The sequence below is a fragment of the Kitasatospora sp. NPDC087271 genome (assembly GCF_044744605.1).
In the GTDB taxonomy this organism is placed as follows: domain Bacteria; phylum Actinomycetota; class Actinomycetes; order Streptomycetales; family Streptomycetaceae; genus Kitasatospora.
Map to the genome: position 1 here is coordinate 456403 of NZ_JBIUYQ010000002.1, position 56046 is coordinate 512448.

50 protein-coding genes and 2 tRNA genes (1 of these 52 only partly in view) are annotated in these 56046 nt (G+C 73.1%); 27 read left to right on the forward strand and 25 right to left on the reverse strand.

Annotated elements, in window-relative coordinates; genetic code table 11:
• The 4 genes from grpE to ACIO9K_RS05180 all read left to right on the forward strand — a co-directional run.
• A protein-coding gene (gene grpE, locus ACIO9K_RS05165) for a nucleotide exchange factor GrpE (protein ID WP_350876575.1) crosses the window boundary here: on the forward strand, nt 1-216 show its final stretch. 420 nt of this gene lie to the left of the window's left edge; only the last 216 of its 636 coding nucleotides appear in the window; its start codon lies off the left edge, out of view; the stop codon is at nt 214-216.
• A 238-nt stretch (nt 217-454) separates the two neighbouring features.
• Nucleotides 455-1612: a molecular chaperone DnaJ gene (gene dnaJ / locus ACIO9K_RS05170; RefSeq protein ID WP_363619454.1), complete on the forward strand. Its 1158-nt coding sequence runs from the start codon at nt 455-457 to the stop codon at nt 1610-1612.
• A gap of 7 nt (nt 1613-1619) precedes the next feature.
• Nucleotides 1620-2144 carry a heat shock protein transcriptional repressor HspR gene (locus ACIO9K_RS05175; protein ID WP_363579808.1) on the forward strand — a complete coding sequence of 175 codons (525 nt, stop codon included), beginning with the start codon at nt 1620-1622 and terminating at the stop codon, nt 2142-2144.
• Nucleotides 2145-2338: 194 nt separating this feature from the next.
• Nucleotides 2339-3346 (forward strand): hypothetical protein, encoded by a 1008-nt coding sequence (locus ACIO9K_RS05180; RefSeq protein ID WP_400327187.1) that lies wholly within the window; start codon nt 2339-2341, stop codon nt 3344-3346.
• An 18-nt stretch (nt 3347-3364) separates the two neighbouring features.
• Here the strand turns inward: ACIO9K_RS05180 and ACIO9K_RS05185 are convergent, their stop codons facing one another.
• Nucleotides 3365-3541, reverse strand: a complete 177-nt coding sequence (locus ACIO9K_RS05185; RefSeq protein ID WP_363579810.1) for a hypothetical protein — start codon at nt 3539-3541, stop codon at nt 3365-3367.
• A 352-nt stretch (nt 3542-3893) separates the two neighbouring features.
• Here ACIO9K_RS05185 and ACIO9K_RS05190 point away from each other — a divergent pair, with 352 nt between their 5' ends.
• Nucleotides 3894-4520, forward strand: a complete 627-nt coding sequence (locus ACIO9K_RS05190; RefSeq protein ID WP_063348539.1) for a hypothetical protein — start codon at nt 3894-3896, stop codon at nt 4518-4520.
• 7 nt (nt 4521-4527) lie between these two features.
• Here the strand turns inward: ACIO9K_RS05190 and ACIO9K_RS05195 are convergent, their stop codons facing one another.
• From ACIO9K_RS05195 to ACIO9K_RS05210, 4 genes are all read right to left on the reverse strand, one after another.
• Entirely contained in the window at nt 4528-5505 is a 978-nt protein-coding gene (locus ACIO9K_RS05195) for a LuxR C-terminal-related transcriptional regulator (RefSeq protein WP_400327189.1), read from the reverse strand.
• On the reverse strand, nt 5505-6494 hold the full coding sequence (locus ACIO9K_RS05200; RefSeq protein ID WP_400327191.1) for a LuxR C-terminal-related transcriptional regulator: 990 nt from the start codon (nt 6492-6494) through the stop codon (nt 5505-5507). The genes ACIO9K_RS05195 and ACIO9K_RS05200 overlap by 1 nt, the downstream gene beginning before the upstream one ends.
• Before the next feature lie 90 nt (nt 6495-6584).
• On the reverse strand, nt 6585-7574 hold the full coding sequence (locus ACIO9K_RS05205; protein ID WP_363579813.1) for a LuxR C-terminal-related transcriptional regulator: 990 nt from the start codon (nt 7572-7574) through the stop codon (nt 6585-6587).
• Nucleotides 7575-8154: 580 nt separating this feature from the next.
• Complete coding sequence (locus ACIO9K_RS05210) at nt 8155-9276, reverse strand: TDT family transporter (RefSeq protein WP_400327194.1); 1122 nt, start codon at nt 9274-9276, stop codon at nt 8155-8157.
• 70 nt (nt 9277-9346) lie between these two features.
• Here ACIO9K_RS05210 and ACIO9K_RS05215 point away from each other — a divergent pair, with 70 nt between their 5' ends.
• From ACIO9K_RS05215 to ACIO9K_RS05230, 4 genes are all read left to right on the forward strand, one after another.
• Entirely contained in the window at nt 9347-10306 is a 960-nt protein-coding gene (locus ACIO9K_RS05215; RefSeq protein ID WP_400327196.1) for a LysR family transcriptional regulator, read from the forward strand.
• Nucleotides 10307-10386: 80 nt separating this feature from the next.
• On the forward strand, nt 10387-12993 hold the full coding sequence (gene clpB / locus ACIO9K_RS05220) for an ATP-dependent chaperone ClpB (RefSeq protein WP_363579816.1): 2607 nt from the start codon (nt 10387-10389) through the stop codon (nt 12991-12993).
• Nucleotides 12994-13305: 312 nt separating this feature from the next.
• Entirely contained in the window at nt 13306-13863 is a 558-nt protein-coding gene (locus ACIO9K_RS05225) for a YbjN domain-containing protein (protein WP_363579817.1), read from the forward strand.
• A gap of 119 nt (nt 13864-13982) precedes the next feature.
• A complete protein-coding gene (locus ACIO9K_RS05230) occupies nt 13983-15143 on the forward strand; it encodes a pyridoxal phosphate-dependent aminotransferase (RefSeq protein WP_400327199.1) in 1161 nt (386 codons plus the stop codon).
• Here the strand turns inward: ACIO9K_RS05230 and ACIO9K_RS05235 are convergent.
• A complete protein-coding gene (locus ACIO9K_RS05235) occupies nt 15123-15737 on the reverse strand; it encodes a TetR family transcriptional regulator C-terminal domain-containing protein (protein WP_363579819.1) in 615 nt (204 codons plus the stop codon). The genes ACIO9K_RS05230 and ACIO9K_RS05235 overlap by 21 nt on opposite strands.
• A 92-nt stretch (nt 15738-15829) precedes the next feature.
• Here ACIO9K_RS05235 and ACIO9K_RS05240 point away from each other — a divergent pair, with 92 nt between their 5' ends.
• From ACIO9K_RS05240 to pyrE, 5 genes are all read left to right on the forward strand, one after another.
• Nucleotides 15830-17245 (forward strand): amidase, encoded by a 1416-nt coding sequence (locus ACIO9K_RS05240; protein ID WP_400327201.1) that lies wholly within the window; start codon nt 15830-15832, stop codon nt 17243-17245.
• Nucleotides 17246-17735: 490 nt separating this feature from the next.
• A complete protein-coding gene (locus ACIO9K_RS05245; protein ID WP_363619443.1) occupies nt 17736-18266 on the forward strand; it encodes a DUF2617 family protein in 531 nt (176 codons plus the stop codon).
• A gap of 139 nt (nt 18267-18405) precedes the next feature.
• On the forward strand, nt 18406-20043 hold the full coding sequence (locus ACIO9K_RS05250; protein WP_400327203.1) for a polyamine aminopropyltransferase: 1638 nt from the start codon (nt 18406-18408) through the stop codon (nt 20041-20043).
• Nucleotides 20044-20135: 92 nt separating this feature from the next.
• Nucleotides 20136-21161, forward strand: a complete 1026-nt coding sequence (locus ACIO9K_RS05255; protein ID WP_400327205.1) for an SRPBCC family protein — start codon at nt 20136-20138, stop codon at nt 21159-21161.
• Nucleotides 21162-21191: 30 nt separating this feature from the next.
• The gene (pyrE, locus tag ACIO9K_RS05260; protein WP_280673778.1) at nt 21192-21728 is read left to right on the forward strand and encodes an orotate phosphoribosyltransferase; all 537 of its coding nucleotides are present in this window, start codon (nt 21192-21194) and stop codon (nt 21726-21728) included.
• A gap of 100 nt (nt 21729-21828) precedes the next feature.
• Here the strand turns inward: pyrE and ACIO9K_RS05265 are convergent, their stop codons facing one another.
• The gene (locus ACIO9K_RS05265) at nt 21829-22548 is read right to left on the reverse strand and encodes a VTT domain-containing protein (protein ID WP_363627881.1); all 720 of its coding nucleotides are present in this window, start codon (nt 22546-22548) and stop codon (nt 21829-21831) included.
• 342 nt (nt 22549-22890) lie between these two features.
• Here ACIO9K_RS05265 and fbaA point away from each other — a divergent pair, with 342 nt between their 5' ends.
• On the forward strand, nt 22891-23913 hold the full coding sequence (fbaA, locus tag ACIO9K_RS05270; RefSeq protein WP_063348525.1) for a class II fructose-bisphosphate aldolase: 1023 nt from the start codon (nt 22891-22893) through the stop codon (nt 23911-23913).
• Nucleotides 23914-24026: 113 nt separating this feature from the next.
• Here fbaA and ACIO9K_RS05275 read toward each other — a convergent pair whose 3' ends face one another.
• Entirely contained in the window at nt 24027-24446 is a 420-nt protein-coding gene (locus ACIO9K_RS05275; RefSeq protein ID WP_350876615.1) for a DUF3151 domain-containing protein, read from the reverse strand.
• A 122-nt stretch (nt 24447-24568) separates the two neighbouring features.
• Here ACIO9K_RS05275 and ACIO9K_RS05280 point away from each other — a divergent pair, with 122 nt between their 5' ends.
• Nucleotides 24569-25456 carry a DUF3152 domain-containing protein gene (locus tag ACIO9K_RS05280; RefSeq protein WP_400327208.1) on the forward strand — a complete coding sequence of 296 codons (888 nt, stop codon included), beginning with the start codon at nt 24569-24571 and terminating at the stop codon, nt 25454-25456.
• Between the two features lie 19 nt (nt 25457-25475).
• On the opposite strand, the gene ACIO9K_RS05285 is transcribed toward ACIO9K_RS05280, so the two are convergent.
• The 4 genes from ACIO9K_RS05285 to purS all read right to left on the reverse strand — a co-directional run bounded on the left by ACIO9K_RS05285 (nt 25476) and on the right by purS (nt 29602).
• Complete coding sequence (locus tag ACIO9K_RS05285) at nt 25476-26303, reverse strand: sterol carrier family protein (protein ID WP_363627883.1); 828 nt, start codon at nt 26301-26303, stop codon at nt 25476-25478.
• A 91-nt stretch (nt 26304-26394) separates the two neighbouring features.
• Entirely contained in the window at nt 26395-28650 is a 2256-nt protein-coding gene (gene purL / locus ACIO9K_RS05290) for a phosphoribosylformylglycinamidine synthase subunit PurL (protein WP_363579826.1), read from the reverse strand.
• Nucleotides 28650-29351 (reverse strand): phosphoribosylformylglycinamidine synthase subunit PurQ, encoded by a 702-nt coding sequence (purQ, locus tag ACIO9K_RS05295; protein WP_363579827.1) that lies wholly within the window; start codon nt 29349-29351, stop codon nt 28650-28652. Before purQ ends, purL begins: the two co-directional genes overlap by 1 nt.
• Nucleotides 29348-29602, reverse strand: a complete 255-nt coding sequence (purS, locus tag ACIO9K_RS05300; RefSeq protein WP_045692676.1) for a phosphoribosylformylglycinamidine synthase subunit PurS — start codon at nt 29600-29602, stop codon at nt 29348-29350. Before purS ends, purQ begins: the two co-directional genes overlap by 4 nt.
• Before the next feature lie 468 nt (nt 29603-30070).
• On the opposite strand from purS, the gene ACIO9K_RS05305 reads away from it, so the two are divergent.
• From ACIO9K_RS05305 to ACIO9K_RS05335, 7 genes are all read left to right on the forward strand, one after another.
• On the forward strand, nt 30071-30388 hold the full coding sequence (locus ACIO9K_RS05305; protein ID WP_063348519.1) for an Lsr2 family protein: 318 nt from the start codon (nt 30071-30073) through the stop codon (nt 30386-30388).
• Nucleotides 30389-30525: 137 nt separating this feature from the next.
• A tRNA-Gly gene (locus ACIO9K_RS05310) sits at nt 30526-30598 on the forward strand.
• A 39-nt stretch (nt 30599-30637) separates the two neighbouring features.
• A tRNA-Gly gene (locus ACIO9K_RS05315) sits at nt 30638-30713 on the forward strand.
• Between the two features lie 156 nt (nt 30714-30869).
• The gene (locus tag ACIO9K_RS05320) at nt 30870-31883 is read left to right on the forward strand and encodes an ABC transporter ATP-binding protein (RefSeq protein ID WP_400327212.1); all 1014 of its coding nucleotides are present in this window, start codon (nt 30870-30872) and stop codon (nt 31881-31883) included.
• Nucleotides 31880-32713: an ABC transporter permease gene (locus ACIO9K_RS05325; protein WP_363619437.1), complete on the forward strand. Its 834-nt coding sequence runs from the start codon at nt 31880-31882 to the stop codon at nt 32711-32713. Before ACIO9K_RS05320 ends, ACIO9K_RS05325 begins: the two co-directional genes overlap by 4 nt.
• Before the next feature lie 104 nt (nt 32714-32817).
• A complete protein-coding gene (locus ACIO9K_RS05330) occupies nt 32818-34050 on the forward strand; it encodes a sensor histidine kinase (RefSeq protein WP_400327215.1) in 1233 nt (410 codons plus the stop codon).
• A 28-nt stretch (nt 34051-34078) separates the two neighbouring features.
• Nucleotides 34079-34699 (forward strand): response regulator transcription factor, encoded by a 621-nt coding sequence (locus ACIO9K_RS05335; protein WP_350876631.1) that lies wholly within the window; start codon nt 34079-34081, stop codon nt 34697-34699.
• 37 nt (nt 34700-34736) lie between these two features.
• Here ACIO9K_RS05335 and ACIO9K_RS05340 read toward each other — a convergent pair whose 3' ends face one another.
• From ACIO9K_RS05340 to purD, 4 genes are all read right to left on the reverse strand, one after another.
• Nucleotides 34737-35636, reverse strand: coding sequence for a phosphoribosylaminoimidazolesuccinocarboxamide synthase (locus ACIO9K_RS05340; RefSeq protein ID WP_363579831.1), 900 nt, complete (start codon nt 35634-35636; stop codon nt 34737-34739).
• Between the two features lie 73 nt (nt 35637-35709).
• On the reverse strand, nt 35710-37323 hold the full coding sequence (locus ACIO9K_RS05345) for a N,N-dimethylformamidase beta subunit family domain-containing protein (RefSeq protein WP_400327217.1): 1614 nt from the start codon (nt 37321-37323) through the stop codon (nt 35710-35712).
• A 219-nt stretch (nt 37324-37542) separates the two neighbouring features.
• On the reverse strand, nt 37543-39126 hold the full coding sequence (locus ACIO9K_RS05350; protein ID WP_400327219.1) for a hypothetical protein: 1584 nt from the start codon (nt 39124-39126) through the stop codon (nt 37543-37545).
• Between the two features lie 532 nt (nt 39127-39658).
• Nucleotides 39659-40906 carry a phosphoribosylamine--glycine ligase gene (gene purD / locus ACIO9K_RS05355; RefSeq protein ID WP_363579834.1) on the reverse strand — a complete coding sequence of 416 codons (1248 nt, stop codon included), beginning with the start codon at nt 40904-40906 and terminating at the stop codon, nt 39659-39661.
• A gap of 367 nt (nt 40907-41273) precedes the next feature.
• Between purD and ACIO9K_RS05360 the strand changes: the two genes are divergently transcribed.
• Nucleotides 41274-42059: an SLATT domain-containing protein gene (locus ACIO9K_RS05360; protein WP_363619432.1), complete on the forward strand. Its 786-nt coding sequence runs from the start codon at nt 41274-41276 to the stop codon at nt 42057-42059.
• 157 nt (nt 42060-42216) lie between these two features.
• On the opposite strand, the gene ACIO9K_RS05365 is transcribed toward ACIO9K_RS05360, so the two are convergent.
• From ACIO9K_RS05365 to ACIO9K_RS05375, 3 genes are all read right to left on the reverse strand, one after another.
• On the reverse strand, nt 42217-42864 hold the full coding sequence (locus ACIO9K_RS05365; RefSeq protein ID WP_350876643.1) for a hypothetical protein: 648 nt from the start codon (nt 42862-42864) through the stop codon (nt 42217-42219).
• A 115-nt stretch (nt 42865-42979) separates the two neighbouring features.
• The gene (locus ACIO9K_RS05370; protein WP_400327222.1) at nt 42980-44062 is read right to left on the reverse strand and encodes a GntR family transcriptional regulator; all 1083 of its coding nucleotides are present in this window, start codon (nt 44060-44062) and stop codon (nt 42980-42982) included.
• A gap of 180 nt (nt 44063-44242) precedes the next feature.
• The gene (locus ACIO9K_RS05375; protein WP_400327224.1) at nt 44243-45040 is read right to left on the reverse strand and encodes a carbon-nitrogen family hydrolase; all 798 of its coding nucleotides are present in this window, start codon (nt 45038-45040) and stop codon (nt 44243-44245) included.
• A 173-nt stretch (nt 45041-45213) separates the two neighbouring features.
• Between ACIO9K_RS05375 and ACIO9K_RS05380 the strand changes: the two genes are divergently transcribed.
• The 3 genes from ACIO9K_RS05380 to ACIO9K_RS05390 all read left to right on the forward strand — a co-directional run bounded on the left by ACIO9K_RS05380 (nt 45214) and on the right by ACIO9K_RS05390 (nt 47753).
• On the forward strand, nt 45214-46035 hold the full coding sequence (locus ACIO9K_RS05380; RefSeq protein ID WP_363579837.1) for a maleylpyruvate isomerase family mycothiol-dependent enzyme: 822 nt from the start codon (nt 45214-45216) through the stop codon (nt 46033-46035).
• Between the two features lie 65 nt (nt 46036-46100).
• Nucleotides 46101-46571, forward strand: coding sequence for a Bro-N domain-containing protein (locus ACIO9K_RS05385; RefSeq protein ID WP_400327226.1), 471 nt, complete (start codon nt 46101-46103; stop codon nt 46569-46571).
• A 333-nt stretch (nt 46572-46904) separates the two neighbouring features.
• The gene (locus ACIO9K_RS05390; protein WP_400327228.1) at nt 46905-47753 is read left to right on the forward strand and encodes a Bro-N domain-containing protein; all 849 of its coding nucleotides are present in this window, start codon (nt 46905-46907) and stop codon (nt 47751-47753) included.
• A 48-nt stretch (nt 47754-47801) separates the two neighbouring features.
• Here the strand turns inward: ACIO9K_RS05390 and ACIO9K_RS05395 are convergent, their stop codons facing one another.
• The 6 genes from ACIO9K_RS05395 to pdhA form a co-directional block, all read right to left on the reverse strand.
• Entirely contained in the window at nt 47802-49172 is a 1371-nt protein-coding gene (locus tag ACIO9K_RS05395; protein ID WP_363619429.1) for an MFS transporter, read from the reverse strand.
• A gap of 114 nt (nt 49173-49286) precedes the next feature.
• Entirely contained in the window at nt 49287-50519 is a 1233-nt protein-coding gene (locus ACIO9K_RS05400; protein WP_363619428.1) for a M64 family metallopeptidase, read from the reverse strand.
• A 176-nt stretch (nt 50520-50695) separates the two neighbouring features.
• Entirely contained in the window at nt 50696-51919 is a 1224-nt protein-coding gene (locus tag ACIO9K_RS05405; protein ID WP_400327231.1) for a benzoate/H(+) symporter BenE family transporter, read from the reverse strand.
• Between the two features lie 360 nt (nt 51920-52279).
• Nucleotides 52280-53755 carry a dihydrolipoamide acetyltransferase family protein gene (locus ACIO9K_RS05410; protein ID WP_400327233.1) on the reverse strand — a complete coding sequence of 492 codons (1476 nt, stop codon included), beginning with the start codon at nt 53753-53755 and terminating at the stop codon, nt 52280-52282.
• Between the two features lie 15 nt (nt 53756-53770).
• Nucleotides 53771-54745 carry an alpha-ketoacid dehydrogenase subunit beta gene (locus tag ACIO9K_RS05415; RefSeq protein WP_400327235.1) on the reverse strand — a complete coding sequence of 325 codons (975 nt, stop codon included), beginning with the start codon at nt 54743-54745 and terminating at the stop codon, nt 53771-53773.
• Entirely contained in the window at nt 54745-55899 is a 1155-nt protein-coding gene (gene pdhA / locus ACIO9K_RS05420) for a pyruvate dehydrogenase (acetyl-transferring) E1 component subunit alpha (RefSeq protein WP_400327237.1), read from the reverse strand. Before pdhA ends, ACIO9K_RS05415 begins: the two co-directional genes overlap by 1 nt.
• Nucleotides 55900-56046 lie beyond the last annotated feature (147 nt).

Here is a 56046-nt window from a genome sequence, read left to right on the forward strand (position 1 = left end):
ATGCACGAGGCGCTGATGCACAGCTACTCCTCGGACGTCACCGAGGACACCTGTGTGCAGATCCTCCAGCCCGGCTACCGCATCGGCGAGCGGATCATCCGCCCCGCCATGGTCGCCGTCGCGGAGCCCCAGCCGGGCACCCAGACCACGGCCGCGCCCGACGGCGAGGCGAAGTCCGGGGACGCGGACAAGTCCGACGGTGGTTCGGACAGCTGACAACCTGTGACAGCTGACAACCAGTGCGCTGCGGAGTCGTACGCCGGCCAGTACGGCGGCCGGCTCCGCAGCGCGCTGTCAACAGCGCCAGGTGAAGCGGCTGTTGACAGCGCAGCGACGATGGACATCGGGAGGTGGCGGCAGCTATGAGCAAGCGCAGCGAGCGAATCGTTGAAAAACGAATCGTTGAAAGGCGCGTGTTGCGCGGAGCGGCTGCCGAGCGGAGCGAGGTGGACGCATGAGTGGCAAGGACTACGTGGAGAAGGACTACTACAAGGTCCTCGGCGTGCCCAAGGACGCCACCGCCGCCGAGATCAAGAAGACCTACCGCAAGCTCGCGCGCGAGTTCCACCCGGACGCCAACAAGGGCGACGCCAAGGCCGAGGAACGCTTCAAGGACATCTCCGAGGCCTACGACGTCCTGTCCGACGAGAAGCGCCGCAAGGAGTACGACGAGGCCCGCAGCCTCTTCGCCAACGGCGGCTTCCGGGCCGGCGGCCCCGGCCAGGGCAACGGCAGCTACAACTTCGACTTCGGCGACCTCTTCAGCGGCAGCCAGAACACCGGCAGCGGCGGGCTCGGCGACGTCTTCGGCGGGCTCTTCAACCGCGGCGGCGGCCGGCAGGCCCAGCCCCGGCGCGGCGCCGACGTCGAGACCGAGGTGACCCTCGCCTTCGACGAGGCCGTCGACGGTGCGACCGTCCCGCTGCGGATGACCAGCCAGGCCCCCTGCCGCAGCTGCAACGGCACCGGCGCCAAGTCCGGCACCACCCCGCGGGTCTGCCCGACCTGCGTCGGCGCCGGCACCGTCAGCCGCGGTCAGGGCGCGTTCGCGCTCTCCGAGCCGTGCAAGGACTGCCGCGGGCGCGGAATGATCGTCGACGACCCGTGCGTCGACTGCCACGGCAGCGGCAGGGCCAGCTCCGCCCACACCATGCAGGTCCGCATCCCGGCCGGCGTCCAGGACGCCCAGCGCATCCGGCTCAAGGGCAAGGGCGCCCAGGGCGAACGCGGCGGACAGCCCGGCGACCTCTACGTCACCGTGCACGTCGGCCCGCACCCCGTCTTCGGGCGCAAGGGGGACAATCTCACCGTCACCGTCCCCGTCACCTTCCCCGAGGCCACCCTGGGCGCCACCATCGAGGTGCCCACGCTGAACGGGCCGGCCGTGAAGCTGAAGCTGCCCCCCGGCAGCGCCAACGGCCTCACCATGCGCGCCCGCGGCAAGGGTGCCACCCGCAAGGACGGCACCCGCGGCGACCTCCTCGTCACCGTCGAGGTCGTGGTGCCGCGGCACGTCACCGGGGACGCGCTGAACGCCCTGGAGCAGTACCGCGAGGCCACCGCCTCCGACGACCCACGAGCCGCCCTGTTCCGGGCGGCGAAGGGAGCGTGACGACCAGATGATCCCCGACAGCCCCATCGGCCCCGGCATCGGTGAAGGCCTGCCCGGCATCGGCTCCGGCCTGCCCGGCGACGGCCGCCGCACCCGGCGGCCCACCGCCCCGCCGCAGTACGTCCTCACCGAGGACACCCCGGTGTACGTCATCTCCGTCGCCGCCGAGCTCTCCGGCCTGCACCCGCAGACCCTCCGCCAGTACGACCGCCTCGGTCTGGTCAGCCCCGACCGCACCGCCGGCCGGGGCCGCCGCTACTCCGCGCGCGACATCCAGCAGCTGCGCGAGGTCCAGCGGCTCTCCCAGGACGAGGGCATCAACCTGGCCGGCATCAAGCGGATCATCGAGCTGGAGAACCAGGTCACCGCGCTCCAGTCCCGCATCGGCGAACTGGTCGACTCCCTCGAAGGCGCCACCAGCGCCCTCCAGCAGCGCGAGGCCGCCGTCCACGCCTCCTACCGCCGCGACCTCGTCCCCTACCAGCCCCCCACCCAGTCCAGCGCCCTGGTCGTCTGGCGCCCCAAACGCTGAGACTTGGCTGAACACCTCCGGCCGCCGGCTCCCCTCCACCCGGGGGGTGCCGGCGGCTTGATCGTGGTGAGAGAGTGCTGTCGAACAAATCTGGCCGCCCTCACCGATGCCACCCGATCTGGCATGCTGCACTGCGATTCCGGTATTGGTGCCCGGCAGGTAGTGCAGACACGGCCACGGCAAGGAGCCCGCAGATGAGTGGACGAGAACAGCCCAGTGCCGCCGCGATTGGGCCCTCCGTCCTCTCGAAAGAAGCGCGGGAGTTGTATCTGGCGGTCATCCGCGAGAACGGACGGCTTCCGAAGGACTCCGACCTCGCCAGGGCGGGCGGGGCCCAGGAGGAGCTGGTGGCCATAGGCCTTCTGGTCGCCGACACCGACGAGCCCGGTGTCCTCGTCGCGGTCGACCCCCAGCAGCTGTCCGAGAGCCTCTCCGTGACCTGGCAGCGCCAGGCGCTCGACCTGCTCACCCGCGCGTCGGCCCTCGCCACCGACCTCCACGACCTGACGGCCGCCTACCACTCACCGGAGCAGGCCGGCGGCGCGATCGAGTACGTGCGGGGGAAGGTGCTGATCAACCAGCGGGTGCAGCAGATCGTCGCCAGCGCCTCGGAGGAGATCCTCGCCGCCCAACCCGGCGGGCCGCGCCCGTCGGAGGCGCTCACCGGCATCCTCACCCGCGACCTCGAAGCCCTCCGCCTGGGCATCACGCTCAGGACGATCTACCATCCGAGCACCCGGTACCACGCTCCCACCAGGGAATACGTGGCCACGATAACCAAGGCCGGCGGACGGTTCCGGACGCTGGAGGAGCCCTACACGCGATTGATCGTCATCGATCGCCGAATCGCGGTCATCCCCATCGCCGAGGACCTCAATCTGGCCGCCTTCGTGCACGATCGGGCCGTCATCAGCTACCTGATCAGCGAGATCTTCGAGCGGAACTGGAGCCGGGCGCTGGACTTCGACGGCGCGCGCGCCGTTCCGCAGCAGGTGGTCTCCGGGATGCGGCAGACGATCATCGACCTCATGCTCGAAGGCGTGAACCACCGGGTGATCGCCCGCAGACTCGGCATCAGCGAAAGGACGCTCGCGCGGCACCTGGCCGAGATGCGCGACGAGCACAATGTCGAGTCGCTCTTCCAACTCGGGTACGCATTGGCCAGGAACAGCGTTCCGACCGACTCCGACAGCTATCACTGACCAAGCGTCGCGGCGGTCTCAGTTCCAGATCGTGTCATTGGCCAGCGCCATGGTCTTCGGCGCTGCCGCATCGTGGGAAACCCCGATGTTCCAGATCGTGTCGTCGGCCGGACTCGAACCGCTGCTGATAAAAAGCGCCAGACCCACAACGACTGGAACCAGGACAAACCGCACCACCCGGCGTATCCGAGACATGGTGCCCCCTCTCTTTGTTTAAGACTTGACGCGGGTACCCAGCCATTGTTTCGAACAACCTGCCACATAATGCCGCAAGCCCATGCCGGAAGCCAGGGGGCCTGCTACCCCAGTGCGTCATCTCTCTGCCAGGCATCGAGATGACACCACGGCTCTGTGGACGGTGGCGACGGTCGACAGAGACGATCAGTGCACTCCCCAACCCCTCTCGCGGGAGGGGGAAGACGGGGACACCACAAACAACATGTCCATGACTAGTTCGTTTCGACCACAACGAATGCACAGCAGCATTCCGATAGTCACCACCCAACGGGGCGATCGGCCTGGTTGGCACCTATCCCCGGAGTCGACAATGAGTGAGCCCTACCTGCGAGAGCACGCCGGACAGACCCCCGAGGGCCGGCGTGCGCGTGTGTTCCTGGCCGCGCCGCTGATGCGGCTGACCGGGCCCGCGGACAGTGTGGTGACGCTCGCCAGCCGGACGCGGCTGACGACGCTCCGTACCACCCTGCTCCGCAGCGGTGCCGCCGTGTACAGCGCGCACCACAGTGATGCCTGGACCGTCGCCGGGCAGGCGCCGGAGCCCCGGGTGCCGTCCGACTTCCGGGCCCTGCAGTCCGCGGACCTCGTGTTCGCCTACGTCGGGGCGCCGCTGTCGGCCGGGGTGAGCCTGGAGCTGGGGTGGGCGTCGGCGCTGCGGAAGCCGATCGTCCTCCTCGTCGACGAGGCCATCACGCACAACCCGCTGATCGCCACCATCGAGCAGGTCGCCCCCGTCCTGCCGCTGGTCTTCGACGACACCTGGTCGCAGGAGGCCCTCAACCACACCGTGGAGACCGCGCTCGACTGGGCCGGCATGGCGCTGTCCCTGCGCGAGGGCTTCTGGACCGCCCCCGGTGAGCAGTTCAACGTCCCCCGGCAGCAGCCCCCCGTCGTCGGCCGGGCCGGCTACTGGCCGACCAGCGCCGCCACCGGCTGAACAGCGCTCACCCATCGGGCTCCCCCGTCCGGGCGCCCCGCAGCTGCCAGCCCAGCTGGAACAGCGTCTCCGCGTCGTGCAGTTCGCGCAGCCGGGCGATGTGGCCGGCCACCGTCCGCTCGCTGAGGCCGAGGCGGCCGGCGATGGCGCGCTGGGTGAGGCCCTGGGCGAGGAGCCGGCCGACCTGCTCGTGGGCCGTCGACTCGGGAGCGGACGCCTGGTCGGCGCTCCAGAGGAGGCGGCCCGAGCGGGCCCAGTCCCGTTCGAACACGGCCAGGAAGTGGTCGACGGTCGCCGGATCCTCGATGAAGGTCGCGCTCCGGAGGTCGTCGGCGGACTGGAGCACGGCGATCCGGCGGTCGAAGATGTGCAGGTGGCGGAACGGCTCGGCCAGGACCCGGAAGCGGGCGCCCAGTTCGGTGCCGCGGGCGGTGTGGTCGGCGGTCGCCTGGTCCCGGACGGCGCCGGGTGCGTAGATCACCCGGATCCGGCCGCCCCGGCCGCAGAACCGGCCGATCCGTTCCAGGGCCTCCTCCAACTGGTGGGCGTGGCGGGGCCGGCCGGGCTGGGCGACGAGGATCTCCTGGCGACAGGCCGCCTCCACCTCGGTGAACCGCCGGATGACCGCGCCGAGGCCCTGGACGTGATGCACCGTACCGGCGCGGTCGGTCGGGCGCGGGGCCGTGTCGTAGGCCTTGGTCAGGTCGTCGAGGGCCTGCGGGAGTTGGGCGGCCTGCACGAGCAGCCGGGTGCCTTCGGCCCGGAGCTCGGCACTGATCCGGTCGCCGACCGTCCGCGGGTTGACGGCGGTGCAGACGTCGGATTCGGGCCGGGCGAGCAGCAGCCCGAGCGCGAGCAGGTGGTCCAGGGCCGGCCGGTCGGCGTCGGCCACCTCGACCCGGTCGATCCAGCCGCCGCGCCGGAGGATGCGCAGGTACAGGTCGTGTGCGGCCTGGTCGGGCCGCTCCGCGCCGCGCCCGTGCATCACGGCACCCGCCGACGGGCGGCGTCGGCCGCCGACCGGAGCTGCCAGCCGAGTTGGAAGAGCGTCTCGGCGTCGTACAGTTCGCGCAGCCGGGCGATGTGGCCGGCCACCGTGCGTTCGCTCAGGCCGAGGCGGGTGGCGATGGCGCGCTGGGTGAGGCCCTGGGCGAGGAAACGGCCGACCTGGTCGGGCAGGGAATCGGCTGGTTCGGGGGCTTCCGGGCCACGGGACCAGCGGACCCGGGCGGCGCGCTGCCAGTCGCGTTCGAAGGCGTCGGCCATGAAGTCGACCACCACCGGGTCCTCGACGAAGGCCGCGCGGCTGTTGTCGGACGCGGCGGGGATGACGGCCACCTTCCGGTCGTAGATCAGGACCCGCCGGAACGGCTCGCCCAGCACCCGGTACCGGCAGCCGATCTCGGCGGACGCGGCGGCGAAGGCGGCGGTCGCCGGGTCTGCGGCCGCCGCCGGCTCGTAGATGCCCCGGACGGTGCCGCCGCGCTCGGCGAGCCGCCGCATCCGGTCGAGGGCGTCCGGGAGCCCCTCGACGGGCCGGGCACCGCCGGGCTGGGCGGACAGCATCTCCTGCGAGCACTCGGCGTCGAGTTGGGCCAGGCGCAGGCGGATCTGTTCGAAGCCGTGCACGTACGTGACATCGACGGAGCACTCGGGGTGGCGCGGCGTGACGTCGAATGCCTGCGCCAGCTCGGCGAACCGCTCGGGCGCTTCGTCCGCCCTGGCCAGCAGTTCGCCGCCCACGGAACGCAGTTCGGACCCGATCCGGCCGATGACGACACGCGGGTTCACCGCGGCGTAGGCCGCGTCCTCGACCCTCGGGACGACCAGTCCGAGGTCGAGCAACCGCCCCAGGACCGGTTCGTCACCCGGAGTCAGGTCGGCCGCCCGGAGGATGCCGCCGTTGCCGACGACGGCGAGGTACAGCGCCCGGGCGGCGTCGTCGGGCAGGGGGGAGGTCGACGGGTCGGTCATGGGGATCCCCCCGGAGCCGCCCGCCGAGGTGGACGAGGGTGCGGGCGCGGGGCGGGCCGGTCGGCTGGGGCCCGCTCGGCGGGGCCGGGTTCATCGGTCATCGCGGGCGCCTCTCATCAGCCAGCCGAGTTGGAAGAGGGTCTGGGCGCCGTGGCGGTCGCGGAGGCGGGAGATGTGGGCGGCGACGGTGCGTTCGCTGAGGCCGAGGCGGGTGGCGACGGCGCGCTGGGTGAGGCCTCGGGCGAGGAGCCGGCCGACCCGGTCGGGGATGGTGCGGGTGGGGCCGAGGGCGGCGGAGGTTTCGGCGGTTTCGGCGCGGGCCCAGTCGCGTTCGAAGGCGCCGACCAGGAAGGTGATGGCGGCCGGGTCGGTGATGAAGGCGGCGGTGCTGTTGTCGTCGTTGGCGGAGATCACGGCGACGGTGCGGTCGAAGACGAGCAGCCGCTGGAACGGCTCGTCGAGGACACGGATGAGGGAGCCGTGCTGGGTGACCTCTTCGACGTAGGCGAGGGCGGGCGGGTCGGCGAGGGCGACGGGCTGGTAGATGGTGCGCAGGGAGCAGCCGCGCTGGAGCAGGTGGAGGTCCTGGAGGAGGGCGACTTGCAGGGTGCCGGCAGGGCGGTGGCCGGGTTGGGCGGCGAGGACTTCGGAGCGGCAGTCGGAGGCGAGCTGGGAGATCCGCTGGCGGATGTGGACGTGGCCCTCGACGTGGACGGCGCCGCCGGCCCGGCCGGAGGGCCGGGGCATCGCGTCGTAGGCGCGGGTGAGGCCGTCGAGGGCGCCCGGGAGGTTCTCCGCGCGGACCAGCAGCCTGGTCGCCTCGCTGCGGAGTTCGGCGCCCAGGCGGTCGGTGACGGAGCGCGGGCTGACGGCGGTGTAGCAGTGGTCCATCGGGTTGGCGATGAGCAGGCCGAGGTCGACGAGCTGCTGGAGCGCGGCCTGGCCGGTGTCCTGGGTGTCGGTGAACGGGATGCGGCCGCCCCGGGCGAGGATCGCCAGGTACAGCTGCCGGGCGGCCTCGTCGGGTTCCTCGCCCGGTGGCTGTCCGTGCTGCGGCGCGACCGCCGGTTCCGCCGTCACGTCGCACACTCCCTGCCGGATGCTTCTCCCTCGTCGCCGCGCCCGCGCCGTCGGGCGCGGGGCTCGGCGGTCACGGTACCGGGCTCGACGTCGGCCCCCGGGGCCCGGGTGCCGTCGCACTCCGGGGTGTCCTGGGGGCCGCCGTCGCCACGCCCGTGCCCAGGCGCTTCCGTCGAGGCGGAGCAGCAACGCCTCGACGGCTCCGGTCCCGGGGGCCATCACCACACATGGCGCCCCGGCCGGCGCTCTTCCCCCCCGTTTCACGAGTGCGGGACGTTGCACCCGTGGTCAGTTCCGAAGAGCAAGTCGCCACCATCGGGCTGCGGTGCCCGGACGGCCTGGCGTGACTCCACCCTCACAGCGTGACGGCCGGTGAACAAGTGTCGCCCGAGTGCAGGTTCGCGCAATTGCAGCTATCTGCACGACGGGTGCGGCGGGAGGGGTCGAGCGGCGGGCCGGGTTCCGGTAAAGGCCGAGGCCAGCGCGGTGCCCGGGTGGTGACCGCCCGTACGGTCGGTCGGCCGTGCGCGGTCGGGCCGCGGGTGCGGGTTCCTGCAACGGCGGCGTGCCGCGGGAGGAGTCAGGCACGCCCCAGCAGGCGTCCCCGGGCGAGCCCGGCGGCGGTCCCGCCGGCGGCGAGCACCCAGGCGGTGGCCAGCAGCAGGTAGAGCCCGGCGGCGATCGCGGTGAAGCCGCCGAACCCGGTGTGCCGGGCGAGCGCGGAGGCGCCGGTGACGCAGGTGCCGATCGGGAAGGTGTACGCCCACCAGGTCATCGCGAACGGCATGCCGGCCCGGCGGGCGCGCAGGTTGGCGGTGAGCGCGACGGCCAGCCAGAGCATCGCGACGCCGAGCACCGCGACGCCGTACAGCTCGGCGAAGGGGAGCATGGCGGGGGCCAGCGCGGGCAGCACCGGGCGTGCGGCGTCGGCGAGTTGGTGGACGGCGGTGACGGACTGGCCGAGCGGGCCGAGCACCAGGAACAGCGAGGGGGTGAGCACCAGGGTGGGCAGCTTGCTGTGGAACAGCCCGGTGAAGACCACCGGCAGCAGCACCAGGGTGGCCAGCAGGCCGATCCCGAAGAGGGCCCAGCAGGCGTACAGCATGGCCTGCTGCGGCAGCCCGGCCGGCAGGTGCGGGACGAGGGCCGGGCCGGTGGCGGAGGCGACCAGCGGGGCGACCACCGGCAGCAGCCAGGTCGGGTTGGCTTCCAGGGCGGAGACCGGGTGCCGGGTGATCATCAGGTACGGGATGCCGCCGGCGACGGCCAGCGCGTACAGGGTGCCGACGCCCCACAGCACGGCGTCGACGGCGACCGCGGGGCCGGTGCCGATCACCCGGGAGCCGAGCAGCAGGGTGCCGAGGCCGACCGAGAGCAGGGCCATCGGCGGGCAGCCGTAGAAGACGGCGGTGGCCGGGTTGTCCAGCAGCTGGGTGCGGGCGGCCTCGCGGTGCCGGGTGAGGTGGACCAGCCGGGCCGCGCCCAGCACCAGCAGGGCCGCGAGTCCGAGCACCCACATCACCTCGCCGAAGCCGATCAGCCCCGGCAGCCGGAGCGGCAGGACGGCCGCGCCGTTGCCCAGGATCGCGGTGCCCATGACGGCGGCGTACCAGTTGGGGCCGAGCTGGGCGAGGTCGAGGCGGGCACGCAGCGAGGAACGGGAGGGGCGGGTGAGCGGGCGGGCATCGGCCAGGGTGGACATGGTTCCACCGTGCCGCCCCGCGCCGGGCTCCGGTAGCGCCGCGGGTTCTATGAGGACATAGCCTGGACCTATGGCCCTCTCCCCCCGCGTCCCCGAACTCGGCGCCCTGGAACTGCTGCTCGCGGTGGCCCGGCTGGGCAGCGTCGGGCGGGCCGCGGCCGAACTGGGCGTGAGCCAGCCGACCGCCAGTGCGCGGATCAAGGGCATGGAGCGGCAGATCGGCGTCCCGCTGCTGGAGCGCTCGCCCCGGGGCAGCCGGCCGACCGAGGCGGGTCGGCTGGTGGTCGAGTGGGCCGGGCACGTGGTGGAGGCGGCGCAGGCGCTGGACGCGGGGATCGACGCGCTGCGCGAGCGGCGGGACGCCAAGCTGCGGGTGGTGGCCAGCCTGACCGTCGCCGAGTACCTGATGCCGGGCTGGCTGCTGGCCCTGGCCGAGGCCAGTCCGGGCACGGCGGTGACGCTGCGGACGGCGAACTCGGCGGAGGTCGCCGGGCACCTGCTGGCCGGGGACGCCGACCTCGGCTTCGTCGAGGGCCCGTCCACCCCGCCCGGGCTGGCCGGCGCGGTGGTGGCGGCGGACCGGCTGGTGGTCGTGGTGGCGCCCGGCCACCCGTGGGCGCGCCGCCGGGCGCCGCTGACCGGGCCGGAGCTGGCCGCCACCCCGCTGGTGCTGCGCGAGTCGGGCTCGGGCACCCGGGAGGTGCTGGAGATGGCGCTGGCGCCGTACGGGGGCGCGGTGCGGCCCCGGCTGGAGCTGGCCTCGTCCACCGCGCTGAAGGCGGCGGCGATGACCGGGGCCGGGCCGGTCTGCCTGAGCGAGCTGGCGGTGGTGGAGGAGTTGGCCGTCCGGCGGCTGGTGGCCGTGCCGCTGGCCGAGGGGCTGGACCTGCGACGGCCGCTGCGCGCGGTGTGGCCGGCCGGGCAGCGGCCGAGCGGGCCGGCCCGGGAGCTGCTGGGGCTGACCCGCCGGACGCCCCGCGCGCAGCGGCCACCCCGGGCGGAACGGGTGGAACGCGCGGAACGGGCGTAAGAACTTGAGCGGAATAGACTCAACTTAGTGCATGCTGTACGTAGCAGCATTGAAGGACGACGAGGGAGGACCCCCCAGCAGTGGACGCCAGCAAGTTCACCACCAAGACGCAGGACGCCCTGTCCGCCGCGATCCGGCAGGCGGGCGCGTCCGGGAACCCGGACGTCAAGCCGGTGCACATCCTGATCGCCCTGCTGGAGCAGCCCGAGGGCATCGCCCGGCCGCTGCTGGAGGCGGTCGGGGCGGACGTCACCCGGATCGACGCCGAGGCCCGCCGCCAGCTGACCGCCCTGCCCAGCGCGATGGGCTCGACGGTCGCCGCGCCGCAGCTCTCCCGGGACACCCTCGCGGTGCTCACCGAGGCCGGCAAGCGCGCCGACGACCTGGACGACCAGTACGTCTCCACCGAGCACCTGATGGTCGGCCTGGCCGCCGAGGGCGGGCCGGTCGCCGAACTGCTGGCGCGGCAGGGCGCGACGGCGAAGGACCTGCTCGCCGCGTTCAAGGACGTGCGCGGCAGCGGCCGGGTGACCTCCCCGGATCCGGAGGGCACCTACAAGGCGCTGGAGAAGTACGGCACCGACCTGACCCAGGCCGCCCGGGACGGCAAGCTCGACCCGGTGATCGGCCGGGACCAGGAGATCCGCCGGGTCGTCCAGGTCCTCTCCCGCCGGACCAAGAACAACCCGGTGCTGATCGGCGAGCCGGGCGTCGGCAAGACCGCGGTGGTCGAGGGCCTGGCCCAGCGCATCGTCGCCGGCGACGTGCCGGAGTCGCTGCGCGGCAAGCGGCTGGTCGCGCTGGACCTCAGCGCGATGGTCGCGGGCGCCAAGTACCGCGGCGAGTTCGAGGAGCGGCTGAAGGCCGTCCTGAACGACATCAAGCAGAGCGACGGCCAGGTCGTCACCTTCATCGACGAGCTGCACACCATGGTCGGCGCGGGCGCCGGCGGCGACTCCGCGATGGACGCCGGCAACATGCTCAAGCCGATGCTGGCCCGCGGCGAGCTGCGGATGGTCGGCGCCACCACGCTGGACGAGTACCGCGAGCGGATCGAGAAGGACCCGGCCCTGGAGCGCCGCTTCCAGCAGGTGCTGGTCGGCGAGCCCAGCGTGGAGGACTCGATCGCCATCCTGCGCGGCCTCAAGGGCCGCTACGAGGCGCACCACAAGGTGCAGATCGCGGACGCCGCGCTGGTCGCCGCGGCCACCCTGTCCAACCGCTACATCACCTCCCGCTTCCTGCCCGACAAGGCGATCGACCTGGTCGACGAGGCGGCCTCCCGGCTGCGGATGGAGATCGACTCCTCCCCGGTCGAGATCGACGAACTCCAGCGCTCCGTCGACCGGTTGAGGATGGAGGAGCTGGCCCTGGAGAAGGAGTCGGACGCCGCCTCGATCGACCGGCTGGCCCGGCTGCGGCGCGATCTCGCCGACAAGAACGAGCAGTTGAGCGCCCTGACCGCGCGCTGGGAGCAGGAGAAGAAGAGCCTCAACCGGGTCGGCGAGCTCAAGGAGCGGCTGGACGACCTGCACGGCGCGCTCGAACGGGCCCAGCGTGACGGGGACTTCGAGCGGGCGTCGAAGCTGATGTACGCGGAGATCCCGGCCGCCGAGACGGAGCTCGCCGAGGCCCAGGAGCGGGCGGCCGACCAGGACGCCTCCGCCTCGATGGTGAAGGAGGAGGTCGGCCCGGACGACGTGGCCGACGTGGTCGCCTCCTGGACGGGCATCCCGGCCGGCCGCCTGCTGGAGGGCGAGAGCGCCAAACTCCTGCGCATGGAGGAGGAGTTGGGCCAGCGTCTGATCGGCCAGGCGGAGGCCGTGCGGGCGGTCTCGGACGCGGTGCGCCGCACCCGTTCCGGCATCGCCGACCCGGACCGCCCGACCGGCTCGTTCCTCTTCCTCGGCCCGACCGGCGTCGGCAAGACCGAACTCGCCAAGGCCCTGGCCGACTTCCTCTTCGACGACGAGCGGGCCATGGTCCGGATCGACATGAGCGAGTACGGCGAGAAGCACTCCGTCTCCCGCCTGGTCGGCGCCCCGCCCGGGTACATCGGCTACGAGGAGGGCGGCCAGCTCACCGAGGCGGTCCGCCGCCGCCCGTACAGCGTGGTGCTGCTGGACGAGGTGGAGAAGGCCCACCCGGAGGTCTTCGACGTCCTGCTCCAGGTGCTGGACGACGGCCGGCTCACCGACGGCCAGGGCCGCACGGTGGACTTCCGCAACGCGATCCTGATCCTCACCTCCAACCTGGGCTCCCAGTTCCTGGTCGACCCGGCCACCCCGGAGGACCGGAAGAAGGCCCTGGTACTGGACTCCGTCCGGGCCGCGTTCAAGCCCGAGTTCCTCAACCGGCTGGACGACATCGTGGTCTTCGACCCGCTGGGCACCGCCGAGCTGAGCCGGATCGTCGACCTCCAGGTGGCCCGCCTCGGCGACCGGCTGCGCGAGCGGCGGCTCACCCTGGACGTCTCCGAGGCCGCCCGCGACTGGCTGGCCCTCACCGGCTACGACCCGGCGTACGGCGCCCGCCCGCTGCGCCGGCTGGTCCAGTCCGCGATCGGCGACCAGTTGGCCCGGGCCATCCTGTCCGGCCAGGTGCACGACGGGGACACCGTCCTGGTCGAGCGGGACGAGGAGGGCGACCGCCTCACCGTCCGCAGCCGCGGACCGCTGGAGAAGTAGCACCACCAGCCCGGGCCGCCCGCACGACAGCGCGGGCGGCCCGGGCAACACCCTTGCCGCACAGCACAGTTGACGGCCCACTCGACTACGGTCGCACCCCGCCGCACCCCGCCGGAGCCCCGGCGGCGACGGCCCTCCAACCGGACACGCTCCGTCACCATCACCGCTCGCGGCGGGCGTCGGAGCGCCCCGGACGAAGATCGACGCGTGGCCGGGTGCCCCTGTGAGGCAGGCCCCGGATGAGGCAGGATGGGAAGTGGAAAGGGCGGCCTCTCATTGCCGGCCACCACGTGCACTGAGGAAGAGGACCCCATGAGCATCGACCCGTCGTCCATCCCGTCGTTCGGCGCACCCCAGGGTGGCGGCCAGCCCGGCGACCAGGGGCGGCCGGCCGGCCCGCCGCCGATCATCGTCCCGGACCAGGGCCTGGTGGCCCAGCTGCTGGACCAGATGCAGCTCAAGCACGTCGTGGACGAGGAGGGCGACCTCACCGCTCCCTGGGAGGGCTTCCGCGTCTACTACATGTTCCGCGGCGAGCAGAAGGAGCTCTTCGCGGTGCGCGCCTTCTACGACCGCGCGTACCCGCTGGAGAAGAAGGGCGAGATCCTCGACCTCATCGACGAGTGGAACCGCGAGACCCTCTGGCCCAAGGTCTACACCCACACCCACGAGGACGGCGTGGTCCGCCTGATCGGCGAGGCCCAGATGATCGTCGGCACCGGCGTCAACCTGGACTACTTCGTCACCACCACCGCCAACTGGACCCAGGCCGCCGTCGGCTTCGAGCAGTGGATCGTCGAGCGCCTCGGCCTGCAGAACGAGATCGAGGGCGAGGACGGCGAGACCCCCGAGGACACCAACGAGGCGTGACCCTGCCCGCCCCGCGAGCGCACGGCCCGACCACTTGGCCCCAGGTGGTCGGGCCGTCCTTGTCCCCGGCCCCCGGCTGACCCAGGATGGGGCCGACGACGACGCGTGAGGAGCCACCGATGGGCAACAGGCCGCTGCTGAACCGCCGACTGGCCGGCATGGGGACGACCGTCTTCGCCGAGATGTCCGCCCTGGCCACGGCCACCGGCTCGATCAACCTCGGCCAGGGCTTCCCCGACACCGACGGCCCGGCCTCGGTGGCCCGGGCCGCTGCCGACGCCGTGCTGAACGGGCGCGGCAACCAGTACCCGCCCGGCCCCGGCATCCCCGAGCTGCGGCAGGCCATCGCCGAGCACCAGCAGCGCTTCCACGGCCTCGGCTACGACCCGGACACCGAGGTGCTGGTCACCGCCGGCGCCACCGAGGCCATCGCCGCCACCCTGCTCGCCCTGCTGGAGCCGGGTGACGAGGTGATCGCCCTCGAACCCTTCTACGACTCCTACGCCGCCTGCATCGCGATGGCCGGCGCCACCCGCCGCCCGCTCACCCTGCGCGCCCCGGACTTCCGCCCCGACCTGGACGAACTGCGCGCCCTGATCACCCCGCGCACCCGCCTGCTGCTGATCAACACCCCGCACAACCCGACCGGCACCGTGCTCACCGCCGACGAGCTGGCCGCCATCGCCGCCCTCGCCGTCGAGCACGACCTGCTGGTCGTCACCGACGAGGTCTACGAGCACCTCGTCTTCGGCGCCACCCACCACCCGATCGCCGCCCTGCCCGGCATGCGCGAGCGCACCGTCTCCATCTCCTCCGCCGGCAAGACCTTCTCCTTCACCGGCTGGAAGGTCGGCTGGGTCACCGCGAACCCGGCCCTGGTCACGGCCGTCCGCACGGCCAAGCAGTACCTCACCTACGTCAGCGCCGGCCCCTTCCAGTACGCCGTCGCGGAGGCGCTGCGGCTGCCCGACAGCTACTTCGACGGCTTCCGCGCCGACCTGCTCCGCAAGCGCGACCTGCTGGTCGACGGGCTCACCGCGGCCGGCTTCCGGGTGTTCACCCCCGAGGGCACGTACTTCATCACCACCGACATCACCCCGCTCGGCGAGAAGGACGGCATCGAGTTCTGCCGCGCCCTGCCGGAGCGCTGCGGCGTCGTCGCCATCCCGAACGCCGTCTTCTACGACAACACCGAGGCCGGCCGCAGCCTGGTCCGCTTCACCTTCTGCAAGCAGGACTCCGTGCTGGAGGAAGCGGTGTCACGGCTCCAGCGCCTCTGAGCCGTCGCCCGGCCGCCGCCCGAGGCCGGACAGGTGGGCGTTCAGGATCGCCCGGGCCTCGGGTGCGGTGAGGCGGCCGACGAGGACGTGCGTGGTGAGCCCGTCGGCAAGGGCCAGCAGCGTCTTCGCCTCCCGGGCGGCGTCCGGCCCGGCCGCCGGCGACGCCTCGGCGATCAGCCGGGCGAACAGGCCCTCCAGGGCCGCGTAGTCGGCGTTCAGCGGGCCCGCCAGCCGCTCGTCGACGGCGGCCTGCGCGACGAAGGCCAGCCAGACCCGCGCCTGGGAGCGCTGTCCGTCGCCGAGCAGCGCCGCCTCGGCGGCCGCGTGTGCCAGGAGGGCGGCGGGCGAGGGCGCCGGGTCGTCGGCGGGGTACGCCCGGACCCGGGCGGTGATCCGCTCACCGACGTAGCCGAGGGCGAACCGGAGCATCTCGTCCTTGGTGCGGAAGCAGCGCTGGACGGCGCCGGTCGACACCTGCGCGCGGTCGGCCACGTCGCGCAGGGTCACCCCTTCCAGGCCTCGTTCGTCGGCGAGCCGGCAGACGGCCTCGGCGATCCGTCGGCGCCGTCCGTCGTGGTCCACCTGTCTGGGCACGGGCTCCCCCTCCGGTTTATTCGATGCACTCGTATCGGTTCCCAGGCTACGGTACCGATACGAGCGCATCGGAACGAGGAGGGGAGTACGTCATGCAGGACGCCCTGTGGCGACTGACGGCCACCGCGCAGGCGGCGGCGGTACGCGGCAAAGAGGTCTCGGCCGTCGAACTGCTCGACAGCCACCTGGAGCGGATCAGCGCGGTGAACCCGCAGGTGAACGCCGTCACCCAGGTCCTGGCGGAGCGCGCCCGGGTGCAGGCCCGGGAACTCGACCGGCGCCTGGCCGCGGGCGAGGACCCCGGCCCGCTGGCGGGCGTGCCGTTCACCGTGAAGGAGACCACCGCCATCGAGGGCGTGGCCACCACCTTCGGGGTGCCGCGCTTCCGCGACCTGGTGGCGCGGGCCGACGCTCCCCCGGTCGCCCGGCTGCGCGCGGCCGGGGCCGTACCGATCGGGCACAGCAACATGCCCACCATGATCCTGGCCGGGATGCACACCCGCAGCGAGCTCTACGGCGACACCACCAACCCGTGGGACCGCAGCCGCACCCCGGGCGGGAGCAGCGGCGGCGACGGCGCGGCCGTCGCGACCGGACTGGCCGCGCTCGGGCTCGGCAACGACTCCGGCGCGTCCATCCGCGTCCCGGCCGCGTTCTGCGGGGTCGCCGGGCTGAACCCGTCCAACGGCCGGTTCCCCGCCGACCACCGCGCGTTCGGGCCGCAGGACCCGGGGCCGGCCTCCCAGTGGCTGGTCGCCGACGGCCCGCTCGCCCGGAGCGTCGCCGACCTCCGGCTGGCCTACGAGGTGCTGGCCGGCCCCGATCCGCGCGACCCGCGCGCCCTGCCCGTGCCGCGCTACGGCGAGCCGCTGCCCGGGCCGGTGAAGGTCGCGGTGGTGGCCGATCCGGGCGGCCACGGCGTCCACCCGACGGTCCGGGCCGCGGTCGAACGCGCGGCGGCGGCGCTGCGGGACGCCGGGTACGACGTGCGCGAGGTGGCGGACGTCCCGCGGCTCGACGAGGCCCTGGAGGTGTGCGACCGGATCACCATGACCGAGTTCGCACCCAAGTGGCCCGCCGTACGCCCCCTGCTCGGCCCGGGCGGCGACCGCTACATCGAGCTGACGATGGCCCGGACCCCGCCCGCGACCGCCGCCGAGCTCATGGAGCTGATGGGGAGCTGGCTGGGCATCCGCCGCTCCTGGGCCGAATTCCTGGACGAGTACCCGCTGCTGCTCGGACCGGTGTTCACCGAACCGCCGGTCGAACCGGGCATCGAGTCCCGGGACGCGGCCGGGTGGGAGCTGGTCCGCACGGCGATGCGGCTGTGCAAGGTGACCAGCTTCGCGGGGCTGCCCGCGGTGGCGGTGCCCACCGGCCTGGCCGACGGACTGCCGACCGGGGTGCAGCTCGTCGGGCGGGCGTTCCGGGAGGACCTCTGCCTGGAGGCGGCCCAGGCGGTCGAGGACCGGCTCGGGGTGCTCGCGCCGATCGACCCCCGGCCGTGAGGGGAGCAATGATGGCCCGGCGAGTGGGCCCAGTTCTTGTCAACTCGCCTGACAGTCATGGTTGGTTGACGCCTGGTTGACGATTGAATGATGTCTGTGAGGCAATTCCATCGGCCTCGACGGAACGCTCCGACCGCCCTGCCGCCCGGTGCGTGCAGGGCGGCGGCGCACGAGGCGTGCACCCGGCGCACTACCAGCGTGCACGGCGCACGACCCGGCCATAGGGGCGCGCGCTGTGCAGAGTCGCACACCGGGTCGATCAGAGCCGGGAAGCAGGTGTGCTCGAAACGGTGAATGCTTGACAAAGTTGGGTAAATCACCGGCGGACCCGGCGTATTCATGCTTCTCTGCTGCTGAATCTCCAGCCGGAATCCCTCCTTCCACGGTCGGCCGCGCCCAGGGCCGCACAGCCACGAACAGCCTCGCCATCGCCTAGGCCTACTCGGTGCTGCTCGGCGGGCGCGCACGGAGCTGAAACGCGGAGCCGAGCATGCTCACCACACTGCAGACCTCCTACACGGACACCCGCGCCGGTGACCTGGCCTGGTGCCTGGGCGGCGACCCGCTGCCCGCTCTCGCGGTCCGCGACCTGAGACTCGACGGAGGCGGCCACCCCGCCGCGTCCGGCGCCCTCCAGCTGCGGCTGCTCGGCGCTTCGCACCAGGTGGTGATCGCCGCCGGCCCCGGCGAGTGCCTGGAGACCGTCGCCTGCCTGCCCGGGCGCCGCACCCCGCTGCCGGCCCGGGTGGCCAAGCAGGTCGGCGGCTGGGAGTACGAGTTCGCGGCCCGGATCGAGGCGCTGCCCCCGCACGACTTCGCGGCCCGCGCGCAGGAACTGCTGGCCCTGGTCGAGGGCCACCCGCGCGGCCTGGCCGGGGTGTTCCCGGGCGACCCGAGCGCCTTCACCGCGCTGGTCACCCAGGGCGGCGCCGACCGGCTGCTCTGGCGGACATGGCACGCCTACCCGCAGGAGGGCCGGCTGGTCTGCACCCGCTCCTCGCTGGTGGTGTCCGGGGCATGACCGCCAGCCGTCCGAGTAGGGTCGCCGATCCCGCCATGGCCTATGAATCGTACGCAGGAACGATTCGTCAATCCGGCGTCCCACACTGTCCGTCGAATGGGCGCAGCTATCCGTCCCGAACGTCCCCTAGCGTTTGTTCGTGATCAACCATCCGGCCGGTCCACCCGCCCGCTCGCGAGTGGACCTCGACGACGGCGCCCCACCTCGGCCCGGGCGGAGCCTCGCCCCCCTGCCCGCCCGCCGTCGGTCCCGGCTGCGCTCCCACCCCCGGCTGGCCCGCCTCACCGTCCTGCTGGCCGCGTTCGTCTGCGCGGCCTGCGGACTCGTCTACGAACTCGAACTCGTGGCGCTCGGCGACTACCTGCTCGGGGACTCGGTCACCCAAACCTCCGTCGTGCTCTCCGTCATGGTGTTCGCGATGGGCCTCGGCTCGCTCCTCGCCAAACGCCTCACCCGGCAGCCCGCCACCGCCTTCGCCCTGGTCGAATGCGCCCTCGCGCTCACCGGCGGCCTCTCCGTCCTCGCGCTCTACTCCTGCTGGGCCTGGATCGGCCGCTACCAGGCCGCCATGGTCGGCCTCACCTGCCTCATCGGCATCCTCATCGGCGCCGAGATCCCGCTCCTGATGACCCTCATCCAGCGGATCCGGCGCGAGGACGCCGGCCGCGCCGCCGCCGACCTCTTCGCCGCCGACTACGTGGGCGCGCTGATCGGCGGCCTCGCCTTCCCCTTCCTCATCCTCCCCGGCCTCGGGCCCGGCGACGGCGCCCTCGTCACCGGCGCCGTCAACGCCGTCGCCGGAGCCGCCGTCGTGCTCTGGCTCTTCCGCGAGGAACCCGCCCCCCGGATACGGCTCCTGCTCTGGGGCGGCTGCGCGCTCGTCCTCGCCCTGCTCGCCGCGGCCGCCGCCGGCTCCGGTGCCATCGAACGCGCCGCCCGGCACGCCCTCTACGGTGCGCAGGTCCGCTTCGCCGCCCGCAGCCGCTCCCAGGAGATCGTGCTCACCGGCCCCACCGAAGGCCCGCTCCGGCTCTACCTGAACGGCCGCCTCACCGTCTGCGGACCGGACGAGTACCGCGGCAACGAGGCCCTGGTCCACCCGGCGATGGCCGCCGGCCCGGACGCCCGCGTCCTGCTCCTCGGCGGCGGCGACGGCCTCGCCCTGCGCGAGGTGCTCCGGCACCGCGGCGTCCGCTCCGTCCGGCTCGTCGACGCCGACCCCGCGCTCCCCCGGCTCGCCCGCACCGACCCCGGGCTCGCCGCCCTCACCGACCACTCCCTCGACGACCCCCGCGTCCACACCACCGCCGCCGACCCGATGGCCTGGCTGCGCGGCGCCGCCACGGCCGGCGGACCGTACGACGTGGTGCTCGCCGACCTGCCCGCGCCCGCCGACGGCGGACCGGTCACCTTCCACTCCCAGGAGTTCTACGGCCTCGCCACCCGGCTGCTCTCCCCCGGCGGCCGCGTCGCCGTCCGGGCCGGCGGCGACCCGGACGGCCTCTGGCCGATCGAGTCCGGCCTGCGGACGGCGGGACTGCAGACCGTCCCGTACTCCGTCCAGGGCAGCGCCACCGCGAGCTGCCGCCCCGACCCGCCGGGCGCCGCCCAGACCTTCCTCCTCGCGGCCGCCGCCCGGCCCCCGCTCACCCTCGCCCCCGACGCCCCACCGCCCCGTGCCCTCACCCCCGACGGCCTCCGCGGCTCCGCCACCCGCCTCGCCGCCCTCCGCCCCGCCCACCCCCCGGCCGCCCTCACCCTGCTCGGCCCCCGCTGAGCCGGGGGCGCGGGGCTGGACACCGGTGGTCCGGGGAAGTCGGGTGGCGGTGGGTGGGGACCGGGCGGGGTTGGGTCGGTAGGCTCCCTGACATGGAGCATGAGGTTGTCGTCCCGATGCCCGCCGAGTTGGTGCGGCAGGCCTTGCAGGATCCGGCTCTGCTGGCCCGTAGCGTGCCGGGGCTGAGCACCGAGCCGGCCGCGGTCGGCGGTGGGCCGGCGGAGGAGATCGGCGGCCGGCTGAAGCTGCGGATCGGCGGCTCCACCATCACGTACAGGGGCGTGCTGTCCCTGATCGAGGGGCGCGAGGGCGTGCTGACCGTGTTCGCCGAGGGCCAGGAGGCCCGTGGCAGCGGCGAGGCGACCGCCACCGTCCGGGTCAGCGTCGCGGACGGCGCCGAGGACGGTACCGCGGTGGTCCGCTTCACCGGCGACCTGAGCGCCACCGGCCGGCTCACCGAGTTCGACGAGGAGACCCTCGACGCCGCCGGCCGCCGGCTGCTGGACCGGTTCGCCACCGCGCTCGCCTCCCCGGACGCCGAGCCCGAGCCGGAGAGCGAGAGCGAGAGCGACGGCGACGGCGACGGCGACGGCGACGGCGAGAGCGACACGGAGACCGGTGGCGAGGCCGGGGCCGAGGGCGGGACCGGGACCGACGCCGGCGTGGTGTTCATCGAGGAGCACCAGGACCAGCCCGGCGACGACCTCGACGACGACCTGTCCGACCTGATCGCCTTCTCCGACGCCGACGCCGAGCGCTTCGGCCTGCCCACCGGCGGCGGCGACGGGGACGGGCCCGAGGAGGGCGTCGCCGAGGAGCTCCCCGCCGAGCCGCTCTTCGAGTACGAGGAGGAGCCGGCGGGCGGCGGCCCGGTGCGCCGCAGCATCGTCGGCCGGTCGGCCGAGGAGGTGGACCACGCGCCGCCGCGCGGGCGGTACGCCCCGGCGCTGCCGGCCCGTAGTGCCCGGGCCCGGGCGGCGTCCCGCTGGGGCGGCGAGGCCGGCGGGATCGTGGTGCCGGGTTCGGGCGGCCGCAGCGCGGTGCCGTGGGTGATCGGCGGCGGGGTCGCGCTGCTGGGTGGCGCCGTGGTGCTGGTCAGGGCCTTGCGCCGGCGCTGACCGGCGGGAGAGGGCCTAGACTGGACGCTCATGAGCAACGACCGCGACGCCCTGCTGGCACAGATCAAGGACAAGGCCGTCGTACACGGCAAGGTCACCCTTTCCTCCGGCAAGGAGGCCGACTACTACGTCGACCTGCGCCGGATCACGCTGGACGGCCAGGCCGCCCCGCTGGTCGGCCGGGTGATGCTGGACGCGACCTCGCACCTGGAGTACGACGCCGTCGGCGGTCTGACCCTGGGCGCCGACCCGGTGGCCGCCGCGATGCTGCACGCCGCCGCCGCGCGCGGGCGTGAGCTGGACGCCTTCGTGGTCCGCAAGGCGGGCAAGGCGCACGGCCTCCAGCGCCGGATCGAGGGCCCCGAGGTCAAGGGCCGCCGGGTGCTGGCGGTCGAGGACACCTCCACCACCGGTGGCTCGGTGCTGACCGCCGTCGAGGCGCTGCGCGAGGCGGGCGCCGAGGTGGTCGGCGTCGCGGTGATCGTGGAGCGCGGCGGCGCGGCCGCGGTCGAGGCGCAGGGCCTGCCGTACGTGACCGCCTACACCCTGGACGACCTGGGCCTCTGAGCCCGGCCGGACCTGACAGCACGAGGGGCCGGGTCCTGTTTCACGTGAAACGTGAGACGGGACCCGGCCCCTTCGCGTGTCGTGCGCGAAGCCCCGGTGCTCAGCCGCGCCGGTGGCGGCCGCCGCTCTGCACGGCGTCGGCCTCGGCGTTCTCCACGGCGCCGCCGGCCTTCCGCTTCTTGCGCTCGCGCAGGACCTCGATAAGGATCGGCGAGATCGAGAGCAGGACGATCAGCAGCACCGCCGGGATCAGGTACTTGTCGATCACCGGGGCGAGCGCGTCGCCGAAGAAGTAGCCGATCAGCAGCATGGACTCGGTCCAGAGCACGCCGCCGATGACGTTCCACAGGAAGAACGTCCGGGCGGGCATCTCCAGGGTGCCCGCGACCGGGTTGAGGAAGGTCCGGACGATCGGCATGAAGCGGGCCAGCACCACGGCCTTGCCGGGCCCGAACTTGTTGAAGTACTCCTCCGCCTTCATCACGTACTCGCGGCGGAAGATCTTCGACTCGGGCTTGTCGAACATCTTCGGCCCGACCTTGACCCCGATCAGGTGCCCGAGCTGGGCCCCCGCGACCGCAGCCACCGGGGCGCCGACGAGCAGGACGGCGATCGGCAGCTTGGCGCCGTCGCCGAGCACCGACGAGGCGGCGTTCGACGCCGCGACGCCGGCGATGATCAGCAGTGAGTCACCCGGGAAGAAGAAGCCGACCAGCAGGCCGGTCTCCGCGAAGATGATCGCGATCAGCCCGATGGCGCCGAGGGACGAGATCAGTGATTTGGCGTCGAGCAGGTTGACGGCCAGCTGGTTGTAGTCCACGGCCGCAGGATAGCGGGCCGTCCTGTACGGAGGCTTCGCCCGGCAGGTGTATCCGGTGTCCGCCGAACGTCGCAGGAGCGGGCCGTCCGCGTCGGCGGCGGCGACGGTCCGACTGGCGGGCTCCTGCTGACCTGCGGGCACGAGTCTGGGAGGATGGCACGGGCGTCCGGTCCGCAGCGGCACACCACCCTCATTGCCGTACCGCGGAGGTCGCTCGAACCTTGGTGCCGGAGAGCCACACCGCAGCGCCGCGCGTCGGCGGCCGGCACGGAGTCGTACCGAAGGCGTACACAGCGTCGGACAGCACCGTCCGTACGCCGCAACCCGACAGGAGCGGATCGCATGCCCATCGCAACTCCCGAGGTCTACAACGAGATGCTGGACCGGGCCAAGGCGGGCAAGTTCGCCTACCCGGCCATCAACGTCACCTCGTCGCAGACCCTGCACGCCGCACTGCGTGGTTTCGCCGAGGCCGAGAGCGACGGCATCATCCAGATCTCGACCGGTGGCGCGGAGTTCCTGGGCGGCCAGCACAACAAGGACATGGTGACCGGCGCCGTGGCGCTGGCCGAGTTCGCGCACATCGTCGCCGCCAAGTACGACATCACCGTCGCGCTGCACACCGACCACTGCCCGAAGGACAAGCTGGACGGCTACGTCCGCCCGCTGCTGGCGGTCTCCGCCGAGCGCGTGGCCAAGGGCCAGAACCCGCTGTTCCAGTCGCACATGTGGGACGGCTCGGCCGAGACCCTCGCCGACAACCTGGCGATCGCCCAGGAGCTGCTGGCCCAGGCCGCCGCCGCCAAGATCATCCTTGAGGTCGAGATCACCCCGACCGGCGGCGAGGAGGACGGCGTCACCCACGAGATCAACGACGAGCTGTACACCACCGTCAACGACGCCGTGCGCACCGCCGAGGCGCTGGGCCTGGGCGAGAAGGGCCGCTACCTGCTGGCCGCCTCGTTCGGCAACGTGCACGGCGTCTACAAGCCGGGCAACGTCGTGCTGAAGCCGGAGCTGCTGCGCGAGCTGCAGGACGCGATCGGCAAGCAGTACGGCAAGACCGACCCGTTCGACTTCGTCTTCCACGGCGGTTCCGGCTCGACCGCGGCGGAGATCGCCACCGCGCTGGAGAACGGCGTCGTGAAGATGAACCTGGACACCGACACCCAGTACGCCTTCACCCGCCCGGTCGTGGACCACATGTTCCGCAACTACGACGGTGTGCTGAAGGTCGACGGCGAGGTCGGCAAGAAGAACACCTACGACCCGCGCACCTGGGGCAAGCTCGCCGAGGCGGGCATGGCCGCCCGTGTGCTGGAGGCCGCGCAGCAGCTGCGCTCGGCCGGCAACCGCCTGAAGTGAGCCCGGCGGCCGGGCTGAGCCCGGCCACGGCGTGAACGCGGGTGCGCCCCCCGGTGGACTTCACCGGGGGGCGCACCCGTGTGTGGGTCTGCTGCCTCAGCAGCCGTGCGGGTCTACTGCTTCAGCTCCGCGTACGCCTCCGCGCTGCTGTCCTTCAGGAACTGCCAGCAGCGGGCCTCCTCCTCGGTCTCCTTGATCGCGCCGGCCGCCCGTGCGAGCCCGGCCAGGCAGCGCAGGAAGCCGCGGTTGCCGCGGTGCTCCCACGGCACGGGGCCGTGGCCCTTCCAGCCGTTGCGGCGCAGCGCGTCCAGGCCGCGGTGGTAGCCGGTGCGGGCGTAGGCGTAGGACTCGACGTAGCGGCCGGCCGCGTAGGCGTCGTCGGCGAGCATCGCCCAGGCGAGGCAGAAGGTCGGGAAGTCGGCGGCCACCTGGGTGGGTGAGGCCGATTCCTCCGCCAGCATGCGGTAGGGCTGCTCGTCCTCCGGGAGAAGGGTCGGATCGGGGCCGTCGAGAAGATTCCGGTGAATCGCCATGCAGGCAGTCTGCCATCCGGGACGCCAGGGTCAACCGCCGTCCCGGGATCGGCGGCGGCCGCCGGGCGCCTGCATACCCGGTATGTGGACATTCACCCGTTCGCCATGCCAGGGTGTCGATCATGCCCGCAGCCAGATCCGCCGCCAGGAGCGGCAGTGCCCGCGGCCGACGACGCCGACGGCCGCCGCGCCGGCTCGGGCCCGGCATGCTCGCGGCGCTGGTCACGGCGGTGGCGGTGCTGGGCGGTACGGCGGTCGTGCTGACCCGCTCCTCCGACGCGCCCGACGGCGGGCCGACCGCCCAGGCACGGATCGCCCCGCCGACCGATCAGGCTCCCTCCCCCGCCGGCCCGACGCCGACCCCGACGCCGACCGACACCCCGAGCGAGCCCCCCGTCCCGTCCTCGACACCCACCCCCGCCACGCCCACCACGCCCGACCCCGGCCCGGCCAAGGGCGCGGGCACCTTCAGCATCGCCGCCGCCACCGCCCAGCCGGTCGGACGCGGCACCGTGCGCCGCTACCGGGTGGAGGTCGAGGACGGCATAGGCATCGACGCCGGCGCCGCCGCCGCCCAGATCCACGGCTTCCTCGGCGACAGGCGCGGTTGGACCAACGACCGCAGGACCGGCTTCCAGCTGGTCGCCGGCGGCGGGTACGACTTCACCGTGAAGATCGCCTCGCCGGCCACCGTGGACCGGATCTGCGGCGCCTCCGGCCTGGACACCCACGGCGAGGTGAACTGCAACGTCGGCAACCAGGTGCTCGTCAACTCCAAGCGCTGGAACACCGGTTCACCGCAGTTCAGCGGCCCGCTCGACGAGTACCGGGCGCTGATCATCAACCACGAGGTCGGCCACCGGATAGGCCACGGGCACGAGACCTGCCCCGGCCCGGGCAAGCCGGCGCCCGCGATGATGCAGCAGATCTACGGGCTCAAGGGCTGCGAGCCCAACGCCTGGCCGTACTCGGAGAACGGCACCTACCTCAGCGGGCCGTCGGTGCCGTAGGACGCCCCCCGAAGCGCGGCTACCCGAGCACCGGCAGGTACTCCCGCAGGTCGCTGCGCTCGCCGGAGGCGGAGACCGCCGCCGCGTCCACCGCGGCGGCCCAGTCGGCCCGGCCGGTGGCCAGCCGGATCCAGGTCAGCGGGTCGGTCTCGACCACGTTCGGCGGGGTGCCCCGGGTGTGCCGGGGGCCCTCGACGGCCTGCACGACGGCGTACGGCGGGATCCGCAGCTCGACCGCGCCGCCCGGCGCGCGGTCGGCGAAGGCGTCGGCCAGCAGCCGGGTGACGGCGGCGACGGCCTGGCGGTCGTGCGGGAAGCCGTCGAGACCGAGCGCGGCGGCCAGGTCGTCGGCGTGCACGACGGTCTCCACCAGCCTGGTCACCAGCATGTCGGCGAGTGTCATCGAGCCCAGCCGGATCTCGAACCGCCGTACCGGGTCGGCGGCTTCGGGCCGGTCCAGCAGACCGGTCAGCGCGTCCGCCGCCCGGCTGAAGGCCTGCGCCACCGAGGCCGCGTCCCCGCCGAAGTCGCCCGCGGCCCTCGCCCGGGCCTGCTCGTCGAGCAGCGGCGCGACCGTGCCGACCGCGGCCACCCACCCCGGCAGGTCCAACGGCGCCCGCCCCTCCAGCGGATCGTCGAGGTGCTCGGGGACGAAGTCGAGCTGGACGGCGAGGTGCGCGATCAGCTCGCGGACGGTCCACTCCCCCAGCCTGGTCGGCCGGGCCAACCACTGCTCGGCGTCCGGGCGTTCACACAGCTGCCGGACGGCGTCGCGCAGCGCGCCGGTCTGCGCCGCGAGCGCGGTGCGCACCTTCTGCGGCTGGTAGGTACGGGGCTTGGGGGGCATGGCCCCCAACATACGCCGAGGGGCGGACGGCCCCGCACACGCCGAGGGGCGGACGGCCCCGTCGGACCGTCCGCCCCTCGAACCGCGCGGGTCAGGCGAGCAGAGCCTCGATGACGCCGGTGTGGGCGTCCTTCAGCTCGGCCAGCGAGACGGTGAACTGGCCCTGGACGTCCAGGGATTCGCCGTCCACGACACCGATGCGGGTGGCCGGCAGGCCGCGCGCGGTGCACATGTCGTTGAACCGGAGCTCCTCGCTGCGCGGCACCGCCACGACGGCGCGGCCGGCCGACTCGGAGAACAGGAACACGAACGGGTCCGCGCCCTCGGGCACGATGATCCGCGCGCCGTGGCCGCCCTTGAGGCAGCTCTCCACGAGCGCCTGGCCGAGGCCGCCGTCGGAGAGGTCGTGCGCGGCGTCGATCATGCCGTCGCGCGAGGCGGCGATCAGGATGTCGCCGAGCAGCCGCTCGCGCTCCAGGTCGACCTTGGGCGGCAGACCGCCGAGGTGGTCGTGGACCACCTGCGACCAGGCCGAGCCGCCGAGCTCGTCCGCGGTGTCGCCGAGCAGGTAGAGCAGCTGCCCCTCCTCGGCGAAGGCGACCGGGGTGCGCCGGGTGACATCGTCGATGACGCCGAGCACCGCGACCACCGGGGTCGGGTGGATGGCGACCTCGCCGGTCTGGTTGTACAGCGAGACGTTGCCGCCGGTGACCGGGGTGCCGAGCACCAGGCAGGCGTCCGCCAGGCCGCGGGTGGCCTCGGCGAACTGCCACATCACGTCCGGGTCCTCGGGGGAGCCGAAGTTGAGGCAGTCGGAGATCGCGAGCGGCTTGGCGCCGCCGGCCGCGACGTTGCGGTAGGCCTCGGCGAGGGCCAGCTGGGCGCCGGTGTACGGGTCCAGCTTGGTGTAGCGGCCGTTGCCGTCGGTGGCGACCGAGACGCCGAGGTTGGTCTCCTCGTCGATCCGGATCATGCCCGAGTCCTCGCCGACCGAGAGCACGGTGTTGCCGAGCACGTAGCGGTCGTACTGGTCGGTGATCCAGGACTTGGAGGCCTGGTTCGGGGAGCCGGCGACCTTCAGCAGGTCGGCCTTGAGGCCCTCGCCGGTGGTCGGGCGGGCCAGCCGCTCGCCGGTGGGGGCGTCGGCCTGCAGCGCGTCCTGCCAGCTCGGGCGGGCGTACGGGCGCTGGTAGGTCGGGCCCTCGTGGGCGACGGTGCGCGGCGGCACGTCGACGACGAGTTCGCCGTGCCAGAAGATCTCCAGGCGCTCGCCGTCGGTCACCTCACCGATGACGGTGGCGATGACGTCCCACTTCTCGCAGATCTCCAGGAAGCGGTCGACCTTGCCGGGCTCGACGATGGCGCACATGCGCTCCTGCGACTCGCTCATGAGGATCTCCTCGGGCGAGAGCGTGTTGTCGCGCAGCGGCACGGTGTCCAGCTCGACCCGCATGCCGCCGGAGCCGGCGCTCGCCAGCTCCGAGGTCGCGCAGGACAGGCCCGCGCCGCCCAGGTCCTGGATGCCCTTGACGAGCTTCTCCCGGAAGATCTCCAGGGTGCACTCGATCAGGAGCTTCTCCTGGAACGGGTCGCCGACCTGGACGGCCGGACGCTTGGTCGGCTTGGTGTCGTCGAAGGTCTCGGAGGCGAGCACGGAGACGCCGCCGATGCCGTCGCCGCCGGTGCGGGCTCCGTACAGGATGACCTTGTTGCCGGCGCCGGAGGCCTGCGCGAGGTGGATGTCCTCGTGCTTCATGACGCCCACGCACAGCGCGTTGACCAGCGGGTTGCCCTGGTAGCAGGAGTCGAAGACGACCTCGCCGCCGATGTTCGGCAGGCCCAGGCAGTTGCCGTAGCCGCCGATGCCCGCGACGATCCCGGGCAGCACGCGCCGGGTGTCCGGGTGGTCGGCCGCGCCGAACCGCAGCGGGTCCATCACGGCGACCGGGCGGGCGCCCATCGCCAGGATGTCGCGCACGATGCCGCCGATGCCGGTGGCCGCGCCCTGGTAGGGCTCGATGTACGACGGGTGGTTGTGCGACTCGACCTTGAAGGTCACGGCGTAGCCCTGGCCGACGTCGACCACACCGGCGTTCTCGCCGATGCCGACGAGCATCGCGTCCGAGTCGGGCTTCTTGTCGCCGAACTGCTTCAGGTGGACCTTGCTGCTCTTGTACGAACAGTGCTCCGACCACATGACCGAGTACATCGCGAGTTCGGCGCCGGTCGGGCGGCGGCCGAGAATCTCGCGGATGCGCGCGTACTCGTCCTCCTTGAGCCCGAGTTCGGCCCAGGGCTGGGCGACGTCCGGCGTCTGCTCGGCGTTCTTGACGGTGTCGAGGCTCATCAGGCGTTCACCAGCTGCTTCAGGACGGAAGTGAAGAAGCCCAGGCCCTCGACGGTCGGACCGGTGAGCGGCTCCACGGCGTGCTCCGGGTGCGGCATCAGGCCGACGACATTGCCGGCGGCGTTGGTGATGCCTGCGATGTCGCGGTACGAACCGTTCGGGTTACCGCATCCGTCGGCGGCATCGCCGCGGGCCACGTAACGGGCCACCACCCGGCCCTCCGCCTCCAGTTGGTCCAGGACGCGCTCCTCGGCGACGAACCGGCCCTCGCCGTTCTTCAGCGGAACGACGATTTCCTGGCCCGCCGAGTAATCCCGGGTCCAGGCGGTACCGGTGTTCTCGATGCGCAGCTTCTGGTCGCGGCAGACGAAGTGCAGCGAGTCGTTGCGGGTGAGCGCGCCGGGCAGCAGGTGCGATTCGCAGAGCACCTGGAAGCCGTTGCAGATACCGAGGACCGGCATTCCCAGCTTCGCCTGCTCGATGACGGTGTCCATCACGGGCGAGAAGCGGGAGATCGCGCCGCAGCGCAGATAGTCGCCGTAACTGAATCCGCCCGGCAGGACGACGGCGTCGACCTGGTGGAGATCCTTGTCACGGTGCCAGAGCGCGACCGGCTCGGCGCCGGCCAGGCGGACCGCGCGCTGGGCGTCACGGTCGTCGAGGGAGCCGGGGAAAGTGACGACGCCGACGCGGGTGGTCACTTCGCCGCCTCCTCGACGCGGACGGTGAAGTCCTCGATCACGGTGTTGGCGAGAAAGGTCTCGGCGGCTTCGCGGATACGGGCGAGCGCGGCGTCGTCGACCGGGCCCTCCACTTCCAGCTCGAAACGCTTGCCCTGGCGGACGTCGGCGATCCCGGTGAATCCGAGACGGGGCAGTGCACGCTGCACCGCCTGGCCCTGGGGGTCGAGGATCTCCGGCTTGAGCATGACGTCGACTACGACGCGTGCCACTGGCACTCCCGGTGGTGTCTTCGGTGAGGCGGGGGAACTCCAGACTACCGGGGGTTTCGGGCGGGATTGCTGGCCGGGGCAGGCGACGCGCGTAGACCCGAGACCCTTACGCGGCAAGGGATCCAAGCCCGTGAACCCCCGGCGGGGCCGCGCGGTTTCCACGGATTCGACCCCCGGAACGAGAACACCCGAAGAACACCCGAATACGGCACTCCGGGACAGATCGACCCGTCCCGCACTCCGGTATCCGGCACTCCGGCGAAGACACGTGAATATCCGGAAAAGAATGCCGGACTCTTCGATTTCGACCCCCTTCGGGTGCAGAATAGGGCCACCTGTCGCGGCAAGTGCTGCGTATCCGGCGGGCCACCAGGCCTGCCCGTATGCGCTTGCGCGAGTGGGTGCACATCAGGCCCCCGGACGCACCCCGCGGACCGGCGGCCGAATTGCCCGAGAGGATTGACACCCATGGCTCAGCGTGTAGTTGTCACGCTCTCCGACGACCTGGACGGCGGCGCCGCGGCGGAAACCGTCCACTTCGGCGTCGACGGGAAGTCGTACGAGATCGACCTGTCCGTGGACAACGCGGAAAAGCTGCGGGAGGCCCTCGCTCCGTTCGTCGCGGCCGGCCGCCGCCAGAGCCGCACCGGAAAGTCCTTCCGCCGCACCGCGCTCACCCCGGACCCGGCCGCGGTGCGCGCCTGGGCCCTGTCGCGCGGCATGGAGCTGCCGGCCCGCGGACGCATCCCCAAGCACGTGTACGAGCAGTTCGCCGAGGCGAACTGACCGCCCCGGGCACCCCGGTCGCCCCGCCCGCCTGGACCGAAAGGGTGGGGCGACCACCCCGAACGATGCTGTAGAGTAATCCTCGTCGCCGCAACGGAGAGATCCGGAGAGGCGGCGGGTGCCCCACCAGGCACCGTGCGGACGTGGCTCAGTTGGTAGAGCATCACCTTGCCAAGGTGAGGGTCGCGAGTTCGAATCTCGTCGTCCGCTCGCAGTGCGCGAGCACAGCACAACTCCATAGCTAGACCTGCGGACGTGGCTCAGTTGGTAGAGCATCACCTTGCCAAGGTGAGGGTCGCGAGTTCGAATCTCGTCGTCCGCTCCAGAACGAAAGGCCCCCTCATCGAGGGGGCCTTTCGGCATTCCCGCTCCACGCCGATCCCGGCCCATGACATTTGTCATCGCCGACCCGTGGATCTCCACCGCCGGCTCATGACGGCGCGCACTGCCCGCCCGGCCGGGGAGGCGGAAGGCTTGAGCCATGGAAACGAGCCAGCCCCTCCGCCCCGGCGACAGCGTGATCGAGGTCACCGACCTGCACCGCCACTACGGCACCGGCACCACCGGCTACCACGCCGTCCGCGGCGTCGACCTGACCGTCGGCCGCGGTGAGCTGTTCGCCCTGCTCGGCACCAACGGGGCGGGCAAGACCTCCGCCATGGAGCTCATCGAGGGCCTGGCCGCCCCCACCGGCGGCACCGTCCGGGTGCTCGGCCACGACCCCCACCGGGAGCGCGCCGCCGTCCGCCCGCGGATCGGCATCATGCTCCAGGAGGGCGGCTTCCCCGGCGACCTCACCATCGCCGAGACCGGCCGCAGCTGGGCCGGCATGACCAGCGGCGCCCGCCCGGTCGACGAGGCCCTGGAGCTGGTCGGCCTCGGCCACCGCCGCGACGTCCGGGTCAAGCAGCTGTCCGGCGGCGAGCGGCGCCGGCTCGACCTCGCGATGGCCCTGCTCGGCCGCCCCGAGGTGCTCTTCCTGGACGAGCCCAGCACCGGCCTCGACCCCGAGGCGCGCGCCGCCGTCTGGCGGCTGGTCCGCGAGCTTCGCGCCCAGGGCACCACCGTGCTGCTCACCACGCACTACCTGGAGGAGGCCGAGGAGCTCGCCGACCGGCTGGCCATCATGCACGGCGGCCGGGTCGTCACCACCGGAACCGTCGCCGAGGTGATCGCCGGCCGGCCCTCCCGGATCAGCTTCGAGCTCCCCGAGTTCACCGGGACGGCGCTGCCGGTCCTCGCCGGGGCCGAGATCACCGTCGACGGCCGCAAGGTCACCGTGCAGACCGGCGGCCTCCAGAGCACCCTCTTCGAACTGCTCGGCTGGGCCCAGCAGCACGGGATCGCGCTCGGCTCCCTGGACGCCCGCAGCGCCTCGCTGGAGGAGGCCTTCCTCGCCATCGCCTCCGAGGCCGCCCACCAGGCCCCGCCCCGGTCGCCCGCCGCCCCCACCGCCCGCACCGCCCGCCGCCGCCTGATCGGATCCGCCCGATGACCACCGCCACCGCCGCCAAGACCGCCGCCGGCCCGCAGAGCACCACCGCCCGCCGGCTGCTCTCCCTCGGCCGCGCCGAGGCCACCCTGCTGCTGCGCAACCGGGCCGCCCTGTTCACCGCACTGCTGCTGCCGCTGCTGCTGATCGCCGGCCGGCGCAACATGCTCAAGCAGCAGGCCGAGTCCCACCCCGGACTGGACGTCGACACGCTGCTGATCACCGGCACCATCGGCGGCGTCCTCGCCTTCGTCGTCTACTACAACCTGACCGCCGCGTACGTCGCCCGCCGCAACGAGCTGGTGCTCAAGCGGCTGCGCACCGGCGAGGCCCGGGACATCGAGATCCTGGCCGGCACGGCGGTGCCCTCGGTGAGCCTCGCCCTGATGATGTGCGCCGTGGTCGGCGTCGGCGCCGCCGCCCTCCTCAAGCTCAGCACGCCGGTGAACCCGCTGCTGCTGGCCGTCGGGCTGGTCCTGAGCATCGCCGTCTTCATCGCACTGGCCGCCGTCTCCAGCGCCTTCACCAAGACCGTCGAGACCGCCGGCATCACCACCCTCCCGGTGCTGCTGGTCTCCCAGTTCGGCTCCGGCCTGCTCATCCCGCTGGAGATCATGCCCCCCGGGCTGGCCGACTTCTGCCGCCTGCTGCCCACCACCCCGGCCTTCCAGCTGATCCGGATCGGCTGGACCGGCAGCGACGGCTCGGCCGCCGCCACCGGCTTCGCCGGCACCTGGTCCACCGCCGCCCCGCACCTGGTGACCGGCGCCGTCTGGCTCGGCCTGGCGGTCTGGGGCGCGGTGCGCTACTTCCGCTGGGAGTCGCGCCGCTGACGCCCCCGGCGGGCACCCTCTCCGGAAGTGCGAAGGTCAGACCCCCATTCCGCCTCTGATATGAAGGTAGCGACACGATCTTGATCGAAACGGGGAGCGATTCGATGGCCGTCCAGGGGCCGGTCCGCAGATGGAAGGGCTTCGGCAAGCCCCAACGCGCCGAGCTGTACTTCCGCTGGTCGCTCTACATGGTGGCCTGGTGCATCGTTCCGGTGAACCTGGTGCTCAGCGCCGCCTCCGTCACGAACATCGACCGGTCGATCGACGCCGTCCGGGTCACCGTGGTCGTCTCGCTCGCCTCCACCCTGCTCTGCCTCCGGGCGTTCCGCACCTCGCTCGACCACTACCTGCACCGCCCCACCGAGCACCTGCGCTGGCTGATCGTCAACAGCGCACTCTCGGTGGCCGGTTCCTGGGCCGTCCTGCTGCTGGGCCCGTCCTCCGCCGAACCCGGGCAGCCCGGAGGGACGCCGTTCACCGCGGCGATCGCCATCGCCATGCTGTGCGCCGCCATCGGCCCGATCAGCGTGGGCCTGCCCCTGCGCCAGGTCTTCGCCGCCGGACTCGGCCTGATCCTGCTGATCGCCCCGGCGATGCTGCTGGCCGGGATGAGCCCCGCCACCACGGCCGGACTGGCGGTCGGGGCGGCGATCAGCCTGACCTTCCTCGTCGGCACCTGCCGCAGCTTCGCCTGGGTGACCGCGATCATCTGGGAACTGGAGACCGCCCGCGAGGCCCAGTCCCGGCTGGCCGTCGCCGAGGAGCGGCTGCGGTTCTCCCGCGACCTGCACGACGTGATGGGCCGCAACCTCACCACCATCGCGCTCAAGAGCGAACTCGCCGTCCAGTTCGCCCGCCGCGGGCGCCCGGAGGCCGCCGACCAGATGGCCGAGGTGCAGCGGATCGCCCAGGAGTCGCAACGCGAGGTCCGGGACGTCATCCGCGGCTACCGCACCGCCGACCTGCACGCCGAGGCGATCGGCGCCCGCGCGGTGCTGCGCAGCGCCGACGTCGCCTGCGAGATCGACCTCGGCGAGAACGCCGACCAACTGCCGCCGCCGATCCAGTCGGTGCTCGGCTGGGTGATCCGCGAGGCCACCACCAACGTGCTGCGGCACAGCGAGGCCGCCCACTGCCTGATCCGGCTGAACCTCCAGGACGGCCGCGCCGTCCTGGAGCTGGAGAATGACGGGGTGCCCGCCGTCCCGCTCCCCTCGCTGGGCGGCGGCACCGGACTGCGCGGCCTGCGCGAACGGCTGGCCGCCCACGACGGCGAGCTGACCATCCCCGAGGCCGCCCAGGGCACCTTCCGGATGCTCGCCGCCGTCCCGCTCTGACCCGCACCCACCGACGGAGGACCGCCCGATGACCGACCCCGCACCCGTGCGCGTCCTGCTCGCCGACGACGAGCACCTGATCCGGGGCGCGCTGGCCGCGCTGCTCTCCCTGGAGGAGGACATCACCGTGGTCGCCGAGGCCGGCTCCGGCCCGGAGGCGCTGGCGATGGCGCAGGCCCACCGCCCGGACGTCGCGGTGCTGGACCTCCAGATGCCCGGCAAGGACGGCATCGAGGTGGCCACCGAACTGCGCCGGCTGCTGCCGGACTGCCGCTGCATGATCGTCACCGGCCACGGCCGCCCCGGCTACCTCAAGCGGGCGCTGGAGGTCGGGGTGCGCGGCTTCCTGCCGAAGACCGTCTCGGCGGCCGACCTGGCCGGCATCATCCGGACCGTCCGGGCCGGCGGCCGGTACGTGGACCCGGAGCTGGCCGCGGACGCGATCAGCGCGGGCGAGACCCCGCTCACCCCGCGCGAGACGGACGTCCTGGAGCTGGCCGCCGACGGCACCTCGATCACCGAGATCGCCGAACGGGCGGCGCTGTCCCCCGGCACCGTCCGCAACTACCTGTCCTCGGCGGCCGGGAAGCTGGGCGCCGAGAACCGGCACGCGGCGGTGCGGATCGCCCGCGAGCACGGCTGGATCTAGGTCCCGAACACGGGCACGGCTCGCGGGCGGCCGGGCGTCAGGCCCAGGCGGTGCCGGTCAGCCGCTCGTACACCTCGATGTACTTGGCGCGGGTCTGCTCGACCAGCTCGGCCGGCAGCTCCGGCGGCGGCTGCTCGCTGTAGCGGTCCCAGCCGGAGGCCGGGGAGACCAGCCAGTCGCGGATCAGCTGCTTGTCGAAGGACGGCTGCGAGCGGCCGGGCCGCCACTCGTCGGCCGGCCAGTACCGGGAGGAGTCCGGGGTGAGCACCTCGTCGCCGATCAGCAGCTCGCCGTCCAGCAGGCCGAACTCGAACTTGGTGTCGGCCAGGATGATGCCGCGGTCGCGGGCGATGTCCCGGGCCCGGCCGTAGACGTCCAGGGTGGTGCGGCGCAGCTGGGCGGCCAGGTCGGCGCCGATCCGGCGGGCGGTCTCCTCGTAGGAGACGTTCTCGTCGTGCTCGCCGACCTCGGCCTTGAGCGCCGGGGTGTAGATCGGGGCGGGCAGCTCGGAGCTGTTCTCCAGGCCCTCCGGCAGGGCGATCCCGCAGACCGTGCGGTTCTCCTGGTACTCGGCCAGGCCGGAGCCGGCCAGGTAGCCGCGGGCGACCGCCTCGACCGGGACCATGTCCAGGCTGCGGCAGATCAGCGTGCGGCCCTTCCAGTCGGCGGGGGCGCCGGACGGGACCTCGGTGGAGATCACGTGGTTGGGGACGATGTCGGCGATCCGCTCGAACCACCACAGGGACAGCTGGGTGAGGACGCGACCCTTGTCGGGGATCTCGTTCGGCAGCACCCAGTCGTGGGCGGACATCCGGTCGCTGGCGACCATGACCAGCTCGCCCGACTCGGTCCGGTAGAGGTCGCGCACCTTGCCGGTGTGCAGGTGGACCAGGCCGGGCACCTGGACCGGCTCGGGCTTGGTGACAAATCCGCTCAAGGTGTCTCAGTCCTCAGGGGTCGTTCGCGGGCGTGGGGCGCGCGAAAGGGGAGGTCACTGCCCCCGCAGTCTTTCACGAACCCCCGAGGCCCCGTTTCTGGCCGAGGGCGGCCCCGTTCCGGGTGAGGGAGGCCCGGCCGAAGGAGGCCTCGTTCTTGCCGAGGCGGTCGAGCAGGTTGGCGGTGGCCCGCTGGATCCGCTCGTCGGTGAGGCCGGGGCGGCCCAGTGCGGGCGACCAGGCGAAGGTGCCGGCCGCGAACACGTACGCGCCGCTGGGCGCCCGGTACAGCGAGGTCTCCTGGTAGCGGGTGCGGCCGGCGAGGTCCTGGTACGGCGAGTGTGCGAGCAGCACCCGCTCGGTGTGCTCGGGCAGCGCCACCTTGGGGTAGTAGCGGTCGGCTTCGCCGGCGACCAGGCCGGGCAGTTCGTCGCCCTCCTGCAGGCCGGTGCCGTCCCAGAGCCAGTGCGCGGTGTGCCGGGCGATCAGCGGGACGGGCGCGGCGACCCGGCCCGAGTACTGCAGGCCGAGCACCTGCTGCTCGGGCTCGCCGGCGTCCCGCCACAGCGCGCTGGCCGAACCGGGCGCCCCGGCGGCCGGGCTGCCCGGCTGGACCTTCTGCCGCTTGCGGCAGTTGAGCAGCCGGTTGGGTTCGCCGGAGGCGGCGGCGGTCAGCTCGACCCGCCAGTACATGGTGTTGGCGGACAGGAACACCAGCGAGGTGCCGTCGTCCCTGGCCTGCTCGACGGCCCGGCGCATCGGCTCGGACCAGTACTCGTCGTGGCCCGGGAAGATCAGCGCCCGGTGCCGCCCCGGGTCGACCAGGCCCGCGTGCAGGTCGGTGGCGGTGGCGTAGGAGAGGTCGTAGCCGTAGCGCTCGGCCCAGCGGATGAAGTCGTACGCGTGGCCGACGTGCAGCGGCAGCCCGGCGGTGGCGTGCGGGCGGTCGAAGGAGACCGTGACGGCCGCCTCCGGCTCGCCGACCAGGCCGCCCCGGCCGTCCCAGGCGTGGTAGAGGCTGGCGCCGCTGCGGCCGTCCTCGGGGAACAGGTTGTAGGCCTGCCAGGTCACGTCCGGGACCACCAGGAGCAGTTCGGCGGCGTGCTCCCGGTCCTCGAAGTCCCGGACGGTGAACGGGATGTGGCTGCGGTGCAGCATGTCCGCGGTGGTCAGCACGGCGACGTACGCGCCGGGCTTCCAGTGCACCGGGATCTGCAACCGCCAGGAGTGCCACCAGTGGTGGCAGGAGACCGTCCGCTCGACCACCAGCGGGGCGGGCTGGGCCAGCCCGGCGATCAGCGGGCTGGACGTCATGTGGCGGGCGCCGTCGCCGCCGTAGTGGCCGATCCGCCAGACGTCCACGGTGAACTCGCGGGGCGGGTTGACGGTGACCCGGAAGTCCACCGAACCGCCGGGGCGGATCACCCCGGCCGAGGCGAAGCCCTTGATCTGCTGGTCCACGTCGTTGGCGCTCTGCGGGGTGCCGACCGGCGGCTTGGGCCGGGCGCCGGCCGCCAGCGGCCGCTGGCCGGGCGCGTCCACCGAGACGTACCAGGGGACGGCGCCCTCGGCGCCGGCCAGGTACTGGTCCGGGCTGCGCAGCCAGGGCAGTGGGCCCTGGCCGAAGGGGTCGGAGACGCTGTAAGCGTGCGTTCCGGACTCCCAGCGGCGGTTGAGTTCCGTGCCCACGCGCCCCTCCCAGGTGCACTTCCGCCCGGTTGGCACGTGCCCCCCGGATGTGCGTGCGGTCTAATACACCACAGAGTGCTGGCGCTCCGTCACCCTGCGGTCGCAATTGGTGCCGGGAATCTCACGCCCTCCCCCGGCCGGGCCTCCGGCCTGCGGAGACGGCCGCCCGCCGGTCGGTTTGGGGGCGCGCGCCGAAGCACCGAGCGCCGCCTGTCCGGCTCACAACCGGACGGGTTTCTCCAGACGCACGTCGGCGGCGTCCAGCCAGGACCGCAGCGGGCCGTCCTGGCCCTGTTCGACGGCCTGGGCGACCGGCCCGGCCAGGTCGGTGCGGCGGATCCCGCCCAGCAGCAGCACCGGACCGTCCAGCCAGTCCAGGCCGGGCGCGCCGCCCGCGGTGTCGACGGCGGCGCAGCAGACCATCGCGGTGACGTGGTCGACCAGCAGGTCACGGCCGCTGCGGGCGGTTTCGAGCAGCGGGGCCGGGGCGGTGGTGCGGGCCAGCTGGGCGGCCAGCGCGGCGGCCAACTGCTCCCCCTCGCCCTCGGCGAGCCGGACCAGCAGCCGGGTGAGCGTCGGGGAGCCGGGGCGGGCCTGGGGGGCGAGCCGGTCCAGGGCGGTCTGGAGGGCGGCGGCGCGGGCCCGCCAGCCGGCGTCCACCACGTCGGCCGGGTAGTCGGTCCACTCCAGCTCGTGCCAGCCTCCGGCGGCCGGGCTGCCGAAGAACAGCTCGGCGGCGAGCCGGGAGACCGCCCGGTCGACGGTGCCGGGCTCCTCCAGCAGGTCGCAGGCGGGGCGGTCGCCGAGCCGGGTGCCGTAGCCGTCGGCCAGGCGGTCGCGCCGGGACAGCTCGGTGAGGGCGGAGACGACGCCGGCGTTGAGGTGGGCGGGGTGGCGGCCGAGCCGCCAGGCGGGCAGCGCGACCCGGGTGAGCAGCCGGTCCCAGCCCGCGTAGGCCAGGCCGACCTGCTCCTGGGCGGCGATCCGCAGGCCGTAGTCGACCGTCCTGGCCTGCTCGGAGGCCCAGCTCGCCACGGAGCGCTCCAACTCGGCGGCGTGGCCTCGGCAGGCGCCGAGCAGTCGGCGGGTGATCCCGCGGGTGATCCGCTCGGCGAGCGCGGCCGGACCGCGGCGGGGCGGCCGGGGCGGGCCCGCCAGGGTGCCGCCGCCGAGGCCGGGGGCGGCACCCTCGCCGGAGTCCAGGCTGGCGTCCAGGCTGCGCAGGAAGCGGCGGGCGGCGGCGATCTCCGGGTCGGCGGAGGCGGCGGTGCCGGCCACCACGGGGGCGAGCAGGGCGCGCAGTTCGCCGGCCCGCATCCACCACAGGAACGGCGAGCCGATCACCAGGACCGGGCCCGGCGGCTCGGGGTGCGCCCGGAACGGGCGGGCCCGCCGCACCGGGGGCACGTCCTCCAGCCAGCTGTCGCAGTCCGGGGTGAGGGCCACGGTGGAGGGCGCGGGCACGTCCAGCCGGTCGGCGAGTTCGTCGATCAGCCGGTACAGCTCGGGTGCCTCGGCGCGTTCCAGCGGAACGGCCGGGGTCCGGGGCGGGACGGCCCGGTGGTAGGCGCGGGCGGTCAGCCCGGCCACCAGGAGCGTCAGCGCGGCCACCGCGCAGACCGCCCAGCGGGCGGCGTCCCACCCGGCGGCGTCGGAGGAGCCGGGTGCGCCGATCCGCCCGGTGAACCGGCCCGCGAGCAGGACCACCGCGACGGCGGCGGGCATGGCGGCGGCGGCCAGGGCGAGACCACGGACCCGCAGGACCGCCTGGGCGTGAGCGCGCGCGGTGTCGACTGCGGCCATACGGTGCGGCACCCCCTTCGGAGCCCTCGGGCGCCCGGCGACGGGCCCTGAGCCGACTCGAAACGATCAGTTCTGACCGGGAAGCGGAGGCGTCCGATCCCCGGTAGTGCATGCTGTGTGGCGCTTCTGCCATGTTCGACGCACCGGCCCGAGTGGGTGTTCCGGATCGCCCCGGTTTCCACTCGTCCCGGTGACACCGCCCGGATTCCGGACGGTCACGACCGGTCCGGTGCGAAGCACCCGGGCACCCGCCCGGCCGGACGCCGTCCAGCATCCCCCCGTGGGAACACCGCTACCCGGCGGCGACCCCGGCGCACGGCCACGTCGCACTGCGATCCAGCGCACCATAAGGCCGGGCGCCCGGCTACGTCAGCCGGATGCGGGTGCTGTCACCCGATGGGCTGGAATCCGGCCGCCGAACGGTGCGCCGGCCCCCGGAGTCACTCCCGCCCCGGAAACGCCGCAGGGCGCTGCGTCCATGGGGGGAAATCCCACGGTGCGCGGCGCCCTGCGGGCGGAGGCGGGGCAGGCCCTACTCGGTGGCTGCCTTCAGGGCGATGTCGGTGCGGTGCTGGCCGCCCTTGAGGGCGATCCGGTCCACGGCGGCGTACGCGCGGTCGCGCGCCTCCACCAGGTCGGCGCCGGTCGCGGTGACCGACAGGACGCGGCCGCCGGCGCTCAGCACCCGGCCGTCCTCGTCGGCCCTGGTACCGGCGTGCAGGACGAACGCGGTGCCGTCGGCCTCGGCCTCGGCCAGGCCCTCGATCGGGTCACCGGTGCGCGGCGCGGCCGGGTAGCCCTCGGAGGCGACGACCACGGTGACGGCCGCGCCCTCGTCCCAGCGCAGCGGCTCCAGCTGGTCCAGGGTGCCGGTGGCGGCGGCCAGCAGGACGGCGGCCAGCGGGGTGCGCAGCCGGGCCAGCACGACCTGGGTCTCCGGGTCGCCGAAGCGGGCGTTGAACTCGATCACCCGGGTACCGCGCGAGGTGAGCGCGAGGCCCGCGTACAGCAGGCCGGAGAACTCGGTGCCCCGGCGGCGCAGCTCGTCGACGGTCGGCTGCAGGACGCTCCGCTGGACCTCCTCGACCAGCCCGGCGGGCGCCCACGGCAGCGGCGAGTAGGCACCCATGCCACCGGTGTTGGGGCCCTCGTCGCCGTCCAGCGCGCGCTTGAAGTCCTGCGCGGGCTGGAGCGGGACGACGGTGGTGCCGTCGGTGATCGCGAACAGCGACACCTCGGGGCCGTCCAGGTACTCCTCGATGACCACGCGCTCGCAGGAGGCGGCGTGCGCCAGCGCGGCCGCGCGGTCGGAGGTGACCACCACGCCCTTGCCGGCGGCCAGGCCGTCGTCCTTGACCACGTACGGCGCGCCGAAGGCGTCCAGCGCCTCGGCGGCCTCGGCCGGGGTGGTGCAGACGTAGGAGCGGGCGGTGGGCACGCCGGCCCCGGCCATCACGTCCTTGGCGAAGGCCTTGGAGCCTTCCAGTCGGGCGGCTTCGGCGGACGGGCCGAACACCGGGATGCCGGCCGCGCGCACGGCGTCGGAGACGCCCGCGACCAGCGGGGCCTCCGGGCCGACGACGACCAGGGCGGCGCCGAGCCGCACGGCCAGGTCGGCGACCTGCGCGCCGTTCAGCTGGTCGACCGGGTGGACCGTCGCCACCTGTGCGATCCCGGCGTTGCCCGGGGCACAGTGCAGCTCGGAGACGGCGGGATCTTGGGACAGAGAGCGGCACAGGGCGTGTTCGCGGGCGCCGCCGCCGATGACGAGGACCTTCACGCTTGGCAAGGGTAGTCGGTGGCCAGTTCCGGCCGCTCTCCGGTCCCGTCCGATCCTCCAGTCGGGGCGGTCCGTACGCCGAGGATGTCGGAGAAACCTCCAACTCGGACCGGCTCGGTGCGCACCGGGTGCCCGAGTCAGGACGGCGGGTCACCGGACCCTCCCTCGGACGGGTGAAATCTCGCCGACCCCCGCATCCCTTCCACCCCGGGTTACGGTGGCCGAATCCGGTAACGATCACCGGGGAAGCGACCCCATGGTCAGCCATTTGGCGGTAAGAAGTGCTGTTGGACAACCAACGGCAGACGTCGCGTCAGCCGATGGACCGCCAGACCCAGCAGTCCGCCCGCCACAGGGAGCCCCACAGGTGAGCCAGCCGGAAATGCAGCCCGAGGAGAGTGCCTGGGGCAAGGAGATCGGCGAGGAGGACCCGCCCGCCGCGACCATCGCCCGCCAGGCGTCCACCCGCCGACGGACCGATCTGAGCACTCGACAGTTCCCGCTCGGGGACTGGGGCGAGCCGGCCGAGCGCCTGGAGGAGCTGTACCGCTGGTCCGAGGAGCGGGCGGTCGAGGCGATCGAGTGGTACCGCAAGGACCGGATCTGGAAGCGCCGCTGGGCGCGCCTGCTGCGGTTCGGCACGGCCGGCTTCGCGGTGGGCGGGGTGACCGCGCCGCTGGTCGACCTGACCGGCGCGGTCTCGCACGGCACCAGCTGGGGCTACGTCGGCCTGGCGCTCGCCGCCGCCTGCTACGGCACCGACCGGGTGTTCGGCCTCACCTCCGGCTGGATGCGCGACGTCAGCACCGCGCAGGCGCTGCAACGCCGGCTGGAGGCCTTCCAGTTCGACTGGGCGTCGGAGTGCGTGCGCGAGGTGCTCGGCCCGACCGAGGGCACCGCGGGCGAAGCCGCCGAGCGCTGCCTCGGCGTGCTGCGCCGGTTCTGCGAGGACGTCTCGGACATGGTCCGCACCGAGACCTCGGAGTGGATGCTGGAGTTCCGCGCGTCCATGACCCAGCTGCCCACCCAGGCCCCGGGCACCTGGGGCGGGCGCAGCGAGAGCGGGGTGGGCGCCCAGGTGCGGGTGCTGCCGCCGCCGGGCACCCGGCCCACCATGCCGCGCCAGCGGCCGCCGGAGGGGCCGCTACGGTAGCGGGCGGGAAGGCGGGCCGCCTGCCGTGGCGGGCGGGCCGGTGCGGCGGGAGCGTGCGGCGGCCGGGCAGACGCGGCGGGAGGGTACGGCAGCCGGGCAGACGCGGCGCCCGGGCGGATGCGGCGGGCGACGCCTCGGGCAAAAGGCTGCCGGGGCCTCAGGCGAAGACCACCATCGAGCCCTGGGCGAGGCTGCGGGTCGCCGCCGCGTACAGGCCCGCCCAGGCGTGCCGCTCGCGGGCGAAGGGGTGCAGGTCGTCCAGCGGCGGCCCGAACGGCTGCTCCAGGCCGGTCGGGCCGAGCGGCCGGGTCGGGTCCGGCGGGTTGAGCGGGTCGAGGCCCAGCGCCGGGGCGACGGCCTGCAGTTCGCGCAGCAGCCCGTGGCTGGAACCGAGCGGACCGCCGGAGGCGAGCAGCGCGTCGTCCACCAGCGGCGCCGGGAACTCTATCGGCACGTAGGCGCCCGCGTGGTCGAAGTGCCAGACCAGGTGCGACTGTTCGGCACTGCTCTCGAACATCTCCAGCAGCTGCTCGTAGTCGCCGCCGAGCGAGTCCACCGGCGTGATGTCCAGCCCGGTGAGGCCCAGCAGGTAGGCACGGCGCAGGAAGTGCAGCGAGTCGTAGTCGAAGGCGGCTATCGGCTCGACCGCCCCGCTCAGCCCCGGGACGTACTGGTAGACCGGCACCTCTGGCAGCCCGCGGGAGGCCAACACCGCGTTGTAGAGGGCGAGATCGTCCCTGAAGGGATTGTCGGGGCTGTGGCTCAGCACGTCCACGAGCGGGACGAGCCAGAGGTCGCAGGCCATGGCCGGCAGTTCCTCTCCGGGCGACGGGGTCGCCCGCAGGGCGGGACGACGACGGGGGCGGGGGCGGTACCCGGACGGCCGTTGTGCGGGACGCCCGGTTCGACGACCGCCCACCCTACCGGCCCGGGGCCGGGCGCGGGTCGGGCCGTCCCTGCGGTGCGTCCGGGGGCGGTTCGGGCAGCCGCCGGCCGAACCGGCCGTACGGCACCGAGCGCGGCTGCGGCACCAGGCCGAGGCCCAGCCCGAGTTCGCGGCCGAGCTCCTCGCCCGGCCGGCGCCGGCCCCTCCCGACCTGGTCGAACGCCTGGCCGGGGGCCGGTTCGGCCGCCACCGGCGGGGCTTCGGCGGACGGGGCCGGCGGCACGGGCCTGCCGTCCAGGAACCCGCCGCCACCGGGTCCGCCGCCACCGGGCTCGCCGTCCAGGGGTTCGCTATTCAGGGCATCGCTATTCAGAGGATCGCCGTCCAGGGGTTCGGTGAGCAGCCCCAGCACCGTCACCGACTCCAGCGGCCGCCCGGCCAGCCCGGCCAGCAGCCGGGCGGTGTACAGGTTGTACTCGCAGATGATCCGGTGCGCGCCGACCAGGTCCCGCGCGCCGATGGCGTCGACCAGGTCGAGGTGGCGGTCCCAGCAGACCTCGGCCAGAACGGGCAGCTCCCGCAGGTAGGGCGCGGCAAACATCCACGACTGCACCCGCAGCCAGTCCAGGTAGTCGCCGATCCGGCGGTTGCCGATCAGCGCGGCGACCTCCTGCCAGAACCGGCGGTCGCAGCCCACCATCACGTCCAGGTTCCCGGCCCGGGCGGCCCGGACCGCCGCGTCGGCCCGGCGGCGCAGCGAGGGCAGTCTGGCGAGGTCCGGCAGCGCCCTGCGTGCGGAGAACTGGCGGTAGTAGCTGTCGGTGACCAGCACCCGGGACTCGAAGATCTCCAGGAAGTCGTCCCAGCCCAGCTCGGGCACGGTGAACCCGCGGTGGTGCTCGGCCCGCAGCAGCCCCTGCGCACCGAGGTCGACCAGCGCCTCGCGGGCCGGGGTCGCCGAGACGCCGTACAGCTCGGCGATCTCCTTGACGGTGAAGTTGCGGCCGGCCGCCAACCGGCCGGCCATCATCTCCTCGCGCAGCGCACCGGCGATCTGCTCGCGCAGGCTGTTGCGCTGGATGACGGGACGGGTGTCGCCTGCGCCGTTGCCGGGCATGCGCGCAACCTCCTGGGGCGGGCCGATCAGGCCGCCCCTCGGCGGACCGGCCAACGAGCGGCGGGGAACACGACGAGTGCTCATCTTCTCAAACCCGCCCCGAGAAGGTACAAACCAACCCCCCGGAGGCCCCGGCGCCCCCGGACGCCCCCGCCCGGACCGGGCCGGGGCGGGCCAGGATCAGCGCTGGACCGGCGCGGGGATCCCCAGCAGGCGGTCCCGCAGCACCGGGAACTCCTCGCGGGCCTTGCCCACCTCGGCCGGATCGAACTCGACGGTCAGCACCTGCTCCTCCGTGCCGGCCTCGGCCAGCACCCGGCCCCACGGGTCCACCACGATGCTGTGCCCGGCCTGCTCGACCCCGGCGTGCGTCCCGGCCGTGTTGCAGGCCAGCACGAACGCCTGCTCCTCCACCGCGCGCGCCCGTGCCAGCAGCGTCCAGTGCTCGCGCCGCCGGGCCGGCCAGGCCGCCGGAACCACCAGCAGCTGCGCGCCGGCGTCCAGCAGCGCCCGGAACAGCTCCGGGAAGCGCAGGTCGTAGCAGGTGGCCAGGCCCAGGGTGGCGAAGTCGGTGGCCGCGGTGACGATCTCCTGCCCCGCGCCCATCACCACCGCCTCGCCGCTGTCGAAACCGAAGCGGTGGATCTTGCGGTAGGTGTGCATCAGCTCGCCGTCCGGGGCGAACAGCAGCGAGGTGTTGTAGATCGGCCCGTCCGGGTCGCGCTCGACGATCGAACCGGCGTGCAGCCAGACCCCGGCCGCCCGCGCGGCCGCCGCCATCGCGTCCGAAGTGGGACCGTCCAGCGTCTCGGCGCCGTCCGACCACAGGTCGTAGGCGAAGCCGCCGAGCGGCCACAGCTCCGGCAGGACCACCAGGTCCGCGCCCTGCTGCGCCCGGACCAGCGCGGCGGCCCGGGCCCGCCGTTCGGCGGGCGGCTCGGCGTCGGAGACCCCGAGTTGGATCAATGAAGCGCGCACAGTACCACCGTCCACGGCAAGAGACCTACGATCGTCACCCGAAAGCGCTGCCCAGCTGTCTCCCGGCAGCGTAACGTGCGGTTAGCGTGTGCGCCTGGAAGCCGGACCATCCCGGCCGACCGGGGAGGCCGGGCGCAGAGGGCAAGGAAGCTGACGGAGGGCCGGAGATTCCCGTGACGGACAACCAGACCGTGCAGGCTTACACGGAGGCGTGGGCCCAGAGCATCGAGTCCATATCGGAGCTGGTCGCCCCCCTCCCCGAGGGCTCCTGGAACCGGGCCACCGAATGCCCCGGCTGGTCGGTCCGGGACGTCGTCTCGCACATCATCGCGGTCGAGTCCGAACTCCTCGGCGACCCCCGCCCGATCCACTCCCTGCCGCGTGACCTTCGCCACGTCACCACCGACTTCGCCCGCTACATCGAACTGCCGGTCGACAAGCGCCGCTGCCACACCGCTCTGGAGATGACCAGCGAGCTGGAGTACACGATCATCCGCCGCTCCCGGGCACTGCGGAACGCCAAGCAGACACCCCTGGAGCCGGTGCGCTGGCCGGCCGGCCCGAACAGCCGCGACGTGCCGTACCACGAGCTGCTGCGCCTGCGGGCCTTCGACGTCTGGGTGCACGAGCAGGACCTGCGCCGGGCCCTGGACACCCCCGGCAACCTCGACTCCCCGGCCGCCCTGATCGCCCGGGACGTCCTGCTGGGGCTGCTGCCCAAGGCCGTCGCCCACCGGGCCGGCGCCCCGGCCGGAACGGCCATGGTCCTGGACGTCACCGGCCGCGTGGAGTTCCTGCGCACCGTCCGGGTCGACTCGACCGGCCGCGGCACCGTCGACGAGTCGATCAGCCTGGCCCCCGACGTCCAGCTCACCATGGACTGGGAGACCTACCTCCGGCTCGCCTGCGGCCGCGGCCGCCCCGGCCCGGTCACCATCGACGGCGACAAGGAACTCGCCGACCGCGTCCTGTCCGCCTTCGCGGTCACCATCTGACCCCGGCCACCCCGCAGCGCACGCCACCCGGCGTACACGCACGAGTGCGCGCCGGGTGCTGAGTCATGGGCCGGCGTAATCCGCCCGACGCCGTCAAGAGGTTGGAGACCCACCAGCACCGCACCGTCGACCTGTGGTCGGTAACCATCGCCAAAAGCGATGGTTACGACGTTTCCGCAGGTGGGAAACCATGCGCGCGTGGAAACCCACTGCTCGGGGTGATCAGCGAGGCGGGCTTGTATACCTTGATCATGAGGTCGAGCAAGCCCGACGCCCAGCCGTTCAGGGACTGGGTCACCCGAGACCTTCTCCCCTCCAGCCGCCGTGGGGACACCGACATCCCCACCCAACAGCGGCGGATGGCGGAGACCGTGGCCGAGGCGATCGGACAACAGGTACGGATCGTCGCCGAGATCGACCACGAGGACTGGCCCGGCTATGAAGTCCTGTACGCAGAAGTGAACGACGGTCATATCAACCGCATCTGCGGGACAGCGCCACAGCTTGCCGAACTGCTGCGCGAGTACCGGTGCTGATTCACCGACGCCCTATACCGGGGGCATGGCCTTCAAGACCCTCGCTGAAAGCCAGGGTTACGACGTTTCAGCAGGTCAGAAACCCTACGCCCCCGCCGCCTCAACCTTTCGGCACAGGTCCAGGAACTCGCCGACCGCGTCCTGTCCGCCTTCGCGGTCACCATCTGACCCCAGCCACCCCGCAGCGCACGCCACCCGGCGTACACGCACGAGTGCGCGCCGGGTCGGCACCACTCGTGCATCCATCCGTCAATCCAACACCAGAACCTCACCCGTTCGACCTCGTTGTTCCGGGCACTCCCGCCACCACCCGGAAGAAGGAGGGGCGTCCCCATGGACGACGAACAGCAGCAGATGACTCTGGTCCGGTCGAGCTTCCCGGTCACGGGGCAACCGATCAGAGTCGTGATGATCGACGGACAACCGTGGTTCGTCACGGCGGACGTGTGCCGAGTCCTGGGCCGAGGAAACCCGACAGATACCGTCAAGGTGCTGGAACACCATCAGCACCGTGTCGTCGACCTACGGTCGGTAACCCTTGTTCGGAACAAGGGTTACCGGATTCCTACAGGTCAGAAAGCCTATCGTCGAGGGAATCCACTACTCGGCGTGGTGAGCGAGGCAGGTCTATACGGCCTCCTCATGCGGTCGGACAAAGGCACGGCCCGACCGTTCCGAGAATGGGTTACCGACGAGCTGATCCCCTCCGTCCGCCGCGGGGACGCCGATATCCCCACCCAACAGCGGCGGATGGCGGAGACCCTGGCCGAGGCGATCGGACAACAGGTACGGATCGTCGCCGAGATCGACCACGAGGACTGGCCCGGCCTGACCGTCCACTCCGACGGAACGGTCCACTGCCAGCACGGCGAGATGGTCCTTCACCTGCCGAGCCGGGAGGAGGACAGCGGACCACCGTTCGGCGCGTACTTCGCCTGCCCGGGCGAAGAACGGGTCGGAATCCGGGCCAGCCGAATCGTCCCCGGCTGCCCCAAACTGAAGCTCGTGGACCTGATCCGCATGCGGCGCGAAGCCGCCGAGCAGCCGACCCGGCCGGGGGCGCATCCGGCTCGCACACCGATGATGCCGCCGGAGGGCACGGTGCTCTGTGTGATCGACCGGGTCCAGCTCTACGGACGGCCGCCAGAGATCACCGAGGTGCTCCGGGGCATCGGGCTGTAGCGGCGGGAAACCATCACCCAAAGCAATAGTTTCGACGTCCTTCGCAGGTCAGAGCCCCTTCTCCTCCGCCGCGACCTTGCGACGCAGGCGCAGGATCATCACGGTGCCGACCGCCAGCGGGACGTACTGCCAGCAGAACGCCCAGCGGAAGGCGTCGGCCGAGTAGGAGTCGGTGCCGGCCGGGGAGAGGCCGTCCAGGAGGACGCCGATGCCGAAGAGGGTGATCATCGTGCCGATGAAGCCGCCCATGTTGACGATCCCGGAGGCGGTGCCGAGGCGCTCCACCGGGTTGCGGGCGCGGGCGTAGTCGAGGCCGACCAGTGAGGCCGGGCCGTTGCTGCCCATCACCACGATGATGGCGGACAGCAGCCAGATCGGCGGGTGTCCGCCGGGCCAGGCCAGGACCAGCGCCCAGCCGAGGGCGGTGGCCGTGATGACGGTGAGGACGATCGGCATCCGGGCCCGCGCCGAGACGGAGAGCACCCGGCCGAACAGGAAGCCGAAGGCCATGTTGCTGAGCACCAGCAGGGTCAGCAGTCCGCCGGCCGCGGCCCGGGAGAGGCCCTGCGCCTCCACCAGGTAGGGCAGGCCCCAGAGCAGGCCGAAGGCGTTGCCGGGGAACTGGGTGGTGAAGTGCACCCAGAGCCCGAGCCGGGTGCCCGGTTCGCGCCAGCACGCGCGGACCTGCCGGCCGACGTTCGGCCGCGGCGCGGGCGGGTGTTCGACCGGCCGTACGGCCGCCGCCGGCGCTTCCTTGAGGAAGAGCGCGACCAGCGCGAAGACCGCGACGCCGAGCAGGGCGATCGCGGTGAAGGTGGGCGTCCAGCCCTCGCGGTGCAGGGCCTGTGCGAGCACCACGGTGGTGATCAGGTTGCCGCCCATTCCGGCGAGGCCGGTCAGCTGGGCCACGAACGGGTTCCGGGCGGCGGGGAACCACCGGGCGGCGAGCCGCAGCACGCTGATGAAGGTCATCGCGTCGCCGCAGCCGAGCACCGCCCGGGAGGCCAGTGCCGGGGCGAAGGAGGAGCTGAACGCGAAGGCCAGTTGGCCGAAGCTCAGCAGGACGACGCCGAGCAGCAGCACCCGGCGCGGCCCGATCCGGTCGACGAGCAGGCCGACCGGTATCTGCATGGCCGCGTAGACCAGCACCTGGAGGATCGAGAAGGTGGAGAGCGCGGAGGCGCCGATGCCGAAGCGGTCGGCGGCGTCCAGTCCGGCCACGCCGAGGCTGGTGCGGTGGATCACCGCGAGGATGTAGACGCTGACGCCGATGGACCAGGCCAGCCAGGCCGCGCGCCCGCCGGGCGGGGACGGTGCGGGGGCGGCGGACGGCGTCGGGGCGACCGGCGGCGTCGGGTCGGCGGTTCGGGGAGCGGGGACGGACAGGGGTGCGGCTGAGCGGGCGGGCTCCACGGTCATAGTGCGACCAGACTAGTCATCCCATGATGGGACGCCCAGTGCGGGGTGCGGTCGATCGTCCACGGACCACGGACTCCACGGGGCACGGATTCCACGGATTCCGCGGACCGGGCGTCAGCCGGTCAGCGTCCAGGACACCGACCGGGTCATGTAGCGGTCCCGGAAGGCCTCGTCCCGCACCCAGTCAGTGGTGTCCCGGACGGTCGCCGTGACGGTGGCCGTCCGGCCCGGGGCCAGGTTCAGCTGGTCGGTGTCCAGCCAGGAGCCGTCGGCGGCCTGCGGCGTCACCGCGACGCCGTCCACCTTCCACTCGACCTTCAGCTGTCGCGGGCCGGTCAGCGGCACCGGCCGGACGTTAAGCCGGGGCCGCCCGCTCACCTCGCCGGGCGGCGGCGACGGGGTGTCGGTGGGCCGGATCCTGCGGTACAGCTCCTCCATGATCGCCTCGCGCGACGGCAGGTTGTAGGCGCTGCCCAGGGTGCGCATCACCGAGTCGGGGGTGGGCCGGTAGAGGCCGTTGGCGCTGCGGTAGGCGCCGACCGTCCCGGCGCCGTCCGGGGACTCCGCGCCCAGCCAGCGCCACCACTTGGTCTGCTTCTTGCGCATGTCGTCGGCGTCGAGGGTGGCGAGGTTCGGGTACTCGGCGTCGTCCGGGGCGCTGTCGTACTCGTCGCCGAGGTCCCCCACGGTGTGGCCGATCTCGTGCTGGATGATCCGCCCGGCGTCCGGGCTGCCGCCGGCCAGGGTGGTCACCCCGGTGCCGCCGGCGCCGCCGTACTCGGTGGAGTTGGCCAGGGCTATCAGGTACTGCGGCCCGGAGCTGTCGCCCGCGTACCGGGCGGTGGCGGCCTCGTCGGCGCAGAGCAGCCGGGCGGTGCCCTCACACCAGAAGTGCATGCCGAGCGGGGTGGCGGGGTTGCGTCCGCGGCTCTCGGTCTCGGCTATCCCGGAGACCGGGGAGACCACTTCGACCCGCCGTATGTTGAAGAACCCCTGGTAGGTGCGGAACGGCTCGATGGCCATCAGCGCGTGCCAGGCCCGGTCGACCTGCTGTCGGAACAGGTCCTGTTCGGCGGCCGTGTAGCCGTCGCCGAGCAGGACCAGGGTGATCCGGTTGGCCGGGTCCCCGGTGCGGCGTATGTCGACGGTGGGGGCGGCCGTGACGGGCCGACGGTCGGCGCGCTGTGCGCTGTGCGGCGGGACCGCCCGGTCGGCGGGGGCCCCCGGTCCGATCACGCCGAACGGCGAGGGGCCGACCAGCTCCAGGGCGGCGGGGAGTACGGCGGTGGACACCAGCACGAGCGCGGCCAGACTCCGAACGAGACGGCCAGGGTTGCCAGGTGGCATGCGGGTGCGTCCTCGGGGTTCCGGTCACCCGGCGTAGCCCGGGTGGTGGAGCGAAGACGTACCCGGACGGGTGTGTCACCCCTACCGCGCGCCGAAAAAGTCACCGACCTGGCCGAATGACCCTCACCACACCAGTCATCCCAATGACTGGAATCTGACCGATGACAGGCCCCTCGTCAGCGCCTGCGGAGGTTCAGCACCAGGTGGGTGCCGAGGCCGAACAGCAGGCCCCAGAAGGCCGAGCCGATCCCGAACAGGCTCATCCCCGAGGCGCTGGCCAGGAAGGTCACCACCGCCGCGTCCCGCCCCCGCTCGTCCGCCACCGCCGCCGCCAGGCTGCCCTGCAGCGAGGCCAGCAGCGCGACCCCGGCGATCACCGCGATCAGCTCCTTCGGCAGGCCGGTGAACAGGCTCACCAGCACCCCGCCGAAGCTGCCCACCAGCACGTACAGCACGCCCGAGGACATCCCCGCGACGTAGCGGCGGCGCGGGTCGGGGTGGCTCTCCGGGCCGGAGCAGATCGCCGCCGTGATCGCCGCCAGGTTCACCCCCGGCGAGCCGAACGGCGCCAGCAGCAGCGACACCACACCGGTCGACCCGATCAGCAGCCGGTCGTCCGCCCGGTAGCCGAAGGCTCGCATCACCCCGAGGCCCGGTGCGTTCTGCGAGGCCAGCACCACGATCGTGAGCGGCAGCGCCAGCCCCACCGTGGCCGCCCAGGAGAACGCCGGCACGGTGAACACCGGCCGGGTCGGCCCGCCCGAGCCCAGGTGCAGCGGGAGTCCGACGGTCAACGCCGCCAGCACCCCGCCCACCAGCAGCGCCACCGGGACGGCGTACCGCGGGGCCAGCCGCTTGGCCAGCAGGAAGGCCGCGAGGCTGCCCACCACCAGCACCGGCGCGCCGTGCACGGCGCCGAAGATCCCGGCGCCGAAGGAGAACAGGATGCCCGCCAGCATCGCGTTGACGATCCCGGTCGGCACCGCCGCGATCAGCCGGCCGAACCAGCCGGTGACCCCGAAGAGCGTCACCACCGCCGCGCTCACCAGGAACGCCCCCACCGCCTCCCGGTACGGGTACGCGCCCAGGCTGGTCACCAGCAGCGCGGCGCCCGGGGTGGACCAGGCGGTGATCACCGGGGTCCTGGTCCACCAGCTCAGCGCGAAGCCGCTCAGCCCGCTGCCGATGGCCACCGCCCAGATCCAGGACGCCGTGTGCGCCGCGTCCAGCCGCCCGGCGGCCGCCGCCGCGAGCACCACCACCAGCGGACCCGAGAACGACACCGCGATGCAGACCAACCCCGCCAGCAGGGCCGGCCCCGACACGTCCCGCCGCAGCGACCGGCGCTCCCCGCCCCCGCCCGGCACCGTCTCCGGTCGGACCGTCAGCTCTTCAGTCATTCCGGAAGTATCCCGAACGCCGCGCCGGGGGCTCACGGAAAAGTCTTTGAAACCACCTGCAACCCCCGGCGAGGATGCACGTCTGTACGGATGAAGGCACGGAGAGCGCGACCGGCGGGGCCGGGGCGCTTCCGCCCCGCCCGGAGCGGGCCCGTCGCCCTCGCCCAGCCACGCCGTCAGACCCGTGACCCCGGGGAGTCACGTCATGCGCGCGTCCGTCATCGGCTGGTCCCGATCGCCGCCCGCCGGCCTCGCCCCCAGCGACGGCCGACGGGCGGGCAGAAGCGGAGGGGCCTTCCCCCACACGGCGGTGTGGGGGAAGGCCCCTCCGTGGCTTCCCGTTCGTGACGTCCCGGGCCGTCAGCCCCAGGTGATCAGGCGCTTCGGGCGCTCCAGCAGCGCGGCCACGTCGGCCAGCACCTTGGAGCCCAACTCCCCGTCCACCAGGCGGTGGTCGAAGGAGAGCGCCAGCGTGGTCACCTGACGCGGGACGACCTTGCCCTTGTGCACCCACGGCATGTCCCGGATCGCGCCGACGGCGAGGATCGCGGCCTCGCCGGGGTTGAGGATCGGGGTGCCGGTGTCGACGCCGAAGACGCCGACGTTGGTGATGGTGATGGTCCCGCCCTGCATGTCGCCCGGCGAGGTCTTGCCCTGGCGGGCGGTGTCGATCAGCTCGCCCAGCGAGACGGCGAGGCCCGTGAGGGTCTTGCCGCCGGCGTCCTTGATGTTGGGGACGATCAGGCCGCGCGGGGTGGCCGCGGCGATGCCGAGGTTGACCTGGCCCTTGATGACGATCTCCTGGGCCGCCTCGTCCCACTGCGCGTTGATCTCGGGGTGCCGCTTGACCGCGGTGAGCAGTGCCTTGGCGACCAGCAGCAGCGGGCTGATCCGGACGTCCCGGCCCAACTCGCCGCTCTCCTTGAGCCGGCGGACGAACTTCATCGTGCGGGTCACGTCGACCTGGACGAACTCGGTGACGTGCGGGGCGGTGAAGGCCGAGGCCACCATCGCCTGCGCGGTCGCCTTGCGGACGCCCTTGATCGGCACCCGGACGTCGCCCGCCACGGTGACCGGCGCCGGCACCGCCGCCGCGACCGGCCCGGCCTCGACCGGCGCCGCCGGGGCGGCCTGCGCGGTGGCCAGGGCGGACGCGTGGGCGTGCACGTCCTCGCGGGTGATCACGCCGTCCCGGCCGGTCGGGACGACCGCGCGCAGGTCGATGCCGAGGTCCTTGGCCAGTTTGCGCACCGGCGGCTTGGCCAACGGCCGCTCCCCGGCGGGCTGTTCGGCCAGGACGGACGAGGCGGGCGCGACCGGCGCGACCGGCGCCGGAGCAGCCGACACGACCGGCGCGGCCGGCACGACGGGCGCGGCCGGCACGACGGGCGCGGCCGGAGCCGGCGTCGCGGTGACGGTCGTCGTGGTCGTGCGCCGGGCCCGGCGCTGCGCGGTGCCGGTGCGCGGGCCGTAGCCGACCAGCACCTCGCGCCGCTCGGGCTCGGCCGGTTCGGCCGGCGCGGCGGCGGCGACGGGCGCAACAGCAGCGGCGGCGGCAGGAGCCGCGGCCCCGGCCTCCCCGGCGACCGCGACCGAGATGATCACGGTGCCGACGTCGACCGTCGCGCCCGCGGGGAAGAAGAGCTGATCGACGACCCCGTTGAACGGGATCGGCAGCTCCACCGCCGCCTTGGCGGTCTCCACCTCGCACACGACCTGCCCGTCGGTGACGGTGTCACCCGGCTTGACGTACCAGCTGAGGATTTCGGCCTCGGTCAGGCCCTCGCCCACATCGGGCATCTTGAACTCGCGGAGCGAGCGAACTTCGGTGGTCATCTTCGCTCCCCCGGATCAGTACGCGAGTGCGCGGTCGACGGCGTCGAGCACGCGGTCCAGGTCGGGGAGGAAGGCCTCCTCGACGCGGGACGGCGGATACGGCGCGTGGTAGCCGCCGACCCGCAGGACGGGCGCCTCCAGGTGGTAGAAGCACCGTTCGGTGAGCCGGGCGGCCAGTTCGGCACCCATGCCCAGGAAGACCGGCGCCTCGTGCACCACGACGGCCCGCCCGGTGCGCTTGACCGACTCCTCCAGGGTGGTGAAGTCCACCGGGGAGAGCGAGCGCAGGTCGACGACCTCCAGTCGGCGGCCGTCCTCCTCGGCGGCCGCGGCGGCCTCCAGGCAGACCTTGACCATCGGGCCGTAGGCGAGCAGCGTGGCATCGGTGCCGGAGCGCACGATCCGGGCGTCGTGCAGTCCGAGGTCGGCGGCGTCGCCGACCTCGCCCTTGTCCCAGTACCGGCGCTTGGGCTCCAGGAAGACCACCGGGTCGTCCGAGGCGATGGCCTGCCGCAGCATCCAGTGCGCGTCGTGCGCGTTGGACGGGCTGACCACGCGCAGGCCCGCGGTGTGCGCGAAGTACGCCTCGTGCGACTCGCTGTGGTGCTCGACCGCGCCGATGCCGCCCGCGAAGGGGATGCGGATGGTGACCGGGAGCTTGACGTTCCCGAGCGCGCGGGCGTGCATCTTGGCCAGCTGGGAGACGATCTGGTCGAAGGCCGGGTAGACGAAGCCGTCGAACTGGATCTCCACCACCGGGCGGTAGCCGCGCAGCGCCAGGCCGATCGCGGTGCCGACGATGCCGGACTCGGCGAGCGGGGTGTCGATCACCCGTCCCTCGCCGAAGTCCTTCTGCAGGCCGTCGGTGATCCGGAAGACGCCGCCGAGCTTGCCGATGTCCTCGCCCATCAGGACGGTCTTCGGGTCGCTCTCCAGCGACTTGCGCAGCGCGCCGTTGAGCGCCTTGGCAATGCTGAGCTGACCGGCCATCAGAGGTTCTCCCCCGCCTCGAAGGAGGCCGCGTACTGGACGTACTCGGCCCGTTCCTCATCGACCAGCGCGTGCGGCTCGCTGTACACGTGGTCGAAGATCAGGGTCGGGTCCGGGTCGGGCATGCCGCGCACGCCCTCGCGCACCCGCAGCCCCAGCCGCTCGCTCTCGGCCTCGATAGCGGTGAAGAACTCCTCGTCGGCCAGGCCCTCCTTCTCCAGGAGGGCGCGGAGCCGGGCGATCGGGTCCTTGGCCTTCCAGGCCTCGGTCTCCTCGGTGGGCCGGTAGCGGGTGGGGTCGTCGGAGGTGGTGTGCGCGCCCATCCGGTAGGTGAACGCCTCGATCAGCACCGGGCCGTTGCCGCTGCGGGCGTGGTCGAGCGCCCAGCGGGTGACGGCCAGGCAGGCCAGCACGTCGTTGCCGTCGACCCGGACGCCGGGGAAGCCGAAGCCGGAGGCGCGGCGGTACAGCGGGATCTTGGTCTGGGTGGTGGTGGGCTCGGAGATCGCCCACTGGTTGTTCTGGCAGAAGAACACCACGGGCGCGTTGTAGACCGAGGCGAAGGTGAAGGCCTCGTTGACGTCGCCCTGGCTGGAGGCGCCGTCGCCGAAGTAGGCGATGACCGCGTCGTCGGCGCCGTCCTTGCTGATGCCCATCGCGTAGCCGGTGGCGTGCAGGGCCTGCGCGCCGATCACGATGGTGTACAGGTGGAAGTTCTTCTCGTTCGGGTCCCAGCCGCCGTGGTTCACGCCCCGGAACATGCCGAGCAGGTTGAGCGGGTCGACGTCGCGGCACCAGGCGACACCGTGCTCGCGGTAGGTGGGGAAGGCGTAGTCGCCGGTGCGCATGGCACGGCCGGAGCCGACCTGGGCGGCCTCCTGGCCGAGCAGCGAGGCCCACAGGCCCAGCTCGCCCTGGCGCTGGAGTGCGGTGGCCTCGCCGTCGAACCGGCGGACCAGCACCAGGTCGCGGTAGAGGGCGCGCAGCTCCTCCGGGGTGGTGGTGAGCGGGTAGTCCGGGTGCTCGACCCGTTCGCCTTCCGGGGTGAGCAGCTGTACGAGCTCCGGCTGGGTGTCCTTCCCCGTGGCGCGGAGGGTGTCAGGGACGCCGGGGGCCGCCTTCTTGCGGGCCCTCGCCGTGCTTTTGACGGTCACGTTCACTCCTCGGTCTGTCCGGCCGCCCGGGGTCGCCGGTGACCGGTCCGGTCACCGCCTCGCGGGGCGCGCGTGGGTGTGCGCTCCTACTGCGGGGCAGGTGGTGATCCTGTTCCGACGGCGTCCCTCACGAGAACGTTACCCAGC

Bases quoted from the DNA above. Each gene is read 5' to 3' on its own strand.
- ACIO9K_RS05190 (WP_063348539.1), top strand. From the start codon at position 3,894: ATGAGTGAGCCCTACCTGCGAGAGCACGCCGGACAGACCCCCGAGGGC.
- ACIO9K_RS05320 (WP_400327212.1), top strand. From the start codon at position 30,870: ATGGAAACGAGCCAGCCCCTCCGCCCCGGCGACAGCGTGATCGAGGTC.
- ACIO9K_RS05175 (WP_363579808.1), top strand. From the start codon at position 1,620: ATGATCCCCGACAGCCCCATCGGCCCCGGCATCGGTGAAGGCCTGCCC.
- ACIO9K_RS05200 (WP_400327191.1), bottom strand. From the start codon at position 6,494: ATGACCGACCCGTCGACCTCCCCCCTGCCCGACGACGCCGCCCGGGCG.
- ACIO9K_RS05240 (WP_400327201.1), top strand. From the start codon at position 15,830: ATGCAGGACGCCCTGTGGCGACTGACGGCCACCGCGCAGGCGGCGGCG.
- ACIO9K_RS05400 (WP_363619428.1), bottom strand. From the start codon at position 50,519: ATGCCACCTGGCAACCCTGGCCGTCTCGTTCGGAGTCTGGCCGCGCTC.
- ACIO9K_RS05350 (WP_400327219.1), bottom strand. From the start codon at position 39,126: ATGGCCGCAGTCGACACCGCGCGCGCTCACGCCCAGGCGGTCCTGCGG.
- ACIO9K_RS05325 (WP_363619437.1), top strand. From the start codon at position 31,880: ATGACCACCGCCACCGCCGCCAAGACCGCCGCCGGCCCGCAGAGCACC.
- ACIO9K_RS05195 (WP_400327189.1), bottom strand. From the start codon at position 5,505: ATGCACGGGCGCGGCGCGGAGCGGCCCGACCAGGCCGCACACGACCTG.
- fbaA (WP_063348525.1), top strand. From the start codon at position 22,891: ATGCCCATCGCAACTCCCGAGGTCTACAACGAGATGCTGGACCGGGCC.
- ACIO9K_RS05335 (WP_350876631.1), top strand. From the start codon at position 34,079: ATGACCGACCCCGCACCCGTGCGCGTCCTGCTCGCCGACGACGAGCAC.
- ACIO9K_RS05180 (WP_400327187.1), top strand. From the start codon at position 2,339: ATGAGTGGACGAGAACAGCCCAGTGCCGCCGCGATTGGGCCCTCCGTC.
- ACIO9K_RS05280 (WP_400327208.1), top strand. From the start codon at position 24,569: ATGCCCGCAGCCAGATCCGCCGCCAGGAGCGGCAGTGCCCGCGGCCGA.
- ACIO9K_RS05370 (WP_400327222.1), bottom strand. From the start codon at position 44,062: ATGCCCGGCAACGGCGCAGGCGACACCCGTCCCGTCATCCAGCGCAAC.
- ACIO9K_RS05230 (WP_400327199.1), top strand. From the start codon at position 13,983: ATGGGCAACAGGCCGCTGCTGAACCGCCGACTGGCCGGCATGGGGACG.
- ACIO9K_RS05330 (WP_400327215.1), top strand. From the start codon at position 32,818: ATGGCCGTCCAGGGGCCGGTCCGCAGATGGAAGGGCTTCGGCAAGCCC.
- ACIO9K_RS05285 (WP_363627883.1), bottom strand. From the start codon at position 26,303: ATGCCCCCCAAGCCCCGTACCTACCAGCCGCAGAAGGTGCGCACCGCG.
- ACIO9K_RS05405 (WP_400327231.1), bottom strand. From the start codon at position 51,919: ATGACTGAAGAGCTGACGGTCCGACCGGAGACGGTGCCGGGCGGGGGC.
- ACIO9K_RS05305 (WP_063348519.1), top strand. From the start codon at position 30,071: ATGGCTCAGCGTGTAGTTGTCACGCTCTCCGACGACCTGGACGGCGGC.
- ACIO9K_RS05365 (WP_350876643.1), bottom strand. From the start codon at position 42,864: ATGGCCTGCGACCTCTGGCTCGTCCCGCTCGTGGACGTGCTGAGCCAC.
- ACIO9K_RS05415 (WP_400327235.1), bottom strand. From the start codon at position 54,745: ATGGCCGGTCAGCTCAGCATTGCCAAGGCGCTCAACGGCGCGCTGCGC.
- ACIO9K_RS05210 (WP_400327194.1), bottom strand. From the start codon at position 9,276: ATGTCCACCCTGGCCGATGCCCGCCCGCTCACCCGCCCCTCCCGTTCC.
- ACIO9K_RS05385 (WP_400327226.1), top strand. From the start codon at position 46,101: ATGGGCCGGCGTAATCCGCCCGACGCCGTCAAGAGGTTGGAGACCCAC.
- purL (WP_363579826.1), bottom strand. From the start codon at position 28,650: ATGAGCCTCGACACCGTCAAGAACGCCGAGCAGACGCCGGACGTCGCC.
- dnaJ (WP_363619454.1), top strand. From the start codon at position 455: ATGAGTGGCAAGGACTACGTGGAGAAGGACTACTACAAGGTCCTCGGC.
- ACIO9K_RS05395 (WP_363619429.1), bottom strand. From the start codon at position 49,172: ATGACCGTGGAGCCCGCCCGCTCAGCCGCACCCCTGTCCGTCCCCGCT.
- ACIO9K_RS05215 (WP_400327196.1), top strand. From the start codon at position 9,347: ATGGCCCTCTCCCCCCGCGTCCCCGAACTCGGCGCCCTGGAACTGCTG.
- ACIO9K_RS05185 (WP_363579810.1), bottom strand. From the start codon at position 3,541: ATGTCTCGGATACGCCGGGTGGTGCGGTTTGTCCTGGTTCCAGTCGTT.
- ACIO9K_RS05275 (WP_350876615.1), bottom strand. From the start codon at position 24,446: ATGGCGATTCACCGGAATCTTCTCGACGGCCCCGATCCGACCCTTCTC.
- ACIO9K_RS05410 (WP_400327233.1), bottom strand. From the start codon at position 53,755: ATGACCACCGAAGTTCGCTCGCTCCGCGAGTTCAAGATGCCCGATGTG.
- ACIO9K_RS05255 (WP_400327205.1), top strand. From the start codon at position 20,136: ATGGAGCATGAGGTTGTCGTCCCGATGCCCGCCGAGTTGGTGCGGCAG.
- ACIO9K_RS05245 (WP_363619443.1), top strand. From the start codon at position 17,736: ATGCTCACCACACTGCAGACCTCCTACACGGACACCCGCGCCGGTGAC.
- pyrE (WP_280673778.1), top strand. From the start codon at position 21,192: ATGAGCAACGACCGCGACGCCCTGCTGGCACAGATCAAGGACAAGGCC.
- ACIO9K_RS05225 (WP_363579817.1), top strand. From the start codon at position 13,306: ATGAGCATCGACCCGTCGTCCATCCCGTCGTTCGGCGCACCCCAGGGT.
- ACIO9K_RS05390 (WP_400327228.1), top strand. From the start codon at position 46,905: ATGGACGACGAACAGCAGCAGATGACTCTGGTCCGGTCGAGCTTCCCG.